This is a genomic window from Brevibacterium sp. (assembly GCF_031179145.1).
GTDB lineage: Bacteria > Actinomycetota > Actinomycetes > Actinomycetales > Brevibacteriaceae > Brevibacterium.
The window spans coordinates 1-56,959 of record NZ_JAPSIB010000001.1; the positions used below are offsets into that span (position 1 = coordinate 1).

Genomic DNA, 56,959 nt, shown 5'->3' on the forward strand with positions numbered 1-56,959 from the left:
CCGAGGAGATGGCCGTGAAGCTGCGCCGGATCCTCGAGGCCAACAAGGGGCACACGGACGTCCACCTCGTCCTCACCCAGCCCGGCCGGAAGACGGTGATGCGTCTCGATCGGTCGATCCGGGTCGATCCCAACCCCAGCCTCTACGGAGACCTCAAGGCGCTGCTCGGCTCCCGCTGCCTCAGCGCCTGAGGTGGAGCGGCGCCTGAGGTGGAGCGCCTGAGGTGCTCGGCTCCCGCGGTAGGCGGTGGCGTATTTGTTCATGATCTCGTTTCGAGTGCTCATGGAAACGTCCTTGTCGACCATGGACTGGTTGCCATCGTCCTCGCGGCCGCGTGGGCGGGGAAGCGTTCGCGAGGAATTTTGTGTGAGGCAAGGTCCTTGCTGATCCGAGGGGTTCAACGAGTCTCGTCGGTCTATTGGTCGTTGAATCCCCATGAACTAAAATTAGTTCATGGCCAGAAAAGCGAAGTCTCGTAAGATTCCGGAGCCGAGAATTGTCAACGGTGAAGCACACAGAGCCGTTGAGGTCACCAGGGCCAAAGATTCGGGAAGATTCACCGTAAAGCGCTTGGCGGCTTCGGGCAGGATACTTCGTCGTGTCAGCGATTCCCGGTCGGACTCGAGTCAGGATGGCATCAAGGTTAGGGCATATGCTGTAAATGACCTTCTGGGGGAGAAGGCGGCAGCAGCCGCAACTCCGGGTATGAAGGTCTCCGATGCTCTCTCCTGGCTTGAATCTGGTGCCGAACCTACATCGGAAGAATCTCGCAAAGTAGTCGATCTAGAGTACGTAATCACGCGGGCCAGGTTGTTGTGGGCTGACGACGAGACTGTCAGTTCGTGGTTATACGGTAATAACTCGTTCCTCGGGGGATCACGCCCGATAGATGTGCTTGAAACGGAAGGCGCCGCCCCAGTGATCGAAGCGTTGGACCAAGAGTCCACAGGCTCCTTTGCCTGATGCTTGTCTACCGAGTCTTCTTTTACGATCGATCGGCAGCTGAGGGGACGAGTGGTCATCCCTATTACTTGCATCGTCCGCAGGCTCATGGCAGGTGGGATAATCCGGATCTCTATGATTCGTGGTATTTCGCCAAGTCCGCCGAAGGTGCTGTCGGTGAGGTGTTTGGTAACTTGGCACGGTGGACCCCAGCAATGTTCGATACACGTACGCCGGGCCTGCGAAGAGCGCTTGCCGTATGTTCAGTTCCGGATGAGCTCTCGACCTTCAACTTCGATGATGCTCGGAATCTCGTGACCATTAATATGCGTCCGAGCGAAGTTGTCATACGCAACAAAGCGTTCACCCAGAAGCGAGCGTCTTCACTGTGGGCAGAAACCGGGAGCGATGGTCTACCTCGGTGGTCAGGACTTGAATGGTGGTCTTTTCACTTTCCTCAGTGGACGAACCTGATGATGTGGGTTGATCCCCTGGAACCATCACCTGCTACTCTCCGAGAAGTGATTCCATTGAATCTGAGCACGCCGGCGGTCATCGAAGCGGCCAGTGTGCTTCGGCGTCCGCTGTAGCCTTCCGGGCCAGATTGAGGAGCCGAGCGACTAGAATGTCTCGGGTGAACATTCTGGACTTCCGCGGTGAGAACCTGAGCAAGAGATTCCTCAAACAGCGCCTGCCTCGGGCCGCTGAGACGCACGCCGACGTCGAGCGCCGGGTCGCCGACCTCCTCGCCGAGATCAGGACCGGCGGCAGCGACGCGGTGAAACGGTTCACCGCGCAGTTCGATCGCGTCGAGCTGGAGACGCTGCGCGTGCCCGCCTCCGCCCTCGACCACGCGGAGTCGGAACTCGACCCCCACGTCAGGTCAGCGCTGCTCGAGTCGATCTCCCGCGCCGAGGCGGTCGCCGCCGACCAGCGCCCCGCCGATGTCACGACCGAACTCTCCACAGGCGCACGGGTCACGACGCGGTACCTGCCGATCGAGCGGGTCGGCCTCTACGTCCCCGGCGGACTGGCCGTGTACCCCTCGACCGTGGTGATGAACGTCGTTCCCGCCCTGGCAGCCGGCGCTCAGTCGCTGGCGATCGCGAGCCCGCCGCAGAGCAGCGGTCTGCCGCACCCCGTGGTGCTGGCGACCGCCCGACTCCTCGGCGTCGACGAGGTATGGGCGATGGGCGGGGCACAGGCGATCGGAGCACTGGCCTACGGCTTCGACGACGCCGAGGAGTGTGAACCCGTCGATCTCATCACCGGCCCGGGCAACGCCTACGTTGCCGCCGCGAAGTCCCTCGTCCGCTCCCACGTCGGCATCGACGCGGTGGCCGGACCCACCGAGATCATCATCCTCGCCGACGCCGGCGCCACCCCCGCCTACGTCGCGGCCGATCTCATCAGCCAGGCCGAGCACGATGAACTCGCCGCCTCGGTGCTCGTCACCGATTCCACCGAACTCGCCGAGGCGGTCGCCGCCGAGCTCGAGCTCCAGGTGCCGGCCGCCGCCCACACCGAGAGGATCACTGCAGCGCTGGGCGGCACGCAGTCGGCCATCGTCCTCGTCGACGATCTCGAGGCCGGCATCCAGGTCGTCAACGCCTATGCCGGCGAACACGTGGAGATCCACACCGCCGACGCGGCAGCCGTCGCGGGCCGCATCACCAACGGGGGAGCGGTCTTCGTCGGCGACCACTCACCCGTGTCCCTGGGTGACTACTGCGCTGGCTCCAACCATGTCCTGCCGACGATGGGCACCGCGGCCCACAGTTCAGGGCTCGGCGTCCACTCGTTCATGAAGGTCAGCCAGGTCATCGACTATGACGAGCGAGCGCTGAAAGAGGTCGCCGACCACATTGCCGTGCTGTCGGCCAGTGAGCAGCTGCCCGCCCACGGCAGCGCCGTGAACATTCGGTTCGAGGAGTAAGATGCGCTGTCCGTTCTGCCGTGAGTCCGATTCGCGGGTCGTCGATTCGAGGACCAGTGAGGATGGCGCGGCCATCCGCCGCAGGCGTCAGTGCCGCCACTGCGGTCGACGCTTCACCACGATGGAGGCGACCAGTCTGTCGGTGATCAAACGCTCCGGGGTGACCGAGGAGTTCTCCCGGCAGAAGATCATGTCAGGCGTGCGCAAGGCCTGCCAGGGCCGGCCGGTCAACGACGACGACCTGGCGAAGCTGGCCCAGAAGGTCGAGGAGGACATCAGGTCCAAGGGCATCGCCGAGATCGACGCCGACGAGGTCGGACTGAGCATCCTCGAGCCCCTCCGCGAGCTCGATCAGGTCGCCTACCTCCGGTTCGCCAGCGTCTATCAGGGCTTCGACTCCCTTGAGGACTTCGAAGCGGCCATCGACTCCCTGCGGGCGGATGCGGCGCTGAAGTCCGGTGAGGCCCGTGAGGTGTCCCCGGAGGATTTCCAATCCTGAGAAATCGTCTCGAACACTGTGATTGAAGTGGTGCTGCGGACCGATTCATGTGTAATATGACTAGTGCGTGCTCAGCACGCGGCCGCTTGCGGTTCGGAGGGGAAGCCGGATCGTCAAGCGGCCTTTAAATTGCCCGAAAATAGGCCTGAGACTGGTTGAAACTGCGCACGACCCCGACTTCTGGTCGAATCTCCCACGGATATCGATCAGAAGTCGGGGTCGTGCGCGTTTTCAATCAGATCCGCGCGGTCAGCCCACGAAGTCCCTCAGTCCATCAGCTCCGTCAGCTCGGTCGGGGTCGAGGCCAGGATCGTCATCCTGCCCGTTGTCCGGGTCAGCGCGACATAGAGGGAACCGATCCCGTCCTCGCTGCCCGTCGGCGCGATCACTCCCGGTTCGACGATGACGACGGAGTCGAACTCGAGACCCTTCGCCTCACTCGGTGTGATCACTGCGATCTGATGGTCGAGGCCGAAGGCGGAACGTCCGATGTCGAAGTCCGCCAGCGCCTCGGCGACGGACGTCACGAGTTCGGACGGTGCGATCACGGCGATCTTCCCACCGTCGACGGCCGCGACCTCGGACTCCACGCTCGAGCGCACAGCACTCACCACCTCCGAGGTCGAGGAGAAGCCCTCCAGGCGCGGGTCCGGGCCGCCCTGCCTCACGGACTCGACGAGCTCGAGGTGCGGGAAGTGACGGTGCAGGTACCGGTTGGCCAGATCCATCACCGATTGCGGGGTGCGATAGGACACGGTGAGCACGAGGAGGGAGTACCGATCGCCGATGAACTCCGAGAGGATCGAATCCCAGGTGCGATCGCCATCGACCTGAGAGGCCTGCGCGAGGTCGCCGACGAGGGTCGCCGACTTCGACGGCACGCGACGGAACAGCACTCGCCACTGCATCGGGCTCAGCTCCTGCGCCTCGTCGACGACGAGGTGGCCGTAGGTCCACTCACGATCCTCGATCGCCCGCTCGGTCAGCGTCATCGCCGGGCCCGCTTCCTCCCACCGCTTCGCCAGGGACTCGGCGTCGATCATGGCGGCGGTGTCCGTCATCTCGACGACCGCCTCGGCGTATTCCCGGGCGGATTCGTCCCGGGCCGCGGTCTGTTGCGGTGAGGTGCCGAGGAGCTCGGCGAGTTCGTCGAGCAGCGGCACGTCCTCGATGGTGAAGGCGGCGTCCGCATCCCGCAGGATCAGCTCCTGCTCCGCCGAGGTGAGCAGCTTCCCCGCCGCCGCCTGCAGCTTGTGCGGCTTGGACAGCAGGGCGCGCAGGGCCCCCGCGGGGCTGATGGGGAACCAGGCGAGGTTGAGCGCGCGACGGACGTCGACGCTCGAGCGCAGCTCCTCCATCAGTTCAGGCAGGCGCTCACCGGCGCCGTCGAGCCCCATCTCCCGGGCCAGATCCTCGGCGAGGACCTTGAGCAGACCGGTGACGAACCCGTTCCGGGCCGCATTGTGGGCGTCCCCGCTGCGGCGTGCCCGTTCCCGGGCGCTGCGCACGTCGCGGCGCCGCAGCCACACCGTGTGCGAGCCGACCCGCAGCGGTTCGTCCTCGGCCGGGACCCTCTCGTAGTTGGCGATGTGGTTGGCGACCACTTTCGCCATGACGGACCGGCCCTTGATCTCCGCGATATCCGGGCGATCGGCCAGGTCCGTGTCGAGGCCCGGGTAGAGCTGACCCGGGGTGAGCAGCAGCGCTCCGGTCTCGCCGAGGCTGGGCAGCACCTTCTCGATGTACTTGAGGAACACCGGTGACGGTCCCACGAGGAGCACACCCGACTTCGCGATGCGCTCCCGGTGCCGGTAGAGGAGGTACGCCGCCCGGTGCAGGGCCACGGCGGTCTTTCCCGTGCCCGGCCCGCCCTGGACCACCAGCACGCCCTGGAGCGGCTGGCGGATGATGGCGTCCTGCTCGGCCTGGATCGTGGCGACGATGTCTCCCATCCGGCCGGTGCGATGGCTGGTCAGGGCGGCAATGAGAGCGCCCTCACCCTGCAGGTTGGACCGCTCACCCTCGTCGAGGGCGTCGATGTCGAGGACGTCGTCCTCGATGTCGGTGACCTTCCGGTTGTTCGTCACCAGATGGCGGCGTCGGGTCACCCCGGCGGGATTCGCGGCAGTCGACTGGTAGAACGGCTCCGAGGCCGGCGCCCGCCAGTCGATGAGGATCTGCTGCCGGTCGGCGTCGGTGAGGCCGATCCGTCCGATGTAGCTCGGTTCGTCCTCGCCCTTGATGTCGAGGCGGCCGAAGCACAGACCGTCCTCGGCGCTGTTGAGGCGGATCAGCTGATCCTCATAGAGAGTCGCGAAGGCATCGCGTTCGCTCCGGTGCTGGTGATTGCCTCCCACTTCGGAGATCCGGACCGTACCCAGTCGGGCCGTCGTCTCCTCCCGCAGTTCGTCGAGCCGTGCATAGAGTTCGTCGAGCTTGTTCTGCTCAACCCGCAGTTCTGAAGTTTCGGTCATCTCACCTTCCCAATCGGCATTCAATTATGCCGAAGATTCGGCACCGGCAGTAGTCGGAGGGAAACATTTCGTCTGTTGTGTTTGGTCACAGTGTGACGATCGAGGTCAGGGCCTCAGAATCAGCTGTTCGCGCGGTGGGTCCACTTGTTCGCGCGGTGGGTGGGTCAGGGGATCGGTCAGATTCCGAGCCGGGACCGCAGGGCGGTCGAATCGAGGAACGACGCCATCGTCGGCGCCGTGCGCAGGACCTGGTCGACGTCGGAGATGGGGGAGTGGGAGGCGATGACGACGACGTTGCCGCGACGGCGTCCCTTGATGATCGCGGGTTCGGAAGCCGCAGCCACATGCCTGAACTCCTCCTGGAGGAGCGTGATCTCGCTTCGCAGCCCACTGTGGTCACCCGAATCGGGGACATTGGCCAGGTAGAGACCTGAGGTCTTCAGCGTTCGCGCGCAGGAAACGAAGAACTGCTGTGTGGTCAGAGATCCCGGCACGGCGTCGTGGTCGAACGCATCGCGGATGAGCAGGTCGAGGCTCCCGTCGCGGAACTTCTCGACCTCGACGGCCCCGTCCCCGGCCCGCAGCGCCAGCGCGGGCGACCGCGGCAGATCGAACCAGGCCCGCGAATAGTCGAGGAGGAGGGCATCGATGTCGATGGCGGTCTGCCGGGAACCCGGTCTGGTCGCGTGGACGAACCGGGCCAATGCGCAACCCGCGGCGCCGATGTGCACGGCCCGCAGTGGACCCGGCTCGAAATGGCCGTCGATGATCCTCGACATCCAGTCGAGGTACTCGAAGTCGAGGCGCTGCGGATCGCTGAGCGTGATCGACGACGACGGCACGCCATTGACGTGGAGGACATAGCTGTCGGCCTCACCGTCGATCTTCTCAAGATGGGCGGTGCCGGTCGAGATGTCGACCACTTGGGAGCTGGGAGCTGTGAATATCCGTCGTTTCGCCACCCCTCACTTGTATGCCAGTTGTGTCCCGGGGGCAATTCGGCCGCGCGTTGGGGGCCATCCGGGCGGTTCGGTCGTCGCCTCGGGGCACGACGGTCGCCGCCCCAGGGCAGGACGGTCGCAGCTCCGGGGCAGGACGGTCGTCGCCTTGGTGCGGACTCGGGGATGTGGACAACGGTGCGCACTCGTGCTCGTACGGACTGTGGATGGTCGATCGGCATCCACAGGCGGAATTCCGCCTCTGGTCAAGCCGGCCCGCTCGGGACTGGACTGACGCCATGCACACAACAGCGAGAACCTCAGAAGACCTCGTCGGCATCGTCCCTCACGCCTTGGGCTACACTCCTGAGCGCAGCCTCGTCGCGATCATCATCGCCACTGACTCAGAAGGAGTGTCGCGGTGCGAGACGACGCTGCGCATCGACTTCGACCTCGAGACCGCCGCTCACATCGTCAGGGAATCAGGACAGCGGATCAGCGGCCTCATCACCGACGCCTGCACGCCCACGGGTGTGTTCCTCGTGCTCTACGACGAGGAGTATCTCGGCGACGACGACCTCGAAATCCACCGGGGGCTGATTCGCGCGGCAATCGACGAGATCGCCCTCGCGCTCGAGGGGCACAGGGTCGACACCCTCGGCGCGTGGTGGGTCAGCGAGAACAGATTCGGGCGGATCGACGATCCCACCGATGCAGGGGCCCCGCTCGAGGCGGCGGCCTCCTCACCCTGTGCGACCGAGCTCATCGCCGGCGGCTCGAATCCGGTATCCGGGCCGACAGACCTCGTGGTCCGGCCCGTGTCACCGGAGGCCTGGACGGAGTTCCGGGGAGCCGACGCCGACGACTGGCTCGACCCGGACGCGAGCTTCGACGTCCTCAGGGAGGCCTATCCCCGGCTGGACGCGCTGCGCCGCTCGGATGACGACATCGACCGTGCGGTCCTCGACGAGATCATGTCCCCGTCGATGGTCCTGGCGATCGACAGCATACTCAGCCGCAAGTGGTCCCGGGACGCACTCGAGATGATCCTCAGCTTCAACCATCCCGACTTCGCTCCTGCCGAAGTCCTCAGGTGCCGGCCCGGCGATCTCGTCGTGCGGGCGCGGAAGCATGGATCCTCGCCGGCGTCGGCCCTGGAGATCGTGGGGCTCTCGGACCGTCGGCCCAGCCCGCGGGACCTGCGGCTGGCCACCGAGTTCCTCGAGCGCTACCTCCCGTGGGGGCATCCGCTGGTGCGGGCCAATGCCTACGCGGTCATCGCCTGGTTCGAGTGGGCGAGTGGGGGATCGACGATGGCAGAGCAGTATGCTCTGGCCGCGCTGACCATCGACGACGACCACGTGATGGCGGGTCTGGTCCTGCGCGCGGTGGAGGCCGGCTACCTCCCGCAATGGCTGCGCGCGGGTCGCCTGGGAGGCGGGCGCATGGATTAGCCTCGCCGGGAATAACGTGCGAAAATTGAGCGTTGACCCTGTCATTGCATCATGGGAGAACTGTGCGTTCTTCCTCGGGCCTGGATCTCAGACCCCTTGACATGGGTCTTAGCAATGTCCTGGCGCCATTGAGAAGTGTCAACGCTCGCGAAAGGTGAACACGTGCCGAGAGTCGATAAGGAATCCACGACGGTGACCGAGAAGTCGGAGGGGACGGCTTCGTCCTCCACCGGTGGATCCAAGACCAAAGCAGCGTCGACCGGAGCCAAGAAGACGACGAAGACGTCGGCTTCAGCCACCGCTGCCGAGGCCGGAACCACGGCTGCCAAGAAGACGACCACCGCTACGAGGAAGACGACCGCCACGAAGACATCTGCTCCAGCCGCCAAGGCCGCTGCCAAGACCACGGGTGCCAAGGCCGCCGCGAAATCCACCGCTGCGAAGCCGGCTGCTGCGAAGCCCGCCGCCAAGACCACCAAAGCGGCCGGGAAGAAGACCGACTCGAAGACCGCCGGTGACGCCGCGGACAAGGACGTGCCGGCGACCGATACGCTCGAGGAGGTCGAGCCCACGCCGGATGCGCTGGCGACCGAACTGGTCCCCGGCGAGGAGACCGAGACCAAGAACTCCGAGGAGCAGCAGAAGAACGCCGCTGTCACCGAGGCGGGTGGCTTCATCGTCTCCGACGCCGATGAGGAGGACGCTCCCGCCCAGCAGGTCGTCTCCGCCGGCGCCACGGCAGACCCGGTCAAGGACTACCTCAAGCAGATCGGCAAGGTCGCACTGCTCAACGCGGCCGAAGAGGTCGATCTGGCGAAGCGGATCGAAGCCGGCATGTACGCCGAGCACCTTCTGGCCGAGGGCGAAGTCACCGACCCACGGCTGAAGATGGACTACAAGTGGATCGTCCACGACGGACGCATCGCCAAGAACCACCTCCTCGAGGCGAATCTCCGCCTCGTGGTGTCCCTGGCGAAGCGCTACACGGGCCGTGGAATGCTCTTTCTCGACCTTATCCAGGAAGGCAACCTCGGCCTCATTCGCGCCGTCGAGAAGTTCGACTACACCAAGGGCTTCAAATTCTCGACCTATGCCACGTGGTGGATCCGTCAGGCCATCACCCGTGCCATGGCCGACCAGGCCCGCACGATCCGCATCCCGGTGCACATGGTCGAGGTCATCAACAAGCTCGCCCGCGTCCAGCGGCAGATGCTGCAGGACCTCGGTCGGGAGCCGAGCCCGGAGGAGCTCGCCAAGGAGCTCGACATGACGCCGGAGCGCGTCGTCGAGGTCCAGAAGTACGGACGTGAGCCGATCTCTCTGCACACACCCCTGGGCGAGGATGGCGACTCGGAGTTCGGCGACCTGATCGAGGACTCCGAAGCGGTCGTGCCCTCGGACTCCGTCAGCTTCACCCTGCTGCAGGAGCAGCTCCACTCGGTGCTCGACACGCTGTCCGAGAGGGAAGCCGGCGTTGTCTCCATGCGCTTCGGACTCAACGATGGACAGCCCAAGACACTGGACGAGATCGGCAAGGTCTACGGCGTGACCCGTGAGCGGATCCGCCAGATCGAGTCGAAGACGATGGCCAAGCTGCGTCATCCCTCGCGCTCACAGGTGCTCCGCGACTACCTCGACTGAGGTCGTTGCCGAAGGTGCTCGCCCGGTCCGCAGTGTGCGGTCGGGCGAGTTCTGCATTCACGACCGTCAGCACCGGCCGGCGGTCCGGTCGATGACGAGCCGTCAGGTCCGGTCGACGATGACCGTCAGGTCCGGTCGCCGAGTCGGTCGCCGACGATCGTGCGCGACGACGATCAGTACCAGTCGACGATCCCGCGCAGCAGCGCCATCGCGTACTCGCGCTGTCCTTCGGGCGATTCCATCGTCTTCGCCTCAGCGGGGTTGCGCATCTCTCCGCACTCGACGATGACGGCAGGCACCGAGGAGTTGTTGAGCCCGGCGAGATCGTCGCGGCGGCTGATGCCCTCGTCTCCGTAGGCGGTGTTGGGCGTGAAAGTTGCGCTCATGGCCTCACTCATCGAGGTGGCGAGGCGGTTCGAGGGCTCTTCCAGCTCCTTGCTCATCGCCGGCTCGGCGACGATGACATGGAAGCCGTTGGTCTTCGTCGACTCGCTTCCATTGGCGTGGATGCTGACCATCACGTCGGCGTCATCGGCGAATGAGCCGCGCTCATCCACACAGGGGCCGACACCGTCGTTGTCCTCTCGGCTCATGATCACCTCGGCACCGGCCGCCCGCAGCTCATCGGCGAGGATCCGACCGACCTCCCAGTTGAACTCGGCCTCGGAGAAGCCGGAGTCGGTTGCCGTGCCCGTTGTGTTGCACGCCTTCTCACCTCCTCGGCCGTCCGGGACCGGGCGAGAGATCTCCTCGGGGTGCGAGGCGTTGCCGCCGTTGTGACCGGGGTCGATGGCGATGGTGCGTCCGGTGAGGTCTGGCACCGTCGACGTCGGGGAGGGAGTGGTCCTCATGCCCTCGGGCAGGACCGGCGTCGGGCCGGGAGGCGTGGGGGCGGGCCTGCCGCAGGCGCCGAGCGCGGCCAGTGCGAGAATGGAGCACAGGATCACCGCGATGGGCCGCTTGAGCACAGACATGGTTCCATTGTCCCATTCGAAGCATGTCCCGACACGGCATGCCAGTGGGCCCGTCGTGTCAGCGCCGAGGATTAGAATTCAATCGAACGAGAGGATTCGCGTGGAAGAGGAAAGCTACGGTGCCAGGCACCTGTCCGTACTGTCAGGACTCGAAGCAGTGCGGAAACGTCCCGGAATGTACATCGGGACCACCGACTCCCGGGGGCTGATGCACTGCCTGTGGGAGATCATCGACAACTCCGTCGACGAAGCAATGGGCGGGCACGGCAGCAGGATCCTCATCGAACTCGAACCCGATGGTTCGGTCGCGGTCACCGACAACGGTCGCGGCATCCCCGTCGACATCGAGCCCAAGACCGGCCTGACCGGAGTCGAGGTCGTGATGACCAAGCTCCATGCCGGCGGCAAGTTCGGCGGCAGCTCCTACGCGGCCTCGGGCGGACTGCACGGAGTCGGCGCGTCCGTCGTCAACGCCCTCTCCGCCCGCCTCGACGTCGAGGTCACCCGCGGATCGAAGATCCACAAGATGTCCTTCCGCCGAGGTGTGCCCGGCCGCTTCGACGATTCGTCGGGACAGCCCGGCCCGGACAATCCGTTCGAGGAGTTCCAGGAGGCGACCGGCCTCGACATCGTCGGGAAGGCGAAGCGCGGGGTCACCGGCACCCGGACCCGGTACTGGGCCGATCCGCAGATCTTCCTCTCCAACGCCCAATTCGACTACCCCCACCTAGTCGAACGGGCCCGGCAGACGGCCTTTCTCGTGCCCGGCCTGGAGATCCGGATCGAGGACCGCCGAGGTGTGGCCAGGGACGAGACCGGGGCGGTCATCGACGAACGTGTCGAGATCTTCCGCTTCGACGGCGGCATCACCGAGTTCGTCGACCATCTCTCGATCGACCCACCCATCACCGACACCTGGCGGCTGCAGAGCACCGGTCATTTCAAGGAGACCGTCCCGGTGCTCGACTCCGCCGGACACCTCGTGTCCAAAGAGGTCGAACGCGAAGTCGGCGTCGACATCGCGCTGCGGTGGGGGACCGGTTACGACACGAAGATCAAGAGCTTCGTCAACGTCATCGCCACCCCTCATGGCGGCACTCATCTGGCGGGATTCGAGCAGGCCACTCTCAAGGCCATGCGCAAGGCCGCCGAAGCCAATGCCCGGAAGCTCAAGCTGGGCAAGGACAAGCTGGAGAAGGACGACGTCCTGGCGGGTCTGACCGCGGTCGTCACCGTTCAGCTGTCGGAACCCCAATTCGAGGGACAGACCAAAGAGGTCCTCGGCACCGCCGCGGTCAGGCAGATTGTCGCGAAGGCCGTCGAGAAGCAGCTCGGCGACATCCTGTCCTCGTCCAAGCGGGCGGAGAAGCAGCAGTCGGCAGTCCTTCTCGAGAAGGTCGTGTCCGAGATGAAGTCGCGGATCTCGGCCCGCACCCACAAGGAGAACCAGCGACGCAAGACGGCGCTGGAGGCCTCCTCGCTGCCGGCGAAGCTCTACGACTGCAGGGACAACGGCGTGGAGAACACCGAACTGTTCATCGTCGAGGGCGACTCCGCGATGGGCACCGCCAAGGCGGCCCGCAATTCGGACCACCAGGCCCTGTTCCCGATCCGCGGCAAGATCCTCAACGTCCAGAAGGCCTCGCTGTCGGACATGCTCGCCAACGCCGAGTGCGCCGCGCTGATCCAGGTCATCGGAGCGGGCTCCGGCCGCAGCTTCGACCTCGATGCCGCCCGCTACGGCCGGGTCATCATCATGACCGACGCCGACGTCGACGGGGCGCACATCCGCACTCTGCTGCTGACGCTGTTCTTCCGCTACATGAAGCCGCTCGTCGAGCAGGGACGCGTCTTCGCCGCGGTTCCGCCCCTGCATCGGGTGGAGGTGGTGACGAAGAGGGGAACTCCCAACGACATCGTCTACACCTACACCGAGGCGGAGCTGCACGCCCTGCTGAAGAAGCTCGAGAAGTCGAAGAAGACCTACAAGGAGCCCATCCAGCGCTACAAGGGGCTGGGGGAGATGGACGCCGATCAGTTGGCGGAGACGACGATGGATCCGACCATGCGCACGCTGCGCCGGGTGACGATGGCTGACGCCGAGGCGGCGGAGAACACCTTCGAACTTCTCATGGGGACATCGGTGGGACCACGCAAGGAATTTATCGTCTCGGGTGCCGCGGTGCTCGACGCCGAGCGCATCGACAGCTGAACCCGAGCAGGGCTGCGCTCTTCGGGGCTGCGCTCAGCCGGGTCAGCTGCCCGGGGTGATGGGCAGGAACACCAGCAGAGTCGGGATGAGCAGCAGGCCCGCGGCGGAGAGGATCGCGGTCACCCGGACGGGGATCCGAGCCGGGTGAAGAGGCTGCGAGAGCCGTTCGATCCGGCGCCGCGAGAGAGAATCGCGATCGTCCGAGCTGATCCTCGCGGCTGCCTCGACCGCGCGGGCCAGGACCCGGGGGTCGACCTTGTCGCGGGCATGGTCGTCGGCCATCAGCTCGACCAGCCGGTTGACGGAGTTGAGACCGATGGCCGTGGCGGAGAAGAACGGCAGGGCACGGTGCCAGGCGGCGAACGGGATGACGAGCAGATCATGCCGGAAATCCAGGTGCGCCCGTTCGTGGGCGATGACGGCCGTGCGCTCCTCTTCTGGCAGCACTTCGAGCAGGCCCGTGGACAGGACTGCCGTTCCCTTCCTCGGCCCCTGCGGAAGGCAGTAGGCCACCGCCTCATCCGTCGTGATGATGCGGGTGTCGGGGTGCGTGGCCGAGGGTTCGCTGAGCAGGTGCAGGATCTCGGCGTGCCGCAGTCGGGTGCGACGGGCGGAGAAGAAGGTCACGGCGAGGCAGCCCAGGAGGCGGCCGATCAGGAGCACGGCGATGACGAGGAAGACCCACGCGACGACGGTCAGCTGAGTATGGGCCTGGCCGCGGATCAGATCCCAGATGCCCTCGGGCAGGTTCCGCGAGGCGGGATCGACCGCGAATGCCAGGGCAGTGCCGATGAGTGAGAGGCCACCGGAGAGTCCCACGGCCTGCCACAGGACCACTTCGGAGATCGGGTCACCGCTGAACCGCGAGAGAGCGGCCGGGATCGGCCAGGCGAGGAGGAATGCGAGGACCGCGAGCAGTGATCCGACGAGGACCATGGGCGGCCCGGGTCAGGAGCTGGTCGAGTGATTGCGCCCCAGCAGATTGCGCAGGGTCTTCGTGTCGGCTTCGGTGACGGTGCCGAGGAACCGGGCCAGGACCGCCTGGCGGTCAGGGGCCTGCGACAGGACTTCGCTCATCAATTCCGCCACATGGTCCTCGCGCGTGGAGACGGCGAGGTAGCGGTGGGGGCGAATGCTCCGGTCGCGAGTGACGAAGCCCTTCTTCTCCAACCGGGTGAGCACCGTGTGCACGGTGGTCAGCGCCAAGTCCCGTTCCGCCAGGACATCGCGCAGTTCTGCTGCGCTCAAGCCTTCGTCATGCACCCAGATGGCGTCCATCACGCTGCGTTCGAGTTCGCCCAGTGTTCCCACGGTGTCCTTGTCCTTCGAGAATGTTTCCCTGCTGCCACCAGTCTAACTCTACGAGTTGTCGAATTCCATGAGAAGCGCAGATGATGACGTCGACGCTCCGCAAATGGGATGATCGATCTTGGATGACGGGACTGTGGCCAAAGAAGTTCTACCGTGCGTAGAATTCTACGTGAAGTAGAAATTGGCGCAGATACCTTCGATCCCCGCGAACGGAGCAGGCATGGATCCGGTCCTCATCGGACGCTGGCAGTTCGGCATCACCACCGTCTACCACTTCTGGATGGTCCCACTCACCCTCGGACTCGGGATGCTGGTCGCGATCCTGCAGACCCTCTACCACCGCACCGGCGACGAGGTCTATCTGCGCAGCACCAAGTTCTTCGGCAAGCTCTTCCTCATCAACTTCATCATGGGCGTGGCCACCGGCCTGGTCCAGGAGTTCCAGTTCGGCATGGCCTGGAGCGAGTACTCCCGGTTCGTGGGCGACGTCTTCGGGGCACCACTGGCGATGGAGGCCCTGCTCGCCTTCTTCCTCGAGTCGACGTTCCTCGGACTGTGGATCTTCGGCTGGGGACGCCTGCCCCGCGGAGTCCACCTGGCCAGTCTCTGGTGCGCGGTCATCGGCTCCTGGATCTCCGCCTACTTCATCATCGTCGCCAACTCCTGGATGCAGCATCCGGTCGGAGTCGAGATGGTCGACGGCAGGCCGGTGATGACCGATGTCTGGGCGGTGCTGTCGAACAACACAGCCATCGCCGCCTACACCCACACCCTGTTCGGCGCCGTGGCCGTCGGTGCGAGCTTCCTCCTCGGCATCTCCTGGTATCACCTCTATCGCCGCCGCAAGGACGGAATCGACACGATCGCTGCCGACGGTGAGCTCGTCGTCGGCTCCGCACCCGATCTCCCCGGGCGTGACAAGCTCGATCACCGTGTCTGGATCCGCAGCCTGCGGATCGGTGCCGTGGTCGGGATCGTCGCCTTCGCCGGAGTCGCCATCACCGGTGACGTCCAGGCCAAGCTGATGTTCGAACAGCAGCCCATGAAAATGGCCTCGGCCGAGGGCGCGTGTCACGATGGCACTGGCTTCTCCGTCCTCACCGTCGGCGACCCCTCGTCGAACGACTGCGACGGCGTGGAGAACGTCTTCGAGATCCCCGGACTGCTGTCGTTCCTCGCCAAGGGAGACTTCTCCACTCCCGTCCACGGTGTGACCACCCTGCTCCCGGAATACCAGGAGCGTTACGGAACTCACCTGCCCGACGATCCCCGCTACGGTGAGCACGCCGGCGAGAAGATCGACTACCAGCCCATCATGATCGTCACCTACTGGGGATTCCGCTTCATGATCGGCTTCGGAATGATCGCGGCCGGGGTCTGCGCAATCGGGCTCTGGCTGACCCGCAGGGGAACGGTCCCGGATTCGAAGTGGCTGATGCGCGGCGCGCTGCTGTCGATCACCACCCCGTTCATCGCGAACTCCGCAGGCTGGGTGTTCACGGAGATGGGGCGGCAGCCGTTCGTCGTCGCCCCCAACCCCGCCCAACTCGACGGAGTGTACATGTTCACCCAAGCGGCGCTGTCGCCTGAGGTGACCCCGGCGATGCTGCTCTTCTCCCTGATCAGCCTCACCGCCGTCTACGGGGCCCTGATGATCGTCGAACTGCGCCTGCTCACGGGCTACGTCAGGGGAGGAGTCGCCTCGGCGATGCCCGAACTGGCACGCGTCAACCACACACCGAAGATCACCGGCGACGACGACGTCCTGTCGTTCGCGTACTGAGGAGAGATGACGATGGAAACTCTGGCCACGATCTGGTTCGTCCTCATCATCGTGCTGTGGATGGGATACCTGTTCCTCGACGGCTTCGACCTCGGCGTCGGCATGCTCATGCCGCTCTTCAGCCGCGATGAGAGGCAGAAGCGGGTCCTGCTCAACTCGATCGGCCCTGTCTGGGATGGCAACGAGGTGTGGCTGGTCACCGCGGCGGGAGCCACCTTCGCCGCCTTCCCGCACTGGTACGCCTCGCTGTTCAGCGCGCTCTACGTGCCGCTGACCCTGTGCCTGCTCGCGCTCATCTTCCGCGCGGTCGCCATCGAGTACCGCGGCAAGGGTCACACCCCTGCCTGGCGGAGCTTCTGGACCTGGGCGATGGCACTGGGCTCGCTCGGCATCGCGTTCTTCGTCGGCGCCCTGCTGGCGATCACCTCGACCGGACTGCCGCTCAACGAGTACGGCGACATGGTCGGGGGAGCGTTCGCCTGGATCGGCTGGCCGGCGCTGCTCGGAGGGCTGGGCGGAGTCGGCTTCGCCCTCGTCCACGGACTCCTCTACCTCGGCCTCAAGACCGAGGGGCCGATGCGGGCCAAGGCGCGCCGCTGGGCCCTGCGGGCGATGCTCCCGGCGTCCGTGCCCTTCCTCATCTGGTTCTGGCTGGCCGGCCTGACCCGGTTCTGGCTGCTCGCCGTCGTCGCCGTGTCGGTGGTCTTCCTCACCGCTTCGGTCCGCGCGGTCCGCGCGGGTGCGGAGAAGAGGGCCTTCACCTTCCACGTGATCTACCTGGTCACTGGGCTGAGCGCGGTCTTCGCCGCCGTCTACCCGGTCATCCTCCCCTCGACCCTGAACCCCGCCCATTCCCTGACGGTCACCTCGGCGTCGTCATCGGAGTACACCTTGGGCGTCATGTTCGTCGTCACGGTCATCTTCCTGCCGATCATCATCGGCTATCAGATCTTCAGCTATCGGATGTTCCTGGGGCGGCTGCGCGAGACCCACATTCCCGAGGCCCACCGCCTGCCCGTCGCGATCCGCTCATGAGCTCGCCGCTGCGCATCCTCTTCGACCTGCCCGCGGGCAGGCGCCGGATGATGGTGCCCGTGGCCAGCGCGCTGTTCCGGGCCGTGGGCATCGTTCTCCTCGCCGAGGCGATCGTGCGCGCCGTCGTCGGCTCCGGTGACCAGTCGCTGTGGTGGACGCTCGCCCTCCTCGGCGGGGGACTGCGCGGGTCGAGCCTGTGGTGCGACCACAGCTGGGGGACCCGGACGGCGGCGATCAGCCACCGCAGGCTGCGCGCGGAGATCCTCACCACCCTGCTCACCGGACGGTCCCGGCCGCGGGCGGGGACGGCCGTGTCGGTGACCCGCGGCATCGAGGACCTCGAGGACTACTTCACCACCGTCGTGCCGGCGCTGTGCGCGGCGGCAGCGGTTCCCGCGACCCTGTTGATCCGCATCGTGTTCGCCGATCTCCTCTCGGCCGTCATCATCGTCGTCTGCCTTCCCCTGGTGCCGATCTTCATGACCCTGATCGGCCGGTACACCGCGGACTCGACCGCAGCGACGAGCACGGCGTTGGCTCGGATGTCCGATCACCTGGCCGAACTCGCAGCAGGCCTGCCCGTCCTCATCGGCGTCGGTCGCTCGCGCGATCACGCCCGGTCCCTGCGCCGGCTCGGCCGGGACTATCACGAGGCGAGTCTGAGGACACTGCGGATCGCCTTCCTGTCGAGCCTCGCCCTCGAACTCATCGCCACGATCTCCGTGGCCCTCGTCGCGGTCGTCATCGGCCTGCGCCTGGTGTCGGGGAGCATGGACCTGACCACTGGCCTCTTCGTGCTCCTGCTGGCCCCGGAGTGCTTCATCCCGCTCCGGCAGCTCGGGGCCGGTTTCCACGCGAGCGAGAACGGTCGCGATGCCTACGATCGTGCCCGGGCGCTGATCGCCGAGGAGCAGGAGAACCGCAGCACCGTGGACTCCCGCGAGGGCACTCACGGGTCCGCAGGCGAGGGCTCTCGCGCGGACTCTCACGGGGCCACCACCGACCATTTGGTCCACGAGGACGGGACGAGGATCTCGTGGACGGGGGAGATCCCCGGTCATCCGGGCATCACGGCTGTCAGCGGACCGACGGGGGCCGGAAAGTCGAGCGTGCTCTCAGCCCTGACCGGAACCCTGCCCGCCGCTGCCGAGTCGACGCTTCCCGCCAGGGCCTGCGCCTATATGCCGCAGTCCCCGCAGATGTTCGCAGAGACCATCGGCGAGGAGCTGCGGGTCTTCGGTCTGCCAGGCTCGCAGCACGAGGCGCTGCGGAAGGCCGGGCTTCCCATGGACCAGTCGACCCCGACCGCCGCACTGAGCCCGGGGCAGCTGCGGCGGCTCGCGCTCGTTCGCATCGCCGGCCGAATCGAATCCGGCGCCGAAGTGCTCGTCCTCGATGAGCCCACCGCGCACCTCGACGAGGACAGCGCCCGGCACATCGTCGAGATGATCACTGCCCTCTCCACCCGCATTCGAGTCGTCCTCGCCAGTCATAATGAGCGGGTGCTTGCTCTGGCCGACCACGAGATCCGTCCGCAGAAGACCGAACGGCACCGACAGGTGGGGCCGGCGAGCGCTGCGGAGGCTCCCGGCGCTGAGCTCGTCGGTGACCGCGGCGCCGAGGTCACCGACCCTGCCGGTGACGCTGTCTCCGCCGGTGACGGTGTGACGAGGCCGAACGCACGGGAGAATGCTGCCGACGCATCGCCACGCATGTCGGCTGCAGTGACAGCGCCCGCCACCCACAGGCCCGGGAGGTGGCGTCAGCGGTGGGGCACACTGCGGGCGACCATGCCGTTGCTCAGCAGAGACATGGTCCTTGCCCTGCTCGCCTCCTGCGCGGCCGGCCTGTCGGCGATCGCGCTGACCGCGGTCTCGGCATGGCTCATCGTCGAAGCCTCCTACGGCCCGCCCATCATGACCCTCATGGTCGCGATCGTCGGGGTGCGGTTCTTCGGACTCACCCGTTCACTCCTCCAGTACCTCAGTCGGCTCAGACTGCATTCGGCGATCTTCGCCTCCCTGACTCGGCTGCGGTCTCGTCTGTGGGCGCACTTCGAAAGAGCGGGGATGAGCGATCGGACGATGCTCACCTCGACGACCGCCCTGCGGACCATGGTCGCCGACGCCGACGATGTCCGCGATCTGGTTCCCCGCACCCTGGTCCCGCCCGTGGTCTCGGGACTGGTGTTCGCCTCGATCGTGGTGGCAGCTGGACTGCTCCACCCCGCAGCCGTGCCGATCCTCCTCGTCCTCGGGCTCCTCGACCTCCTCGTCGTCCCGGTTCTCCTGCTGCGCGCGCAGAGCGCAGCAGCTCCGGCAGCAGCCGACGGGAAGGGACGCATCCTGTCCCTCGTCACCCGGGCGCTCGCGGCGAAGGTCGACCTGACGGCGAACCGTGCCGCGGCAGGGGTTCTCGCGGACCTCGCCGAGGCGGAGGCCGGGCTGGCAGCGGCGGCGCGGAGTTCGGCAACGGCGTTCGGAGCCGCTCAGCTCACGGTCCAGCTGTCGACGGCTGCGGCGGCCGTGGCCATTGCGTCGACGACTGCGGCACCCATGGAGATCATGGCGGTGGCCGTGCTCATGACACTCGGGCTCAGCGATGTCCTCGGGTCCGGACTCTCGGCATGGCGGGAGCTGCCCCGCCTCGGGCTGGTCCTCGACCGGATTCCGGCCCCTGACCCACGTGACTCACTCGCCGCTGACGACCGGCACGAGCCGAACGACGCCCAGGAGCCGAACGACGCCCAGGAGCCGAACGACGCCCAGGAGTCGAACGCCCATGGAATCGGCGGCGGACGCATCCCTCGGCTCGACTCTCTGGAGCTCGAAGGGATCACCGTGGGCTGGGAACGGGTGCCGGTGCTCAGCGACCTCGACCTGCGGGCCGACCGGACCCGCTGGACGGCAGTGGTCGGTGACAGCGGCAGCGGGAAGTCGACGACGCTCAGTGTGCTCTTGCGTTTCCTCGACCCATGGACGGGCAGCTACTCGGCGACCGGCCAAAAGTGCGGCTCCCTCGACATGCTCGGGTTCGAGCCGGCGGACTTGGCCGGGAGAGTGGCCTGGTGCCCGCAGGAGGCGCATGCGTTCCGTTCAACGGTCAGAGGGAATCTGGCGATCGCGCGGGCCGAAGCACCGAACGAGGCGGAGATGTGCCGGGCTCTGCGCCGCGCCGGTCTGGCCGAGTGGGCTCACCCGGCCGGGTTGGACAGATGGGTCGGTGATCGCGGCGGTGACATCTCGGGCGGTCAGCGGCAGCGGCTGGCCGTGGCGAGGACGATCCTCAGCGGCGCGGACATCATCGTCCTCGACGAACCCACCGCCCATCTCGATCGGGACACCGCCGACACCCTGATCAGTCACCTGCGGGGGAGCCTCGACGACCATACGGTCGTGTTGGTCACCCACGATCGCAGTCTCATCGCAGCCGGTGACCGAGTGGTCGACCTCGGGTCTCGGCGGCTCAGTCCCGCTTCGAGCCGAACATGATCTCGTCCCAACTCGGGATCGAGGCGCGGCTGCTCTTCTTCTTCGACTTCGATTCAGCCTCTCGCAGCTGATTCGAATCGTCGGTGACCCCGGGCTCATTGAGCAGGGAGAGCTGGTTGTCGTCGTCGAACACGCCCACCTCCTGAGTGGGCTCCTGCTCTTCATCGCTCGACTCCGGTTCGAACGCGAACACTTCGTCGTCGGTGGCCGTCTCGGGACGTCCCGGTGCGGTGTGCGCTCCCTGCGGGTGGGTCTCCGGGTCCTCGGTCACGGCTCGCAGACGTGCACGCGGCTCGTCCTCCTCCTCGTACCGGCGCCGCTTGCGCAGGTTCTCCAGGATGCGTCCGGTCTCCGCCTGGTGGTCGCGGGCGGAAGGGGTCGACTCGGGGGCAGCAGAGGCCGACGCCGGGGGCTCGATCTCCTCGGTGCGGTGGCGTTCGGCTGCGCTTCCGTAGTGCGGGATCGGACCGGTGTCGGTCGGGCCGGAGTCGGACAGCCATTTCGCCTCGTCGTCCAGCGGAGAGAGCGAATTGCGGTAGAAGTTCCAGCCGGCGGTGCGCGTGCGGTCAGCGGCGGTGAAGCTGAGCTGGATGTACCAATTGCCGTCCTGCTGCTTCCAGGCGTCCCAGTCCATCGTCTCGATGTCGACGTCGCGCATCGCCAGTCGCGTCTGGCACAGTTCGACCAGCGGGGTCGGGTCGCCGTTCGGATCGTGGTCCGAGTAGATGGGGTGGCGGCTGGCCCGGTACGCCATGTGCGAGCGTTCGGCCAGGGCAGGCCGTTCGTAGGTGCGCACCTGCTCGATGTCGGCACCCGTTGCGGCGGTCACCTCTTCCGCGCTCATCCCACCGCGAATCATCGCCTGGATGTCGCGAGGACGGACCGGGGTCTCACCCCTGACTGCGGCGCGATCCTTGCGGACGGCCGCGTAGAGAGCCTCGTCGAAGGGCAGACGGTACTGTTGGCCGTCTTCGTCGTTCAGCAACAGGTGAGTGCCGTCCGCGTCGACTCCATTCAAGCTCAAATCACGCATTGCGTAGGCTCCTTAATCGCAGTCTCGACTTGAATCGTGTCACGTCCACGTCGGAGAGTGGGGCAGATTCGCTCGCGAGTCGTGAAATCGCAAGTGCTGCGGTCACTTCAGAGCACCTGGCGGCTGCCTGGAATGGCCCCTGGCGGCTGCCTGGGGTGACGCCGCTGGCTGACCGGCGTGAATGGTTTCTGCTCACTGTGCGGACAACCGGCATTGATCGACGCCGCGCGGTAACATCGAGGGCGTGAATACGACTGCACCCATCGATACCCTCGTCCTCATGTCATTCGGAGGACCGGAGGCGCCAGAAGAAGTTGTCCCCTTCCTCCGCAATGTCACCGCAGGCCGCGGAATCCCGGAGGAGCGCCTCGAGGAAGTGGGTGAGCACTACTACGGCTTCGGAGGCCGGTCGCCCATCAACGACCAGAACAAGGCTCTCCTCTCGGCACTGCGCGCCGAACTCGACCGGCGCGGGATCGACACCCCACTGGTCTGGGGAAACCGCAACTGGGAGCCCTATCTCACCGATGAGGTCCGTGCCGCGGCCGAGGACGGACGGACCCGTTTCCTGTCGATCGACACCTCTGCCTACTCCTCGTACTCCTCCTGCCGCCAGTACCGCGAGGACTTCGCACAGACCATCGAGGCGTTGCGCGGTGAGGGCCACGACGTCTCCATCGAGAAGATCCGGCAGTTCTACAACCATCCGGGATACGCCGCTGCCTGCTCTGCTCTCCTCAAGGAAGGGCTGGAGGACTTCCGCGGTCAGGTCTCCCGGATCGACGCGCAGAAGCATCGCATCCTGTTCGTCACCCATTCGATCCCCAACGTGATGCAGGATGCTTCCGAAGTCGCCACCAACGGCTATCGGGCCCAGCATGAGGAGCTCATGGACCACCTGCTCCAGGAGCTGCCGGAGGAGATGCGCCTGCCCGCCGAGCTCGTCTACTGCTCACGGTCCGGCTCGCCGGAGGTGCCCTGGCTCGAACCCGACGTCAATGATCGGATGGAAGAGCTCGCGGCCGAGGGGATCACCGGAGTGGTGCTGGTGCCGATCGGTTTCATCTCCGATCACATGGAGGTCGCCTTCGACCTGGACACCGAGGCGAAGGAGACCGCCTCAGAGCTCGGCCTGGCCTTCGCCCGGGTGGCGACCGTCGGAACCCACCCGGTCTTCGTCTCGGGCCTCGTCGACCTCATCGAGGAACGGGTGGCCCAACTGCGCGGCGAGGAGGTCGAGACTCCCGTCATCGCGGGGACGACGCCTCTGACTCCGGGCAGCGGCGCCTGCAGCATCGACTGCTGCCGTGGTCGGATCGACCGACCGACTGTGCCGAACTGGTGACAGTTCGGAACTGATGACCCGGCACGCTTGCTGACCCGGCCCGCCGGCTGGCGCGGCCCGCCGGCTGACCCGCCCGGGCAGCAGATATGAGAATCCCTCCTCCGCTCGATGAGCAGGGGAGGGATTGTGCGCTCAGGCCTGTCCCGGTTCCACAATGATCGGTATCGCGCCGGTTTCGGCCTGGATCACCTCGGCGATGGGTCCGGTGTCGACGTCGTTGCGATCGGCAAGCGCCAGCAGGTTCTCGAGCTCGTCGATGAGGGTCTCGACCAAGAAGTCGTCCCCGGCGGTCCTGGCCTCATTCAGGCGATGACGGACATCTGCGATCCTGGTGTCGAGCTGATCTGCGAATTCACTCATCGTGTATCCGTCCTTCCTTTGGCATCCCCTCACACGCGGGGACAACGCCAGTTTCGTTCACCGGCGAAGTGCAGCCGATGCTTCCAACTCCATGCATTGTTGCAGAGCTTTTCGAGAATCCAATGTGTGCGTCGAAACGAGGAGCCTTGTCGGTGATGAGAATCACTGCGAGCGGGAGAGATCTGATCTTGCCAACGACCCCGGCAGAGTGCACAATGCTGAGGACACGTTTCGGAAAGCGGATCGAATTCCCTTTCAGTACCCCCTCAGAGAGAGCGATGACGCCACATGGCAACCGATTACGACGCACCTCGTAAGCACGACGACGAAATCAAGAGCGACTCCATCGAGCAGCTCAAGGCTCAGCGCTCCCAGGCCCAGGCCAGCAAGATCGACGAAGACGAAACCGCAGTCGCGGAGGGCTTCGAGCTGCCCGGCGCCGACCTGTCGAACGAAGAGCTGTCGGTGCGTGTCCTGCCCAAGCAGAACGACGAGTTCACCTGCATGGAGTGCTTCCTGGTCCGGCACCGGTCGCAGATGGCGAGCGAGGACGGTGGAATGCCGATCTGCACCGACTGCGCGAGCTGAGGCCCCGACCCCATCGCTCTTCCGCTCCGACGAGGACCCACAACGCGAACGCGCCCCGGAAACGGGGCGCGTTCGCGTCTGCTGTGGGAAGTCTCATACGGCCGTGGGAAGACTCATACGGCCCGGGTGGGAAGGACCTATGCGTGGGTGTTGAGGGCCGCGGCGAACTCCTGCGGGCGAGTGCTCGAGACCAGCCAGTACGGAGTCGGGTCGGTCTCATCGGCGATGTCGATCTTCACAGCGGGCTTGATCCAGGGCCGCACCATGAGGAAGGCACGCGCATTGAGCTCGATCCCGCGAGCGACACGAGCCGCCTCGGCGTCATAGGCGTGGGCAGCGGCGACGTACTTGCGGTCGATGTGAGCCTCGCCGACGATCAGCTGCGAACTGGTGACGATGATCTTCACCGTCAGCGACCGCATCCACAGCGCCAGGAGGAGGAAGGTGACCACGGGAAGGACGATCGCGCCGATCTTCCACACCGGGAAGACCATGAGCGCCGTCGCCGCCGCGGCGACTGCACAGAGGGCCCAGATGCCGGGGGAGGGGCGCAGCTTCTCGGTGTAGATCACTTGCGATTCGGGTTGAGTCGGTGCCATGCCCTCATTCTCCCACAGCGGTTTTTTTGGAAGCCCTCAGCCGGGCACGTTAGAGTGCATCTTTGTGGTCGAAACCCTGAAGATTGAACTCAAGCTGCTGGATGCCGGCATGGACGTGCCCGTCTACGCGCATGCGACCGATGCAGGTGCGGACCTGTGCTCGACGATCGACTTCGTCCTCGAGCCCTTCGCCCGGCGCCTCGTGCCCACCGGCATCGCCCTGGCTCTGCCCGCGGGCCACGCCGGTTTCGTCCACCCGCGCTCAGGACTCTCGAGCCGACACGGAGTCACCGTGATCAATGCTCCCGGAACCATCGACGCCGGCTACCGCGGCGAGATCATGGTCCCCCTCATCAACCTGGATCCCACCACCGCGATGACGATCTCCCGTGGAGATCGCATCGCTCAGCTGGTGATCCAGGAGATCAGACAAGCAGACTTCCGTCTCGTCACGTCACTGGACGACAGTGACCGCGGCGCAGGCGGATTCGGTTCCACAGGTGGAGTCGAAGCAGGACTGAGAGCCGGAGGAATGTGAAATGGGACTGTTCTCTCGATTCTCGAAGAAGAAGGCCTCGGACGAGGAACTCGACCGGGCTGCCGCCGCTGAGGAAGCCGACGAGGAGTCATCGATCCGCGGGACCGCCGTGGACGATTCCGTCGCTGAGGAGGACGACGACGCCGAGGTGGACGCCGGGTCCTCCGCAGACGAGGACGACGAGGACGACGACGAGGCGCTGCTGCGCAAGTCGGCGCCGTTCGACCGCGCGGAGAAGGGTCCCTTCGACGCCTCCGAGGACTATCCCGAGCTCAACCGCCTCGACCTCGGCGCTCTCAAGGTTCCCGTGGTCGACGGGATGCAGGTGCGCCTCGACACCGACGATTCTCAGCGCGTGCTCGCCGTGACCCTCATCCATGACGGCGGTGGAGTCCAGCTGCAGGCATTCGCGACGCCGCGCTCCGAGGGGCTGTGGAACACGGTGCGCCGTCAGCTGGCGACCGGAATCGCCGATCAGGGCGGGGAGACCAGCGAGCTCCACACGGCCCTGGGCAAGGAGCTGAGCGCGCTGGTCCCGGCCAAGACCGAGGACGGGCGCCCCACCAAGCGTGCGATGCGGTTCGCCGGCGTCGACGGGCCGCGCTGGTTCGTGCGTGCCGTGTTCTCGGGCAAAGCGGTCACCGAGGACGAGGTGCGGGCCGAGCTGAGCGCCCTGGTCCGCGGTGTCGTCGTCGACCGCGGCAACGAGGCGATGGCCCCGCGTGAGCTCATCGTCCTCACCCCGCCGCAGGTCGACCCCGCCGAGGAATCGGAGGACGACTCGGACGAGGACCTCAACCCGTTCGAGCGCGGACCGGAGATCACGGAGATCCGCTGAGCCCCATGTTGAACCTCATCACCCGCTTCGTGCGGGACTACGGCTCCCGCGACGCCGAGGTGCGGGCGGACCTCCGCCTGGCCTCTCAGATCCCCGGGGTCATCAGCATCGAAGAGCTCAAGCCGAGGCAGATGTCGAGGGTCGCCGGCGTCGTCAGCGCGACGACCCGGTCCTGCGTCGGTGACAATCCCCGACTGACCGTCACCGTCTCCGACGGCACCGGCGAGGTCCAGGCACAGTTCCTGGGACGCCGGGAGATCAGCGGCATCAAGCCCGGGGCCCTCGTGGTCCTGGAAGGCCGATTCTGCGAACACGAAGGGGAGCTGCGGGCCCACAACCCGGTGTACGAACTGATCCAGACCCGGGACGACCATGAGTGAGCAGGAGCCGCCCCGGGAGGACTGCGACCGGGACGGCACCGCACCGAACGCCGACGACCCCGGCCCCACCTCGGCGAACGCAGCCGACGGGCCCACCACCTCGGCGAACGCGGTCGACCGGTCCACCACCTCGGCGAATGAGGACGATTCCGACACGCCCGGCGGGCTGGACCCGCTGGCGAAGGTGGCGACGTCGAGCTCCCTGGCCAAGGCCGAGTCCTCGGTGCTCGCGGCTCTGGGCGGGGTGTGGGGGATCGTCACCTCGATCGTCCCCGTCCTCATCTTCGTCATCGTCTATACGATCACCGAAGACCTGCGCACGACCCTCATCGCCTCGGTGGTCGCCGGCGTCGGCGTCCTCATCGTCTCCCTCGTCGCCGGCCGGCCTGTGTCGCAGTCGATCGGCGGGCTCCTCGGAGTGCTGGTCTGCGCGCTGGTGGCACGGTCGACGGGACGAAGCGAGGACTTCTTCGCCCTCGGACTGCTGGCCAACGTCGGCTACGCGCTGGCCCTGACGGTCTCGATCCTCATCAGGTACCCGGCGATCGGCATCGTCGTGGCCGCCCTCAAGCGCTCGGGCAGCGACACCGGCGGGTTCTTCGAGTGGCGCAGCGACCCGGTCGAACTGCGCCGCTACGCCCTGGTCACCTGGATCTGGGTGGGACTGTTCGTGGTCCGGCTGATCGTGCAGGTGCCCCTCTACTACGCCGGGCTCACGGCCTACCTCGGAACGGCGAAGCTCATCATGGGCCTGCCGCTGACCGCTGTCGTGCTGTGGATGACCTGGCTCATTGTGCGGAGGCCTGCAAGAGCCTGAGCAGCGTGTCCTGCTGATCCGGCGAGGACAGGAAGAAGAGCTCGTCGCCGGCCTCGATGACGTCGTCGGGGCTCGGCGCGAAGGCGCGGGAATTGCGGATGATGGCCACCATCACCGTATCGACGGGAAACGCGATGGCCCCGATCCGCGAGGAGACCAGCTCCGAGGACTCATGGACGGTGAACTCCATCAGCCCCGCCTGCCCGCGCTCGAAGCTCATCAGGTGTACGAGCCCGCCCACCTCCACGGCCTCCTCGACGAGAGCGGTCATCAGGCGCGGAGTCGACACAGCGACGTCGACGCCCCAGTTGTCGTCGAAGAGCCATTCGTTCTTCGGGTTGTTGACCCGGGACACGGTGCGGGGAACCCCGAACTCGGTCTTGGCCAGCAGGGACAGCACGAGGTTGGTCTTGTCGTCACCGGTCGCGGCGACGACGACGTCGGCCTCCTCGAGCTTCGCCTCGCCCAGGCCCGCGAGCTCACAGGCGTCGGAGAGCAGCCATTCGGCCCCCGGGATGCGCTCGTGCCCGAGCGCGTCCTTGTTCTGATCGATGAGCAGGACCTCGTGCTTCTTGTCGAGGAGCTCCCGGGCCACGGACCGACCGACCGACCCGGCCCCGGCGATGACGACTCTCATTCTTCCTCCATGACTTCGGCTGGTGGTTCGTCCAGGATCTTCTCGATCTCGCCGAGGCGACCGACCGGACACATGAGATGCACGAGGTCGCCGTCCTGGATCAGGAGGTCGTCGTGGGCGACGACCCCCGAGGACAGCCGGGTGAGATAGGCGACCCGGGCCTTCGTGGCGTCTTCGATCTGCTTGATCGGCCGGGCCACCCAGCCGGGATCGAGGTGCACCTCGGCGAGCACCAGTTTGCCCGAGGGTTCGCGATACTCCGTGATCGACCCCTGCGGGACGAGCTTGCGCATCACCTGCTCCGCGGTCCAGCGGACGGTGGGCACCGTGGGGATTCCGAGGCGTTCGAAGACCTGTGCCCGATGCGGGTCGTAGATCCGGGCGGCGACGTTGGTGACTCCGAAGGTCTCACGGGCGACACGCGCGGCGAGGATGTTGGAATTGTCCCCGCTGGAGACTGCCGCGAAGGCGTAGGCGTCGGCGGTGCGCGCCTGGGTCAGTGTCTCCCGGTCGAACCCGATGCCGGTGATCGTGGAACCGGAGAAGTCGCGACCGAGCTTGAGGAAGGCATCCGGGTCGCGGTCGACCACGGCGACCGAGTGCCCGGCTCCGTCGAGGGCTTTGGCCAGTGACGCCCCGACTCGGCCGCAGCCCATGATGACGAAGTGCATGGGGTATTCCTCTCCGCAGTGATCTACCATTGGTGCCCGTGGCCAGCAGTTTTTCTGATGCCGTCAAAAGACTACTCGTTGGACGGCCTTTCCGCAGTGAGGACAGGCGAGTCCCTGCGCTGAACAAGCGCGTCGCCATGCCGGTGTTCGCCTCCGACATGCTCTCCTCGGTCACGTATGCCCCCGACGAGATCCTCCTCGCGCTGTCGCTGACGTCCCTGCTGGCCGTGAGCGTCGCCCCCTGGGTCGGCGTCGCCGTCGGCGGCGTGATCCTCGTCATCGTCGCTTGCTACCGCCTCAACGTCCGGGCCTACCCCTCCGGCGGCGGCGACTACGAGGTGGCCTCGAAGAACCTCGGTCCCCGCGCCGGTCTGGTCGTGGCCGCGGCTCTCCTTGTCGACTACGTCCTCACTCTGGCCGTGTCGATGACCGTGTTCGCCGCCTACATCACCACCGCCCTGCCCGTCATGGCCCCGTACCGGGTGCCGGTGGCGATCGCCGGCATCCTGCTCATCACCCTGGCGGGTCTGCGCGGGTCGAAGGCGACCCCCGTGCTGCTGGCCATACCGACGTACCTGTTCCTGGCCGCGGTGTTCCTCACCGCCTGCGTGGGACTGGTCCGAGTCGGGACTGGTGACGTCCCGCAGGCGGAGACCGCGGACTACACCATCGCCCACTCGGCCGCCAATGACGAGCTGACACTCGGTCTGGCCACGGTCCTCATCGTGCTGCGCGCGTTCTCCTCGGGATCGGTGGCCCTCGCGGGAGTGCAGACCGTGGCCACGGCGGTGCCGGCCTTCCGCAAACCGCGCGGCAAGAACGCCGGGAACACCCTGCTGCTGTCCGGTCTGCTCGCGGCCCTCATGCTCACGGGGCTGACCTACCTGGCGTCCGTGACGGGCGTGAAGTACGTCGACGATCCTCACCTCCACCTCATCCGACCCGACGGCGTCGCCGTCAGCGCCGAATACGAACAGGAGCCGGTGCTCGCCCAGCTGGCCCACGCCGTCTTCGACACGGCGCCGGTCATGTTCTACCTCGTCGTCCTGGTCGCCGCTCTCGTCCTCCTCGTGGCCGCGAACACCGCGGTGGAGGGATTCCCGGGACTCGCCTCCCGCCTGGCCCGGGACAAGTTCCTGCCCCGGCAGCTCGCGTCCAAGGGCGACCGGCTGACGTTCTCCAACGGCATCCTGCTCCTGGCCGGGGCGGCGATCGTGCTCGTCATCGTCACCCGCGCCTCGGCGACGCTGCTCATCCAGCTCTACCTCGTCGGGGTCTTCGCGAGCTTCGTCGTCGGCCAGGCCGGCATGGTCCTGCACTGGAACAAGCGCCTGCGCCTGGTCATCGAGCACCGGACGCGGCTGCGGATGCACGTCAACCGGGTCATCAACGCCGTCGGCTGCGTCATCGCCGCCGGGGTTCTCCTCGTGGTCATCGTGTCGAAGTTCCTCGCCGGAGCATGGATCGCGGTGGCCGCGATGGCCGCCCTCTACCTGGTGATGGGCGCCATTCACCGGCACTATGCGCGAGTCGCGCAGGAGCTCGCCTCCGTCGCCGAGGTGGACTCCCGCACGATCCCCTCGAACACCCATGCGATCGTCGTCGTCAACGAGATCAACAAACCGACCCTGCGGGCCCTGTCCTATGCGCGGGTGACCCGGTCGACGCAGCTGGAGGCGGTCACCGTCGCCGTCGACGAGGACGCCGCCGAAGCGCTGCAGAAGCAATGGGACGACATGGAGCTGCCGGTCGCGCTGACGGTGCTCGACTCACCGTACCGGGAGCTCGTTCGCCCGCTGCTGGCCCACGTCCAGGCGATCCGCCGTCGTTCCCCCAGGGACCTCGTCATTGTGTACATCCCGCAGTACATCGTGGGACGGTGGTGGGAGCACATCCTCCACAACCAAGTAGCCTTGAAGCTGCGCAATCGTCTGCTGCTCGTCCCCAACGTCGTCGTGGTGTCCGTGCCCTGGCGCCTGCGCTCCTTCTCCCGACAGTTCGACGGAGACGTTCCCGTCGAACCCTTGTACAGATAGGCCTGAGCACATATGAGCGAATCCGACCGCACTGACAGCCACGTTCTGGAGCTGCTCGTCGAGGGCCCCGCCGCGGGAGGATCCTGCGTCGCCCGACATCAGGGTCAGGTCGTGTTCGTCGCCGGCGCGCTGCCGGGGGAGCGGGTGCGCGCACGCATCGTCGACGGCTCGTCGCGGAAGTTTCTGCGCGCCGAGGTGAGCGAGGTGCTCGAGGCCTCCGCGCACCGGGTCCCCGATCGCCGCCTCGACTACCTGCCGGCCGAGGCGCCGGCGCTCGTCGGGGCATCCACGCCCTCCGGGACATCGGCGTCGGCCTCGCCACCGCTCTTCGGGGGCATGGAGTTCGCCCACTCCGATCTCGACTACAGCCGCGAGCTCAAAGCCCAGGTGCTCACCGATCAGCTCTCCCGCATCGGCCACCTCGACGTCCAGCCGACCGTCGCGGCCGCGCCGGGGGAGACGACGGGCCTCGACTGGCGCACCCGGGTGCAGCTGGCCGTCGACGACGACGGCCGGCCCGGGATGCTGGCTCCGCGCAGCCATGAGGTCGTGCCCGTCACCTCGGCGCCCTTGGCCTGTCCTGAGATCGCCGAGGTCGAGGTCAGCGACCTGCGCGTGCCCGGTGCCACTCGTCTCGAGTTCGCCTGGGCGGGCGAGCAGGGAGCCGTCATCGTGCGCGGCGATTGCGGGGCGGGCCCGCTCAGCGAACTCTCCCTGCGCCTGGGGCCGCAGTGGTCGATCCTGGCCGAGACCGGGACCTCGGGCGGCGCTCGGCGATCCCGACGAGCCGGGCGCCGCCCGACTGCTGCAGACGGCCGCGGACGCCGGACGGTCCTCAGCTCGATCCGCGGCACGGACATTCTGCGGCAGACGGTGTACGGGCGCTCCTTCCGCGTCGCCGCCGACGGCTTCTGGCAGGTGCACCGGCAGGCTCCGAGTCTGCTCAGTTCGGTGGTGACCTCTGCCGTTCCGACGGACGCCCGGTCGATCACCGACCTCTACTGCGGAGTCGGCCTGCTGGGGATCGGAGCCGCGGCGACGACCGGCGCCCGCCTCCACGGTGTCGAGAGCGCGAAGACGGCGATCACAGCGGCGAAGGAGAACGCACAGGACCTCGACGCACGTTTCACCGCAGCCCGGGTGGACGAGGTGGAACTGCCTGACTCCGAGGTCATCATCCTCGACCCGCCGAGAGCCGGTGCGGGCAGGGACGTCACAGGCAAGTTGGTCGGCTCGAATGCGACGACGATCATCTACGTCTCCTGTGACTCAGCGACTTTGGCTCGCGACCTGCAGGCCCTGACTGCCGGAGGATTCGCGATCGGGAGTCTGCGCGGCTTCGATCTCTTCCCGCTGACCGCGCACCTCGAGACGGTCACCGTTCTGCATCGCTGAGTGCTGCATCGCTGAGCCGAGCCTGCGGGAGCAGGACGAGGACGATCAGCGCGATGAGGGTCGTGAGGAATCCCCAGAGCGCCCACCAGCCGGGCGACCGACCCTTGCCCTGGGCGACGGACTGACAGAGGACGGCGAAGATAACGCCGACGATCAGGGCGCCGAAGCCGAATCCGGCGCCGAAGGTGAACGGGTCCATGAGGGGCTCCTGAATCAGAAGTGCGGGCGGGGCTCTCGGGAGTGCGGGGCTCTCGGGAGCGCGGGGGAAAGCGTGAGACTGCAGTCAGGGGACGGCTGCGATATTCACCCTAGACATCGCAGGTCGTCTCGACGCTGGGGCTGACCGGAGACCGACCTCGGGAAAACCCGGTACTCCGCCGCCACGCCCGGCCCGTCATGGCAGAACTCAGCCGATCCGCGAACGGATCGGGGGCGCGTTCGCAATGACCCCGTGACGGTGGTCAAGGCCGTCCGAATGCGCTAGAATTTATCTTGATGTCAAGATACTTTTGGAAACAATTGTGTCGCGTAAATCGGAGCGCGGCGCATCGGCCTGCCCGGTTCCAGGTATCGGATGAAACAGGAGAATCACGATGAGCAACGTCGATACGTTCAAGTCGAAGAGCACTCTGACCGTGGGCGATCAGGATTATGAGATCTATCGTCTGGATGCGGTCGCGGGCTCCGAGAAGCTTCCATTCAGCCTCAAGGTGCTGCTCGAGAACCTGCTGCGCACCGAGGACGGCGCCAATATCACCTCGGCGCACATCGAAGCTCTCGGCAGCTGGGATCCCACGGCGGAGCCGAACACGGAGATCCAGTTCACCCCGGCCCGCGTGGTCATGCAGGACTTCACCGGCGTGCCCTGCATCGTCGACCTCGCCACAATGCGTGAGAAGGTCGCCGAACTCGGCGGCGATCCCAACAAGGTCAACCCGCTCGCTCCGGCTGAACTCGTCATCGACCACTCGGTGCAGATCGACTCCTTCGGCAGCGCCGATTCGATCGAGCGCAACATGGACATCGAGTATCAGCGCAACTTCGAGCGCTACCAGTTCCTCCGCTGGGGCCAGACCGCGTTCGACGACTTCAAGGTCGTGCCTCCGGGCATGGGCATCGTCCACCAGGTCAACATCGAGTACCTGGCCCGTGTGGTCATGCAGCGTGAGGTCGACGGCGTGCTCCGCGCCTACCCCGACACCCTGGTCGGAACCGACTCCCACACCACGATGGTCAACGGCCTCGGTGTTCTCGGCTGGGGCGTCGGCGGGATCGAGGCGGAAGCAGCGATGCTCGGCCAGCCTGTTTCGATGCTCATTCCTCGAGTGGTCGGGTTCAAGCTCACCGGGGACATTCCCGCCGGTGTGACCGCGACCGACGTCGTGCTCACCATCACCGACATGCTCCGCCAGCACGGCGTGGTCGGCAAGTTCGTCGAGTTCTACGGTGAGGGCGTGGCCTCGGTGCCGCTGGCCAACCGTGCGACCATCGGCAACATGAGCCCCGAGTTCGGTTCGACCGCCGCGATCTTCCCGATCGACGATGTCACCATCGACTACCTCAAGCTCACCGGACGTTCGCCCGAGCAGATCCAGCTGGTCGAGGACTACGCCAAGACCCAGGGCCTGTGGCACGATCCGAGCAAGGAAGTCGTGTACTCCGAGTACATCGAACTCGACCTGTCCACCGTGGTGCCGTCGATCTCCGGTCCGAAGCGCCCCCAGGACCGCATCTCGCTCACCGATGCCAAGAGCCAGTTCGCCAAGGACATCCACAACTACGCCGCTCCCGGCCAGGAGTCCAAGTCCGCGGCCGTGGCCGCCAGCGACGGACGGAACTTCGAACTGACCAACGGTGCCGTGGCGATCGCTTCGATCACCTCCTGCACCAACACCTCGAACCCCTCGGTGATGATGGCCGCCGGACTCCTGGCACGCAAGGCCCGTGAGCGCGGACTCAACTCCAAGCCCTGGGTCAAGACCTCGATCGCTCCCGGTTCCAAGGTCGTCACCGACTACTACAAGAAGGCCGGCCTCATCGAGGACCTCGAGGCGCTGAACTTCTACGTCGTCGGCTACGGCTGCACCACCTGCATCGGAAACTCCGGCCCGCTCGACCCCGAGATCTCCGAGGCCATTCAGGAGAACGACCTCTCGGTCACCGCAGTCCTGTCCGGCAACCGCAACTTCGAGGGCCGGATCAGCCCCGACGTGAAGATGAACTACCTCGCCTCGCCTCCGCTGGTCATCGCCTACGCCCTGGCCGGGACCATGGACTTCGACTTCGAGAACCAGCCCCTGGGCAAGGACAAGGACGGCGTCGACGTCTACCTCGCCGACCTGTGGCCCTCGGCCGAGGAAGTCCAGTCGATCATCGACTCCTCGATCTCGACGGACATGTTCGACACCGAATACGGCCGGATCTTCGACGGCGACGAGCGCTGGCGGGCGCTGCAGACGCCGGAAGGCTCGATCTTCGAGTGGGACGAGAAGTCGACCTACGTGCGCAAACCGACGTTCTTCGACGGCATGGGCCTCGAGAAGGAGCCGGTCAAGGACATCGAGGGCGCCCGTGTGCTCGCCAAGCTCGGCGATTCGGTGACGACCGACCACATCTCCCCGGCAGGCTCCTTCAAGGCCGACACCCCGGCCGGCAGGTACCTGATCGAGCACGGCGTCGAGCGCAAGGACTTCAACTCCTACGGCTCGCGGCGCGGAAACCACGAAGTGATGATCCGTGGAACCTTCGCCAACATCCGTCTGCAGAACCAGCTGCTCGACGGAGTCCAGGGCGGCTTCACCCGCGACTTCACCCAGCCCGGCGGACCACAGACGACGATCTACGACGCCTCGGTCAACTACCAGCAGGCAGGCACCCCGCTGGTCGTCCTCGGCGGCAAGGAGTACGGCTCGGGCTCGTCGCGTGACTGGGCGGCGAAGGGCACGAAGCTCCTCGGCGTCGGAGCCGTCATCACCGAGAGCTTCGAGCGCATCCACCGCTCGAACCTCATCGGCATGGGCGTTCTGCCCCTGCAGTTCCCCGTCGGCGAGTCCGCGGATTCGCTCGGACTCGACGGCACCGAGACCTTCTCGATCACCGGTGTCACCGAGCTCAACGAGGGCACCGTGCCGGACACCGTCAAGGTCCAGGCGAAGAAGGACGACGGCACGAGCATCGACTTCGACGCCGTGGTGCGCATCGACACCCCGGGCGAGGCCGACTACTACCGCAACGGCGGCATCCTGCAGTACGTGCTGCGTCAGCTGGCCACTGCCTGATCCGACTGACCGCATGATCGGCCGCAGCCTCTGAATCCGCGGCTGTTGCGAAGGCCGGTGGGACCCGCTTCGGTGGGCCCGCCGGCCTTCGCCGTCCCACTCGCTCCGACGCCGCCGGCCGAGCTGCCTGCAATGCGCTGCGAACCGGCCGAGTTGTGTGCAGTTCGCTGCGATCGAAGCAAGCTGTGTGGAGTTTGGTGCGATTTCCGACGTGAGATCGCACCTAAGCGCATACAACTCGCTTCAGATAGGCGGCGTCCTGCGCGATATGACCGGTTGTGGGTCATGACGGCTGTCTGCACTTTGCGTCCGCTGGCTGTCTGGAGTCGAGGTGTGATGCCTCACTCCGGACCCGCGCGGAGAGGGGAGCTGGGAGGACTAAGCGTTAAGATGGGCCGAGTGGAAAATTCAGCACCAATTGTTCATCGCGTGTTCAGGAGCGAGGCCGAATGACATTTCTCGAGTCGATCAACTCGCCGTCCGACCTGCGCGCACTCGATGCGGCCGAATGTGAGGTCCTCGCCAAGGAAATCCGCGACTACCTGGTCACCACGGTCGCGGGCACCGGTGGTCACCTGGGCCCCAACCTCGGCGTCGTCGAACTGACGATGGGACTGCACCGCGTCTTCGAATCTCCGCACGACACCCTCCTCTTCGACGTCGGGCATCAGACCTACGTCCACAAGCTCCTCACCGGTCGCATCGACGACTTCGGCTCCCTGCGCCAGCGGGACGGCCTCTCCGGTTACCCCAGCCGAGAGGAGAGCGAGCACGATGTGATCGAGAACTCCCACGCCTCGGCGTCGCTGTCGTGGGCCGATGGAATCGCCAAGGCTCACCAGCTCAAGGGTGAAACCGACCGCCATGTCGTCGCCGTCATCGGCGACGGAGCCCTGACCGGAGGAATGGCCTGGGAGGCGCTCAACACCATCGCCGCGGACAAGTCGACTCCGCCGCGCAAACTCGTCATCATCGTCAATGACAACGGACGCTCCTACGCGCCCACCGTCGGCGGATTCGCCGACCACCTCGACGAACTGCGGACGACGTCCGGCTACGAGAAGCTCCTGTCCTGGGGCAAGTCGACGCTGCAGCAGTCCGGGGCACCCGGCCGGGCCGCCTACAGCGCGATCCACGGCGTCAAACGCGGTCTCAAGGACATGGTCAGCGCCGAGCAGACAGGAATGTTCGACGAACTCGGCATCAAGTACCTGGGTCCCGTCGACGGCCATGACCTGCCTGCCGTCGAGAAGGCCCTGCAGCGGGCCAAGCACTACGACGGGGGACCTGTCATCGTCCACATGATCACGCAGAAGGGGCAGGGCTACGACCCGGCCGTCAACGACGACGCCGACCAGTTCCACTCGGTCGGAGTCATCGACCCGGTGACGGGGAAGTCGACGCCGTCGAAGCAGGCCTCGTGGACCTCGGTGTTCGGTGACGAGATCCTCGACATCGCGACCGATCGCGAGGACGTCGTCGCCGTCACCGCCGCGATGCTCATGCCGGTGGGGCTCGCGAAATTCGCCGAGGCGTACCCGGAGCGGGTCTTCGACGTCGGCATTGCCGAACAGCACGCCGTCGCCTCGGCGGCAGGACTGTCCTTCGGTGGACTGCATCCCGTCGTCTGCATCTATGCGACGTTCCTCAACCGGGCCTTCGACCAGATCCTGATGGACGTCGCCCTGCACGGGCAGGGCGTGACCTTCGTGCTCGACCGGGCGGGGATCACCGGCCCCGACGGAGCCAGCCACCACGGCATCTGGGACATCGCGATGCTGCGGATCGTCCCAGGGCTCAGGCTCGCAGCCCCTCGTGATGGAGCACGGCTGACCGAGGAGCTGCGCGAAGCGGTCGACGTCTCCGACGCTCCCACCGTCATCCGGTTCCCGAGGGGCAGCGTCGGCACCGATATTCCCGCGCTCCGCCGCCTCTCCGACGGCGTCGACGTCCTGCGGGAGGTGCCTGCCGGCGCCTCCAAGGATGTTCTCATCGTCTCCGTCGGTCCGCTGGCCGCGCGCGCCCATGAGGTTGCAGACCGTTTGGCCCAGCGGGGGATCGCCTCGACGATCGTCGACCCGCGGTGGGTGCTTCCGGTGCCGGGCAGCGTCATCGACTTGGCCAGTGAGCACAGCCTCGTCGCGGTGATCGAGGACGGAGTGAAGATCGGAGGGATCGGCTCCCAGATCCGTCGTGACCTGCGGGCCGCCGATTCCCGCATCGGCGTCGTCGAGCTCGGCGCTCCGGACGAGTTCCTGCCGCAGGGCACGCGCGACGAGATCCTCGAATACGCAGGCCTGGACGTGACGACGATGGTCGAGGAGATCGTGCACATCCTGCCCGCCGACCTCAAGGCTCGCGCTCAGACCCGTACCGCCGTCTGAAGGCCAAGGACCGTCCAAGCGACGGTGTGCACGGCCGCACTGCCGCCTGAGGCTGCGGTCGTTCGAACGTTCACGGCCGACCGGAGCCGGATCGGTCAGCGCAGAACCTGATACCGCAGATGAAGCACTCTGTTGCCCTGGACCACGGCCTCGGGACCAACCAACAGGTGCTGCGCGTCGACCGACCCGAAGTAGCGCCTGCCAGAACCGAAGACTATGGGCACCACGTCCATGCGCACCTCGTCGACCAGGCCCGCAGCCAGCGCCTGACCACCGACGTCGCCGGCGGCGACCTCAACGATGCGGTCGCCGGCCAACTGCTGTGCCTTGACCACGGCTGCCTCGATGCCCTCGACGAAGTGAAACGGCGCTTCCGGATTCCAGCCGCCGGGAGCCGGCCGATGCGTCACGACGACTACGTGGTCGATTCCGCTCGGGGGCTTCCCGTCCCAGCCGTCCGTCAAGTCGAAGACTCGGCGACCCGCTACTGTCGTTCCGATCTGGTCCCAATATGGTCGGGTGCAGTCGTAGGATTCCTGCGACACCTTCAAGAAGCCGCTCGCGTCCAATGGGACGTCCCCGTTGGACAACCAGTCGAACAGCGGTCCAGGCTGGTCGTTCTCGTCCGCAATGAAACCGTCGACCGATACCGACGCGTACATCACCACTTTGCCCATGGGGAGCTCCTCTGTCTGGGATACCCCACTTTAACCATCCGCTAGCGGTCGGTCTTGTAGGAAATCAATCGGCGGGCAGCGGCCAGCCGTCGAGCACGTGACCGGGGTGTTCGCGCAGGAACCGGCGCCTGACTTCGAGGTATCGGCTCGGTGTGAGACCGGTGAAAGCCCGGAGCTCGTGGCTGAAGTGGGACTGGTCGAAGTAGCCCGCGCTGGTGGCGAGGCCACCCCAGTCGATCGGATCGGCAGGGTCGATCGCGAGCATGGAGGCGACGAAGCGGTGGGTGCGGGCCAACCGCTTCGGCGTGACGCCAATGAATTCTTTGAACCTAAGCGCCAGGTGAGTGCTGCTGACACCGGCTGCCTCTCTCAGGTCGCCGACCGGCACCGACCCTCTTGTCACCGCGATGACTTTGCTCGCTTGGCGGACCAGCTCCAGGCCGGGGGCCTCATGCAGCCGCCGTATCAACTCCTCCTCGAGCAGCGTCAGCATCTCGGGCGGGTGCTCTGCCATGACCAGTCGGTCCTGCAGCTCGGCAACTGCGGGACGGCCCCACACCTGTTCCACTGACATCGGACGATCACACAGCTCAGCCGCAGACATCGGTAGGAACGGAGCCAAGCCCCACGGCTTGAAGTGCACACCGATGGAGCGGGACCGCAGTGGGTAGCCGAAGTCCCACGCGTGGGTGGGCATGGTGACGACGCAGCCGTCGGCGTACTCGGTTGTCTCGACGTCAAGGCCGCCGCGGATGCGCAACGGCGGCCCGAGGTTGATGATGAGCAGCGCCGAGGGAGCCGGCGGCAGCGTCAGCATCGGGTACGGCGGCGAACCGTGAAGAAAGTAGAGGTCGTCGATCAGCCCGTCCAACGGTGGTCGCGGCACTCTGGAGACGTACTCCATGCCCATAGCGTAGTCGAGGTCTCGTCGTCGACGAGTGCCGGAAATTCCAGCCGCCGAAAAAGTGCCGGCTGAAGTCGCGGTGGTCACAGTCCATCTCACCGCACTCGGTCGTGGGGCCGGCACCGCCGTCTGAACCGCCTCACTCCTCGGGCAGGGACTCCAGGGCGCGTTCGAGGACCGGGGCGCACAGTTCGATCTGCCACGGCCGCGCACAATGCTCGATGAGGAACTCGACGACGTCGTCGACCGGACGTGAGCCCAGTGCCTTGACCACGGCGGGCTGCAGCAGCACATCGTGGGGGATCTCCATGTCCTCGGCGCGGACGGCGATCGCCGCCTTGAGGGCCGCCATCCGTTCCTTGATCTCCGTGTGGCTGAGCGGGGACCTCAGCCCCGTCGCAGCCTCGTGGCGCCGAGGCAGCTCGTCGTCGGGGAGGCGGGTCGCCTTGCGGAAGGCACGGAAGAGCCGGGCGGACTCGGCCCGGGACAGCTTCGGCCAGATCGCCATGATGTCATCGCTCGAGCGAACCCGGGACACGGACAGCGCGATGAGCTCGCGATCACGCAGGACGCGTGACGGAGCGATGTCGGCTTCTGAAGCCATGGAGTCGCGGACCTGCCAGAGTTCGCGCACCTTGGCGATGTCCTTGCGGGACTTCAGCTTCGACAGCCCCTGCGTCCGCCGCCAGGGTTCGGCATAGTGCTTGGGCGTGAACGTGCGCAGATGGGCGAACTCCTGCCGGGCATACTCCCACTTGCCCGAGTCGATGAGCTCCTGCTCGAGGATGTCGCGCATGGGCAGCAGCACTTCGACGTCGAGAGCGGCATAGTCCAGCCATTCCGCAGGCAGCGGCCGCACCGACCAGTCGGCGGCCGAATGCTCCTTCGCCAACCGCACCCCCAGCGTCCGCTCCGCCACTGCGGCCAAACCGAATTTCTCCCAGCCGAGCAGCCGGGCCGCGAGTTCGGTGTCGAAGATTCCCGCCGGGCGCATTCCGCGCTCCTGCAGGCACGGCAGATCCTGGGTGGCGGAATGGAGGACCCACTCATCGTCGCCGAGTGCCGCATTGAGCGCGGTGAGATCACCGAGCGCCTCGGAATCGAGGAGGAAGGTGCCCGATCCGGTGCGGCGCAGCTGCACGAGGAACGCGCGCTGACCGTATCTGATTCCGGACGCGCGTTCGGCGTCGACGGCGATTGGTCCCGTCCCGGCCGCCAGGCGCTCACAGGCCTGGGCGAAGTCCTCGGGGGTGTCGACGACCGGCGGCGTGCCTTCGGCCGGTGCGGTCAAGAGCGGTGGTTCTTCTATCATCGACGACGCCCGGGCAGGGCTGAAACTCCTTCAGGCAGTGGTGGCAGTCCGGCGACTGTGCACAGCAGATCGATCCACGCCTCGAAGTGATCCCCGATCATCTCGGGCTCCGCGATCACGGGTGTCCAGGAAGCGCGCAGCTCCAAGTCTATCGTGGCCGGGCGGGTGGCCAGGGTGCCGAAGCTCTCCGACAGCACCCGGGTGGTCGTCCCTCCCGCGGCGACGACTTCGCAGTCGTTGGACTCGAGAGCGTCCTCCAGCCAGGTCCAGGCGACGTGGCCGAGCATCGCCTCGTTGCCCAGTTCGTGCTCGAGCTCGGCGCGGATGTAGGAGACCACACGGAACGGACCCTCCCATTCCGCTGGGGAGTCGGGGTCGTAGAGGACGACGATACGACCGGTGGCGAGCTCCTCGATGGCCTCGCCGCTGGCTCGCAGGAACGTCTCGTCCGCGCGCACCTCTGCGCCGAGGGCATAGGAATAGGGGGCCAGTCGCGCCGGTGCCGGGATCTCGGAGATCGACACGTTGGTCGTGTTCCGAGCTTCGCGCAGGACCGAAGTGACGGCGGAGAACTCCGCCGGAATGCGGTTGAGAGGTGAGGTGTTGACCACACTCGCCACGATAGATGACGTGACCCGGCAGAGGAATCATCCACGCCGAGGCGGGAGCGGAGATTTGTCGCGAACGCGGCGATCCAAGACGGAGAATCTTGAAATCGTGACCCGCTGGGCGTCGGTCGCACAGGGATGGAAAGATGGGGGACATGACTTCCACCTTGTTGCCTGCCCTGCGCGGCGAACAGATCGAGCACACGCCGGTCTGGTTCATGCGTCAGGCCGGACGCTCCCTTCCCGAATACCGCGCGCTGCGATCGGGCACCTCGATGCTCGCCGCCTGCCGCGATCCCGAACTCGTCACGGAGATCACGTGTCAGCCCGTGCGCCGGCACGGCGTCGATGCGGCGATCTTCTTCTCCGACATCGTCGTCCCCCTGCAGGCGGCCGGCGTCGACGTGGAGATCGTGGCCGGCAAGGGTCCGGTCATCGCCGAGCCGATCCGCAGCCGCGTCGATGTCGATGCGCTGCCCGAACTCGACCCGGAGCAGATCCCCGACATCGCCGAATCGATCGGGCGCATCACGGCCGAACTCGGCGCCGAGACCCCGCTGATCGGCTTCGCCGGCGCCCCCTTCACCCTGGCCAGCTACCTCATCGAAGGCGGGCCGAGTAAGAACCACGAGAAGACGAAGTCACTGATGATCGCCGAGCCCGAGACCTTCTCGGCGCTGCTTGCCAAGCTCGCGCGGATCTCCACCACCTTCATCGACGTGCAGCTGAGCGCAGGCGCCCGGGCCTTCCAGCTCTTCGACTCCTGGGCCGGCTACCTGTCCCGGCGCGACTACGAGGACCACGTGCTCGAGCACTCGAGCGCCGTCTTCGCCGCACTCGCCGGCCACGACGTGCCGAGCATTCACTTCGGAGTCCAGACCGGTGAGCTCCTGAGCTCGATGTCGCGTGCCGGATCGAGTGCCATGGGCGTCGACTTCCGTGTCGGCCTCGACGATGCGTCCACCCGCGTGCAGCCGCACCAGGCGCTGCAGGGCAACCTCGACCCGGCTCTGCTGTTCGCACCCTGGGAGGCCCTGGCGCCGCGGATCGAGACGATCGTGCGGCAGGGTCTCGACCACGAAGCCGGATTCGTCTTCAACCTCGGCCACGGGGTCCTGCCCGACACCGACCCCGAGGTGCCCGGCCGGATCGTCGCCGAGGTGCACCGGGTGTCCGCCGAGATCCTCGCCGCCCGAGGCTGAGCATGCGCGTCACCGTCATCGGCGGAGGCATCTCCGGGCTCGTGACCGCTCATCGCTTGGCCCCGTACCACGAGGTGACGGTGCTCGAAGCGGCCGACCGCCTCGGCGGCTGCCTGCGTGCGACGACGGTCGACGGCGCCTTCCCCGAGGGACTCGACATCGGCGCCGAGGCGAGCCTCCACCGCCGCAGCGAGACCAGGGAACTGGCCGCCGAGCTGGGTCTCGACGCAGTCTTCCCGTCCCCGGCCCATTCCTCCCAGGTCTTCGCCCGCGGGCGCCTCCACCCGATTCCGAAGCGCACCGTGATGGGCGTGCCCGCCGATCCCGCCGATGTAGCGGAACTGCTCGGTGCGGAGGCGGCCGAACGGGTCGCCGCGGAGGTCCTCAGTCCGCCGGTCACCGGCGACGTTTCACTCGGCGACTTCCTGTCCGAGCGCCTCGGCGCCGAACTCGTCGACACCCTCGTCGACCCACTGCTCGGCGGAGTCTACGCGGGACGGTGCCGGAACCTGTCCCTGGCCGCGACCGTGCCCGCGCTGCTGCCCGCCGCCAGGAGCGGCACCTCGGTGCTCGAGCTCGTCAGGGAGCTCATCGCCGCACGAGAGTCCGCTGCCGCGACACCCGCCCCAGTGTTCATGAGCCTGGTCGGCGGGATCAACCGCCTCGTCCCGGCGCTGGCGGAGCGGATCCGGGCCCGGGGGGCGACACTCCGGCTCGGTACCGCAGTCGATGCTCTGGCCGCCTCCGCCGACGGGTGGACGGTGAGCGCAGCGGGAGCCGAGATCGCCACGGACGCCGTCGTCGTCGCCACGCCTGCGGACGTGGCCCGGCAGCTCCTCGCCGAGGCGGCCCCGGCCGCAGCGTCGCTCCTCAGCGGGATTCCCTATGCGTCGACCGCCCTGGTGCTGGCGCTGGTCGAGGTGGGCGAGAGTCCGCTCGCGGGATCGGGCTTCCTCGTCCCGCCGACGGAGGACACGTTCATCAAGGCCGCGACCCACGTGTCGAACAAGTGGCCCTGGGTGCGCGAGCGCCTGCCCGCGGGCACGGCGGTCGTCAGGATGAGCATCGGCCGATTCGGCGATGAACCTCGGACCTGGCAGGACCTGCCCGAGACCGAGCTCGCCCGGCGGGCGTTCGCCGACTGGCAGCGGATCACGGGCCGCAGTGACCGCCTCGTCGCTGCCGAGGTCAGGCACTGGGACGAGGCTCTGCCGCAGTATCTGCCCGGACACGCCAAGACGGTCACCGCCATCGACGCCGCACTCGCGCGCGTGCCCGGACTCGAGCTGGCGGGGTCCGCCTATCACGGGGTCGGAATCCCTGCGTGCATCGAACGGGCCGACGTCGTCGCCACGCGGCTGCTCACCGAGAACGGGCAGAACCATGTCTCCGTCGACACCGATGGGACACCCCTCAGGACAGACACAGACGAGAACACGAAGAAGGAGCACGAATGAGCGACTACTCACACCCCACCGACGAGCAGATCGAACAGGCGAACGCCGAGACCCGGTACATCGCCTACTCGGTGTTCGCCTCGGCCGGAGAGCTCGGCGACGCCGATCGGGCCGAACTGGCCTCCGAGGTCGACGCCGCCCTGGCGCCGTTGCGCGAGCAGGGGCTCGTCGTCCGCGGGATCTACGATGTGTCCGCGCTGCGCGCCGACGCCGACGTCATGTTCTGGTGGCATGCGCCTACGATCGAACTCGTCCAGGCCGCGTACTCGGCAGTGCGCCGCAGTCTGCTCGGCGGGATCCTCGAACCTGTCTGGTCGGTCGTCGGACTGCACCGGCCGGCGGAGTTCAACAAAGCCCACCTGCCGGCGCTGCTCACCGACGACGAGCCCGGCGACTACGTGTGCGTCTACCCGTTCGTGCGGTCCTACGACTGGTATCTCCTCGACCCGAAGGAGCGGTCGACAATGCTGCGCGACCACGGCATGGCGGCTGCGGGCTACAAGGACGTCAAGGCGAACACGATCGCCTCGTTCGCCCTCGGCGACTACGAATGGCTGCTGGCCTTCGAAGCGGCGGAGCTGCATCGAATCGTCGACCTCATGCGCGATCTGCGCAACACCGAGGCGCGTCTGCACGTGCGGGAAGAGGTTCCCTTCTACACGGGACCGCGCAGGGAGCTCGTCGACATCATCTCCGGCTGGCGCTGAGGCGATCGACGCTGAGGTGACCGGCGCTGAGGTGACCGGCGCTGAGGTGACCCGCGCTGAGGTGACCAACGGACAACGGCTCCGAGGTGGTTCCCGCCTCGCGCTGACGGCCCCCGAGGCGATTGCGGCCCCCGGGGGCCGTTCCATCCGGGGCGCTTTCAGTCCGGAGCGTCAGACCATGACTGTCTGGCCAGGTTGAGATCGACGCGTCCGCTGCTCATCGGCACTCCCTCGGCCTCCAGCAACTCCGGCGCATGACCACCGCGGCAGGCTCCCGGGATGCCGTCTGCGCGCACGACGCGCCACCAGGGCACCTCGTCGGGAGCCCTGCTCACTTCGCGGCCGGCCTGACGGGGTGAGATTCCGAGCTGCGCGGCGACATCGCCATAGGTGGCGACGGACCCGGGTGCGATGTCGTCGAGCACGTCGGCCACGGCAGCGACGAGATCGCGGGGGCTGCTCAGCCGCGGGGCATCGTGATCCTGTCGTGGGGCGCCGCGATCCTGCCGCTGGACGCCGAGATCCTGGACGCCGTGATCACTGCTCATCGGAAGGCTCTTTCGGGGGAGCCGACTTCTTCACCACGTAGGAATGACCGTTCGCATCGGTGCGCATCTCGAGGCCCATCTCGGCGAGGCGCTCGTGGCGCAGATGCTCGTTCTCGAAGTACCCGCCGGGGCGGTTGCCGTCGACCTGTGCGGGCCCGACGATCTTGACGAAGAAGCGATTGAGCCAGGCGACGCGACGCTGAGGGTCGGAGGAGTCTGTCATGGTGAGTCCGTTCGTCAAGGTCCGCTTCGGCCCTCCGCAGGACGAACCGCCGGACCGGGGTTCCACAATCATAGTAGTCTAATTATTAGTGTACTTATCAATTGGGAGAGGGCGGTCAGCGATGTCGAGCACCAATGACCCATTGGCTCTGGAGAGTCAGATCTGCTTTGCATTGGCGGTGGCATCGCGCAGTGTCATCGCGGCGTATCGATCGGTTCTCGAACCGATTCACCTCACCCACCCGCAGTATCTGGTGATGCTGGCATTGTGGCAGCACGAGACACTGACGGTGAAGAGGATCGCCGAAATGCTCCGACTCGAACCCGCCACGGTCTCACCGCTGATCAAGCGACTCGAGGTTCTTGAATACGTGCGCCGGGATCGCAGCAGCAGGGACGAGAGGGTCGTCGAGGTGTCGCTGACGGAGACGGGGAAGGAGCTGCGCTCGAAGGCGGAGAAGATCCCAGGCACGATGATGGCCAAGCTCGGAATGGACGAGGCGGCACTGCGCCGGCTGCACGCCACGATGACCGAGCTCATCGCCTCTGTCGACGCCTCTGCCGACGCCTCTGTCGACTCCTCGGATTCGCGGGAATTGCGGGAGTTGCGGGAATTGCAGCGTGAAGCCTGAGTCCCTCACCCACCTGCGGGGCGGGCCATCGGCGTGTGTTCGATCCCGTCCTCGAAGAACCCCGGTCCGTTCGGGGTGAAGCCGAACGACCGGTAGAAACCCTCGAGGTGGGCCTGGGCGTTGAGCGTGAGCAGCCCGTCCCCATGGGCGGCCACGAGTTCGGCGATGAGTCGTCGACCCCACCCTTCGCCGCGGAACTCGGGGTTCGTCGCCACCCGGGAGATGCTGCGGGCTCCCGGCTCGAACGCCGGGCCGTCGGGGAAGTCGCGCGGCAGCAGGCGGGCGTAGACGATCGGCTCGACGCTCACCCCCACCTCGGCGCCGTGGGTGTCGGTCATCGTCCGGGCGGGGGACGGGAAGAAGGCGTGGAGCGTCTCGGGCAGGGTGTCGACGCCGTCCTGGTCGAGGAACAGGCAGTTCTGCTCGACGACGAAGACGCGCGAACGCAGCTGCATGACCCCGTAGAGCTCGACGCCGGTGAGTTCGTCGAAGGTCTTGAGCACAGGGGCCGGTGCGCTCACTCCTGCCCTTCCGCCAGTTTCAGCGAGATCGAGTTGATGCAGTAGCGCTGGTCGGTCGGTGTGTCATACCCCTCGCCCTCGAACACGTGGCCCATGTGGGAATCGCAGTTCGCGCACCGGACTTCGATGCGCTCCATCCCCATCGACGAGTCGCGGATGTAGCGGACCCGATCCTCGGCCAGAGGGGCGTAGAAGGAGGGCCAGCCGCAGTGGGAGGAGAACTTCGTGTCGGACGGGAACAGGTCGGCCCCGCAGGCCCGGCACTGGTACATGCCCGTCGTGGTGGTGTCGACGTACTCGCCGGTGAATGGCCGTTCCGTGCCGCCCTGACGCAGCACTGCGTACTCCTCGGGGCTGAGCACCTCCTGCCAGTGCAGTTCCTCGTGGTTCGCGGTGTTCGTCATCATGGCCTCCGATCGGTGGGTGCGTTTCCTGGGGGTTCATTATCCCACCTGCATCAGGTCAACAGCGATTGGCGAGTTCTCATTCCGTGGGCGACAATGAGGCCAGGAGGTTTTCATGGTTCGCGACTCTAAATTCCCGACTCGCCTGCTTCTGGCTTCGGTGGGTGTTGGTGCTGGGATCGGCGCTGTGATCTCGGTGGCGTCCTCCGGACTCGCCGCCTACTTCGCCCGGAAGATCGTCGTCCCGGAGAATTCCCCCGACATTCTCGACATCCTCCACATCGACGGTTTTCCGCCGAACATGCACATCCATCTGCCGGCGGACGAGGAGACCACCGTTCCTGGCACCTACGGCCTCTACTTCAACCAGGGGACCGGCCACGCGGTGATCGGCGACATCGTCGAATACGACCCGAAATCCCGCACCGTCTCGCGTGAGATCCTCTCCGTCACCCGCGGCGACATCCGCCGGGCGACGAAGGGGCGGTGGACGGGTGTCGTCTACCCCGAGCCGGTGGCCGCCGACGTCCCGTTCGAGGACATCGAGCTCGTCTCCGACGCCGGTCGGCTGCCGGCCTGGTTCCTGCCGACTGACCACCCCGAACCCAAGGACACCTGGGCGATCCTCGTCCACGGCCGCGCCAGCACTCGCGCGGAGGGGCTGCGAGCCGCCCCGATACTGAACACCCTGGGCATTCCGGCGATCGCGATGTCCTATCGCAACGACGCCGAGGTGCGGGTCGAGCAGACCTCCCGCTACGGACTCGGCGACACCGAATGGATAGACGTCGACGTCGCCATTGACCACGCGCTGCGGCACGGGGCGAGGAACGTCGTCCTGTTCGGCTGGTCGATGGGCGGGGCCATCGCCCTGCAGACGGCTTCGCGCGGACGGAACAAGGCCCATGTCGTGGCCCTCGTCCTCGATGCGCCTGTCGTCGATTGGTTCGACGTGCTCGACAACCAGGCGAAGAAGAACATGCTTCCCACGCCCATCGCGCGCCTGACCCTGGAGATGATCACCCGGCCCTGGGCCCGGCCGATCACGGGGCTGCAGACACCGGTGGATCTGGAGCGGATGGATTGGGTCACCCGGGCAGCCGAACTCGATCTGCCGGTGCTGCTCATCCACTCCGACGACGACGAATTCGTCCCGTCCGGACCCTCGCACGCGCTGGCCTCGGTGCGCCGCGACCTCGTCATCATGCCCGAATACGACAAGGCCCATCATACGAAGGAATGGAACGTCGACCCCGTGCAGTGGGAAGACGACGTCGCGAACTTCCTCGAAGCGAAGATCCTCCCGCAGCGCTGACCCTCAGGGCATCAGCGTCAGAGTGTCGACCGCGGTGCGGCTCACGGCCTGAGGCGAATACGCCCAGGGCCGCGTCCTGCCCTGCGACCAATCCTCGACCTGATCCGCATAGTGCTCATGGAACGCATGCCCGGACGCGCCGGTGAGGTTGATCCACCGGGATGAGTCGAAGTCGCCGAGGTCGATGATCTGACGCATCGACGGCACCCAGTTCGTCTCGTACCCGGTCGCAGCGTCCCACCCGGCGGCATTGACGACTCCGGAACCGCCGGACACCTCGTAGGGCCCGCGGTTGAACAGCTTCTCGACCGCCGCGATGCCCGATTCGCCGAGGCTGGAGTTGCGGATCGTCAGCGCGTGCAGAGTGCCCCATCGCCAGGTCACCGGTTCGGCCCCGAGCAGCTCCTCGGTCTCGGTCCAGGCCGAATCGAGGGCGCGGACGAGTGCCTCGTCCCTGGTCCGGACCTGCCCGTCCTTCCCGGTCTGCCACCACTGTGACTCGGGCTCGTCGAGCAGATCGCCGATCACGCGGTACCACCGGGACCCGCCCGCCGGTGGGGCGCCCTCGGGCAGCTTGCCTGCGAACACCTCGTGCAGGAGTGTCGCGGCGAAGACGTTGAAGTACGCGGCGGCGGCGCTGTCGGCGTCATCGCGGCCGTCCCAGGAGCGCAGCAGCTCCTGTGCGGCGACGACGTCAGGATCGTCCGACTCGAGCTGGGACAGCAGCGGGAGGAGCTCGGCGGCGAGCGGATTGGCGGTGTCCGCCTGAATCCGCGAGAAGTCGTCCGCGGTGATGGAACCGCCGGCGACGAGCGGCGCCAGCAGACCTGTGATCCTCGCTGCCCGGTCCCCGTAGTCGAAGTCGCGGCTGAGGTCGACCGCGGTTCCGGGCGCGGCGACGGGATTGTTGGCCGTGACGATCCACCCCCGCTCGGGGTTGTATTCGCTGGGCAGCTCCGCGAAGTCGTAGAAGCCCTGCCAGTCCTGCGCAGGTTTCCACCCGGAACGGGGCAGCAGACCGTCACCCTCGCCTCGACGGGGGATCTTTCCGGGGGCCTGGTAGCCGATGTTGCCCCTCCGGTCGGCATAGATGAGGTTCTGCGCGGGAACGTCGAACAGCGCCGCCGCGTCACGGAACTCATCCCAATCGGTGGCCGAGTTGATCGCGAACACCGCCCTCGCAGTGTTCCCCGGCTCCAACGCCGTCCACTCGAGGGCGAGGACCTGGCGCTCCTCGGCGGCGGGCGGTTCCGATGAGCCCGTCCCGGCGGTGGCGTCGAGCACGGTGCGGTAAGCGCCATCGAGGTCGGAGACGATGGGGCCATGCCCCGTCGAGCGGATGGTGATCGTGCGCGGGGCCTCGTTCGCGATCACGATCGTCTCCCGGCGTTCGGCCACCGGTGACGTGCCGGAGCCGCGGACCACCTCGGCGCCCCGGATCCTTTCGACGACGAGGTCGGAGACATCGGGGCCGAGATTTGTCAGGCCCCAGGCGATGTCCCGATTGTGGCCGACGACGACGCCGGGCAGCCCCGAGAACGAGAAGCCGCTGACGTCGAAGGGGCAGTCGGCGGTGACCTCACGGCACCGCAGCCCGACCTGATGCCACACCGAGGGCATGGAGGGGGAGAGGTGCGGATCGTTGGCGAGCAGAGGGGCGCCGGTGGCGGTGTGATCGCCCGCGACCACCCAGGAGTTCGAGCCGATCTCCCGGCTGCTGCGCCCGAGCAGGGCCGGCAGGGACCGCAGAGTCGACTTGAGCTCGAGGAGATCGGAGATGCCGGATTCGCCCGCGGATGCCGCGTTCGCCGAGGTGGCAGCCGGGCCCGCACTGACCGTGCCGGTGGTGCCGCCGGCGGTCGGGTCGGGCGTGCCGGTGGTTCCCTCGACTCGGGCCTGCTCCCGGTGCGGTTCGGCGGTCGTGGACGCCGTGTCGCCGATGATGGTGGGACGCTCGTCATACGGGTATTCGGGGTAGAGGTCGGCGATCTGGCCCTCGTCGAGCGCCGTCGACAGGATCGCACGATCGATCTCGTCCTCGAGGTTCGACCGCAGATCCCACGCCATCGCCTTGAGCCAGGAGACGCTGTCCGCGGGAGTCCACGGTTCGATCGTGAGCTCGCCGCTCTGGAGTCCGACGATCCCGTACTCCAGGGACACCTCGGTGGGTGACCTGCCCGCCAGGTACCCATTCACCCCGGCGGCGTAGGACTCGTAATAGCCGGCGGTGGTGTCGTCGAGTGCCGCGACCTCCGCCTCGGCGACCTGCCTCCACCCGAGCGTGCGGATGAAGGCGTCCGTCGAGAACTGGGCCGGACCGAAGAGCTCGGACAATCGGCCTGCCGTCACATGACGGCGGAAGTCCATCTCCCAGAACCGGTCCTGGGCATGGACGAAGCCCTGAGCGAGGAACAGGTCGTGGGCCGTGCTCGCCTCGATCATCGGGATGCCGGACGCGTCGCGCACGACGGTGACCGGGGCGTCGAGTCCCGGCAGGGACAGTTCTCCGCTGGTCGTCGGAAAGGACCGGCGGACAATGAGCACTCCGAGGAGAGCGAGGACGGTGAGCAGGACCAGGACGATGGCGAGGATGCGCAGCAGGATCGCGCTGCTCGCTGCCCTGGGGGTCGGATCGGCGGGCCGGACGGCGGTGAGAAGCCGGCTGGTCGAGTTGGCAGCCACCATGAGTCCCCTTCGACTGGTTGGTAACTTGCGTCCAGACTAACAGTCGTGTCGCCGCAGTCAGAGGGACGAACACCGCTATGCTGGCGACTGAGCGACTCACCCGTCGCACAGTCGCGATCCCCGCCCCTCGGTCCCGAGCAGTGCCGCTTCGGCCATCCCCGCGAGGGCATGACCCGGTCGGGGACCGAACCCGAGAGGAACTCGAACCGATGACGGTATCCGAGAAGACAGCCAGGACATTCGACAGGACAGCCGCCCGATTGACATCATCCGTGCTGGCAGGGGCGCTGCTCGCGGCGTCACTGTCGGCAGTGCCGGTCGCAGCCGCCTCCGCAGGCTCCCAGGTCACGGCGGACAACATCGAGCAGACCGATGTGCCGACCGCCGTCAAGGAGTACTCGGCGCAGTCATCCGACGTCACGAGCCTCGACCTCGACGAGTCCGAGGTGACCATCATCGGGGCGAGCTGGGACGGGGCTGACCCTCACCTGGAGATGCGGATCCGCGACGACGACGGCTGGTCGTCCTGGCAGCCGCTGCCCGCCGAGGACGAGGGTGGTCCGGACGAGCAATCGGCGGAGGGGAAGCAGGCGCGGTCCTTCGCTCAGGGCATCGACGGTGAGACCCAGGGAGTGCCCGTCGTCGACGCCGCGGAGGTCGAGGTGAGGTCGTCGACGACGCACCTCGGCGCCACCGACATCACGATCCGGACAGTCACGACCGAGGTCACCGACGAGGATGCGGACGTGGCCGCCGAGGCGGAGCCATCGCCGTCACCCACGGTTGCGCCCGGTGAGGGAGTGGATGCTCAGGTCTATCACAATGGACTCAAGGCGGACATCGTCACCCGCAGGGAATGGGGTGCGGATGAGTCGCTCGTGCGCTGCGAGCCGGATTCGACTGCCGGTGCCAAGGGCGTGTTCCTCCACCACACCGCCGGGTCGAACTCCTACACGAGGTCCCAGGCGCCCGCGATCATCCGGGGATATCTCAGCTATCACACCCAGTCACGCGGGTGGTGCGATCTCGGCTACAACTTCCTCGTGGACAAGTACGGGGTGATCTACGAGGGCCGGGCCGGCAGCATCGACAGAGCGATCACCGGCGCACACGCCGCAGGGTTCAACTCCTCGACGATCGGCGTCAGCGTTCTGGGCACGTACGGCACGGCTGCGCCGAGCACGGCTGCTCAGAATTCGGTGAAGCGAGTGATCGCGTGGAAGGCCAATCAGTACGGCTTCGCCCCGACGGGGAAGATGACGCTGACTTCCGGCGGCGGGTCGACGAGCCGGTACCCGGCCGGGCGGTCCGTGAGCCTCAACGTCGTCTCGGGCCACCGCGACACCAGTTACACCGAATGCCCCGGGAACTCCTTCTACTCCCAGCTGGGGAGCATCAGGTCCGGCGCCAAGGCCCTCCAGTCCTCTGTCGGAGGAGGAATCGCGACCGGCGGTGCGATCGGGGCCTACTACCGGGAACACATGGATCTGACCGGTGCTCCCGTCGCGACGATGAAGGCGCTGTCGAATCCGGACGGCTGGTACCAGCACTTCGCGAACGGCACCGTCTACTGGTCGTCGGCCACCGGGGCGCACTTCAACACCGGCGGGATCAGAACTGCGTATGCCGCTCTCGGCTACGAGAAGGGCATCCTGGGTTTTCCGTCCAGCGATGAGATCCGATTCAAGTATCGGTCGAATGCCGTGTATCAGACCTTCCGGAACGGCATGATCACCTATTCGAGCACGACCAAGGGGCAGCCGCTGAGCCACGGCATGCTCGGTCGGTGGAAGGCGCTCGGATGGGAGCGCAGCCGGTTGGGCCTGCCCACCAGCGGCGAATTCGCCTCGGCGGGCAAGACGCGCCAGAACTTCGAAGGTGGGTACATGACCTACAAGACCGGTGAAGGCGTGAAGGTCTACTACCGCTAGACCCGGGTCTCACTAGAATGGGCGGCATGCACATTCTCATCGTCGGAGCCTCCGGGCACGTCGGCACTCTGCTGGCCGAGACTCTCAGCGCCTCCCACCACGTCTCCGGTCTGCTGCGCAGGGAACCGGAGGAGACTGTGGCCCACGCGCCGATCGTCGTTCCCGATTGGGTCGATCACCCGGAGAAGGTCGCCGAGGCGCTGCGCGGGCAGAACTCCGGACACGGGCCCGTCGACGCCGTCATTGCGGCTCTCGGTGGCTGGTACGTCGACGGGCCGATGCTCGAGCGCGGGCTGCAGTCGTTCGACTCCGACTGGGAATCACATCTGCGCGCGCACTTCGCCGCCTGCCAGGTCTCGACAGCGCTGGCCGGTGCACGGGGGCAGGACAGCACAGGCTCGCCGGCCGGTGGAGGATCGCCGGGGAGAGGGCCGGCAGCGGGCCGCCTCACTCATCTGGCTCTCAACGGAGTGGCGAGCATCGAGGCCTGCGTGGGCTCCGGGGCGATCAGCGTCTTCGGTGCGGCGCAGGAGATGCTCATCCGGGTTGCCGCCGCAGAGTCCGAGGCGGTGAACTTCCGGGAGCTGAAGATCCTCGCTCCGGTCGCCGGTGACGATCGCAACGACCTGACCGGGGGCGTCGAGACCGTGAGCATCTGCGCCGTCGCCGCGGCAGTGGTCCGTATCCTCGCCCATCCCACTGCGGAGCAGACAGTGACGTCGATCCACGCGTTCTGACGCGGCGGAGGCTCCGGGTCTCCAGCTCGGCTTCGGAGACGCCCGGGTCTCCAGCTCAGCTTCGGAGACGCCCGGGTCTCCAACTAGCCACGGAGATGCGCAGCGAGAGCTCAGGCCTTGCTGTAGCGGATGAACACCTGGCCGTCGCGGCTCTCGACCCCGTCGAGCCGGAGGTCGATGTCGGCGTCGAGGCGGCAGAAATGGCTTCCCGGGTTCCGACTGTAGAGGGGACTCATGCTCAGGTGCAGCTGGGCGTTCGGGTAGGAGTCGAGGAGCCGGTAGGCGAGATGGGGACCCGACTCACACAGGATCGTGTCGCTGCGGCACTCGATCCCCTCGAGCACCTCGGCGATGGTGTCCGGGGTGAAGTGGTGAGCCTGGTAGTTCAGTCCTCGCGCCTCGAGCTCCGCGGCCAGAACGGTGGAGTCGGAGCCGGTCAGGACATGGACCGGAGTGTCCGCCATCGCCTTGCCCGGTGCATTGATGACCGGAAGCTGGGGGTTGAGCGCGGTCCGGCGGTCGATGACGATCGCCCCCGCTTGCCGGCGCAGGCCCTTGAAATAGGCGAAGTCGGCGTCGGTGGAGACGCCGGTCGACCAGTCGTCCTGGGCGTAGGAGCCGTTGATCGACTGGACGAGGGAGATGAGGAGTGTCCGCATCGATCTACTTCCTCAGTTCGGCGTCCGGACCCATCGCGATGCGCGGATGGGCGTCGGGGTCGAGGTTGCGAAGGAGCCATCTGAGGTCCTTCTCCTTGAGTGTCACACAGCCGTGGGTCGCCGAACCGTGGTCGAGGTGCAGCCAGATTCCGCCGCCTTTGTCCCACCCCATTGGCCGGGTCCTGTCCGTTGGCGGCTTCCCCGGCACGCGGTTGTAGTCGATGGCGACGACGTAGTCGAAGACGCGGTCGTAGCGCTCCCCGTAGGCGACCGATGCCGAAGCGGAGAGCCCGGGGTCGTGGCTGTAGGGCAGCTTCGCACCGGGATCAGGGAGGTCTCCGCCGGCGTCGCTGAGGGTGAAGACTCCGATCGGGGTGGTCTCGTCACCTTCCCTGCGATCCTTGAGCCACCCGTTGCTGCCGTTGTGGAAGTCGAAGGTCTTCAGCTTCTTCCATTGCTTGTCCTCGAACCGGTAGACGCTGAGCTCACCGGTCACCGAGTTCTCATTCGCTGCGCTCGCCACCAGAACCTGAGAGGTCTCTTCGGGAATCAGAGCAGCCGTCTGTGGCCCCAGCCCGGGAACCGGAACCGCATGCGGTTGGGCCGAACCATTCGAATCCGCCGGGCTGGTGTTCGGCGCAGGCGACTGTGGCGCGCCGGAGGGATCGTTCTGCGCGGGGGCGGCGATGTCCCCGATTCCCGCCTGTTGCGCGGGTGCGGCGATGCTCATGGCAAGGTTCCCACCTTCATCGGGATCGACGGGCTCGCTTCTGGTCGGAGCACCGCAGGCGCTCGACGACAGAATCACCAGGACGGCAACCAGGCCGACTCCGGACCAGGTTCCACGACTGAACATGAGGTCATCTTCTCATGAACCTTGAGAAGACCGTGGCAGCGACTGTGAGAAAATGGAGTACATGAGCATTCCACCCGTGCCCAACCATCCTCCGCGCCCAGGGCGTCGGAAACCGGCTGAGGAGTCTCCGGATTCGATCACGACCCAGCTGTTCATCGGCCAGGACGGATCGGCCGCCGCGGATGGTTCCACACAGGCACTGACCCCCGAGGAGCTGGAGCGCCTGCGGTCCATGGTCTCCTCCGATGGTGCAGAGGCCACCGAGGTGCTCAGCCTCGACGAACTCAGAGAGCTCGCTCGCGCCGAAGGCCCGGACCCAGCCGATCCGACCTCGGAAGGCCCGAAGGTGAGTTCCGACGACATCGCCGCCGCGGTCGCCGCCTCGGCGCCCAAGCAGTGGAACCCGCAGAGCCCCGCCCAATCGAACAGTCACGGAGCATCTTTGCCGTACGGAGCGGACGCGGGGAATCGGCCACAGCCGACTCCGCAGCACCCGAACCCCCAGCACTCACCGGTCGGGGCCTACCCGCTGCCCGCGCACGGCTACTCCAACGGGTATGCGGCAGCAGCACCAGGGGGACCGGGCGGACCCGGCGGATCGACAGGACCCGGGGGACCGGCAGGACCCGGGGGACCGGGCGGCTACCCGCCCGCCGGCGGGTCGGGAGGACCTCACCGCCGCGAGCCCGAGACGAAGAAGGTTCCCGCGTGGCTGTGGGTTCTCGCCACGATCGCACTGGTGGCGGCCCTCGGCATCGTCGGATACATCGCGTGGGACTCGATGCAGGGACGAGAGACCGTCGCCGGCCCGACCACAGGCGCCGCACCCTCGAACCCTGCACCGGACACACAGGATCCGAAGACCTCGAAGCCTCCGCAGGCCAGCCAGTCCTTCTCCTCGCCATCGGGCAACATCTCCTGCACGATCGATCCCGAGCGAGTGCGCTGCGTCATCAACTCGTACGAATATCAGCCGCCGGAGAAGCCTGCCGACTGCAAGCTCGACAACTGGGGTTCCGTCGTCGTGGCCAACAGCGACAGCGCAGGGTTCTCCTGCCGTGAGGCGCCGACTCCGAACGGTCCGACCCGGGTGCTCGGCTACGGGGAGAAGATCTCGGCCGAGGGCATGACCTGCACCTCGACTCGAGAAGGCATGGTCTGCGAATCCGATTCCACCGGCGTCGGATTCACGATGCGCCGCGCCGGCGTCGACTTCATGAACAAGTGAGCGACCGGGCGGAAAGCGGGGAGCCACCTCGGCGGCTCTGTCACTGAACCGGGAGCCACCTCGGCGGCTCTGTCACTGAACCGGGAGCCACCTCGGCGTCTTAGGATTTGGACAGATTCTGGGGTCGGGTCGGGGTGGAGCTAAGTTCGTTCCGTGGCTCACACTCTGCTCCTCCTTCCTTGCCGCGACGGGTTCTGAACTCACAGCACACCCGCCGCGGAGTTTCTTATGCTGGTGAAAGCACAAGACCCATGATTGAGGAACAATGAATCTGCAGCAGCCCACTCCCATGCCTTTCGCCAAGTACAAGTCCTTCCAGGACCGGATCTCGCTCGATATGCGCGACCGCACGTGGCCCGACCAGGTCATCCGCAAGGCCCCGCGCTGGCTGAGCACGGATCTGCGCGACGGCAACCAGGCGCTCATCGATCCGATGACCCCCGACCGCAAGCGCAGGATGTTCGACCTGCTCATCAAGCTCGGCTTCAAGGAGATTGAAGTCGGGTTCCCCGCCGCCAGCCAGGTGGACTTCGACTTCGTCCGCGAGATCATCGAACAGGACGCGATCCCCGACGACGTGCGGATCTCCGTCCTCACCCAGGCCCGCGAGGACCTCATCGAACGCACCGTCGAATCGCTCGTCGGCGCCAAGATGCCCACAGTCCACCTCTACAACGCCACCGCGCCGGTCTTCCGCAAGGTCGTGTTCGGATTCGACGGCGACGGCTACGACCAGACCCGCGACATCGCTCTGCGCGGAACCCA

Annotated in this window: 52 protein-coding genes (1 of these 52 cut by a window edge); 30 read left to right on the plus strand and 22 right to left on the minus strand. The window is 66.6% G+C overall.

All coding sequences use genetic code 11. From position 1 onward, the window contains the following. The 5 genes from RIT73_RS00005 to nrdR all read left to right on the plus strand — a co-directional run. Positions 1–191, plus strand: a 191-nt coding sequence (locus RIT73_RS00005) for a hypothetical protein (RefSeq protein ID WP_309129996.1), incomplete at its 5' end; no start/stop codon positions are given. Positions 192–453: 262 nt separating this feature from the next. Next, positions 454–963, plus strand: coding sequence for an antitoxin Xre/MbcA/ParS toxin-binding domain-containing protein (locus tag RIT73_RS00010; RefSeq protein WP_309129997.1), 510 nt, complete (start codon positions 454–456; stop codon positions 961–963). Then, positions 963–1,532, plus strand: coding sequence for an RES domain-containing protein (locus RIT73_RS17185; protein ID WP_375294952.1), 570 nt, complete (start codon positions 963–965; stop codon positions 1,530–1,532). The genes RIT73_RS00010 and RIT73_RS17185 overlap by 1 nt, the downstream gene beginning before the upstream one ends. 35 nt (positions 1,533–1,567) lie before the next feature. Then, positions 1,568–2,878, plus strand: a complete 1,311-nt coding sequence (hisD, locus tag RIT73_RS00015; protein ID WP_309129998.1) for a histidinol dehydrogenase — start codon at positions 1,568–1,570, stop codon at positions 2,876–2,878. Position 2,879: 1 nt separating this feature from the next. Next, complete coding sequence (gene nrdR, locus RIT73_RS00020) at positions 2,880–3,377, plus strand: transcriptional regulator NrdR (RefSeq protein ID WP_309129999.1); 498 nt, start codon at positions 2,880–2,882, stop codon at positions 3,375–3,377. 266 nt (positions 3,378–3,643) lie between these two features. On the opposite strand, the gene RIT73_RS00025 is transcribed toward nrdR, so the two are convergent. Together RIT73_RS00025 and RIT73_RS00030 are read right to left on the minus strand one after the other, a co-directional pair. Then, the gene (locus RIT73_RS00025; RefSeq protein WP_309130000.1) at positions 3,644–5,851 is read right to left on the minus strand and encodes a UvrD-helicase domain-containing protein; all 2,208 of its coding nucleotides are present in this window, start codon (positions 5,849–5,851) and stop codon (positions 3,644–3,646) included. Positions 5,852–6,027: 176 nt separating this feature from the next. Continuing rightward, positions 6,028–6,813, minus strand: coding sequence for a fused MFS/spermidine synthase (locus RIT73_RS00030; protein ID WP_309130001.1), 786 nt, complete (start codon positions 6,811–6,813; stop codon positions 6,028–6,030). A gap of 275 nt (positions 6,814–7,088) precedes the next feature. On the opposite strand from RIT73_RS00030, the gene RIT73_RS00035 reads away from it, so the two are divergent. After that, positions 7,089–8,243, plus strand: a complete 1,155-nt coding sequence (locus tag RIT73_RS00035; protein WP_309130002.1) for a DUF4192 family protein — start codon at positions 7,089–7,091, stop codon at positions 8,241–8,243. A gap of 162 nt (positions 8,244–8,405) precedes the next feature. Next, positions 8,406–9,884 carry an RNA polymerase sigma factor gene (locus tag RIT73_RS00040; RefSeq protein WP_309130003.1) on the plus strand — a complete coding sequence of 493 codons (1,479 nt, stop codon included), beginning with the start codon at positions 8,406–8,408 and terminating at the stop codon, positions 9,882–9,884. Between the two features lie 173 nt (positions 9,885–10,057). Here the strand turns inward: RIT73_RS00040 and RIT73_RS00045 are convergent, their stop codons facing one another. Beyond that, positions 10,058–10,858: an N-acetylmuramoyl-L-alanine amidase gene (locus RIT73_RS00045; RefSeq protein WP_309130004.1), complete on the minus strand. Its 801-nt coding sequence runs from the start codon at positions 10,856–10,858 to the stop codon at positions 10,058–10,060. Between the two features lie 100 nt (positions 10,859–10,958). On the opposite strand from RIT73_RS00045, the gene RIT73_RS00050 reads away from it, so the two are divergent. Continuing rightward, entirely contained in the window at positions 10,959–13,070 is a 2,112-nt protein-coding gene (locus RIT73_RS00050; RefSeq protein ID WP_309130005.1) for a DNA topoisomerase IV subunit B, read from the plus strand. A 42-nt stretch (positions 13,071–13,112) separates the two neighbouring features. Here RIT73_RS00050 and RIT73_RS00055 read toward each other — a convergent pair whose 3' ends face one another. Continuing rightward, the gene (locus RIT73_RS00055) at positions 13,113–14,006 is read right to left on the minus strand and encodes a M48 family metalloprotease (RefSeq protein ID WP_309130006.1); all 894 of its coding nucleotides are present in this window, start codon (positions 14,004–14,006) and stop codon (positions 13,113–13,115) included. A 12-nt stretch (positions 14,007–14,018) separates the two neighbouring features. Next, positions 14,019–14,381, minus strand: coding sequence for a BlaI/MecI/CopY family transcriptional regulator (locus RIT73_RS00060; RefSeq protein ID WP_309130007.1), 363 nt, complete (start codon positions 14,379–14,381; stop codon positions 14,019–14,021). Between the two features lie 220 nt (positions 14,382–14,601). Here RIT73_RS00060 and RIT73_RS00065 point away from each other — a divergent pair, with 220 nt between their 5' ends. The 3 genes from RIT73_RS00065 to cydC are packed head-to-tail and all read left to right on the plus strand — an operon-like array spanning position 14,602 to position 20,690. Then, positions 14,602–16,164 (plus strand): cytochrome ubiquinol oxidase subunit I, encoded by a 1,563-nt coding sequence (locus RIT73_RS00065; protein WP_309130008.1) that lies wholly within the window; start codon positions 14,602–14,604, stop codon positions 16,162–16,164. A 6-nt stretch (positions 16,165–16,170) separates the two neighbouring features. Continuing rightward, entirely contained in the window at positions 16,171–17,199 is a 1,029-nt protein-coding gene (gene cydB, locus RIT73_RS00070) for a cytochrome d ubiquinol oxidase subunit II (RefSeq protein ID WP_375294953.1), read from the plus strand. After that, entirely contained in the window at positions 17,196–20,690 is a 3,495-nt protein-coding gene (cydC, locus tag RIT73_RS00075) for a thiol reductant ABC exporter subunit CydC (protein WP_309130009.1), read from the plus strand. Before cydB ends, cydC begins: the two co-directional genes overlap by 4 nt. Here cydC and sepH read toward each other — a convergent pair. Beyond that, positions 20,665–21,723 (minus strand): septation protein SepH, encoded by a 1,059-nt coding sequence (sepH, locus tag RIT73_RS00080; protein WP_309130010.1) that lies wholly within the window; start codon positions 21,721–21,723, stop codon positions 20,665–20,667. The genes cydC and sepH overlap by 26 nt on opposite strands. A 244-nt stretch (positions 21,724–21,967) precedes the next feature. On the opposite strand from sepH, the gene RIT73_RS00085 reads away from it, so the two are divergent. Beyond that, positions 21,968–23,068 (plus strand): ferrochelatase, encoded by a 1,101-nt coding sequence (locus RIT73_RS00085; RefSeq protein WP_309130011.1) that lies wholly within the window; start codon positions 21,968–21,970, stop codon positions 23,066–23,068. A 132-nt stretch (positions 23,069–23,200) separates the two neighbouring features. Here the strand turns inward: RIT73_RS00085 and RIT73_RS00090 are convergent, their stop codons facing one another. Next, the gene (locus RIT73_RS00090; RefSeq protein ID WP_309130012.1) at positions 23,201–23,428 is read right to left on the minus strand and encodes a hypothetical protein; all 228 of its coding nucleotides are present in this window, start codon (positions 23,426–23,428) and stop codon (positions 23,201–23,203) included. Between the two features lie 288 nt (positions 23,429–23,716). Between RIT73_RS00090 and RIT73_RS00095 the strand changes: the two genes are divergently transcribed. Next, complete coding sequence (locus RIT73_RS00095; RefSeq protein WP_309130013.1) at positions 23,717–24,016, plus strand: DUF4193 domain-containing protein; 300 nt, start codon at positions 23,717–23,719, stop codon at positions 24,014–24,016. 137 nt (positions 24,017–24,153) lie between these two features. On the opposite strand, the gene RIT73_RS00100 is transcribed toward RIT73_RS00095, so the two are convergent. Continuing rightward, positions 24,154–24,615, minus strand: a complete 462-nt coding sequence (locus RIT73_RS00100; RefSeq protein ID WP_309130014.1) for a DUF3093 domain-containing protein — start codon at positions 24,613–24,615, stop codon at positions 24,154–24,156. Between the two features lie 64 nt (positions 24,616–24,679). On the opposite strand from RIT73_RS00100, the gene dut reads away from it, so the two are divergent. The 4 genes from dut to RIT73_RS00120 are packed head-to-tail and all read left to right on the plus strand — an operon-like array spanning position 24,680 to position 27,188. Beyond that, complete coding sequence (dut, locus tag RIT73_RS00105; RefSeq protein ID WP_309130015.1) at positions 24,680–25,153, plus strand: dUTP diphosphatase; 474 nt, start codon at positions 24,680–24,682, stop codon at positions 25,151–25,153. A 1-nt stretch (position 25,154) separates the two neighbouring features. Next, the gene (locus RIT73_RS00110) at positions 25,155–25,991 is read left to right on the plus strand and encodes a DUF3710 domain-containing protein (RefSeq protein ID WP_309130016.1); all 837 of its coding nucleotides are present in this window, start codon (positions 25,155–25,157) and stop codon (positions 25,989–25,991) included. A gap of 5 nt (positions 25,992–25,996) precedes the next feature. Continuing rightward, positions 25,997–26,371: an OB-fold nucleic acid binding domain-containing protein gene (locus RIT73_RS00115; RefSeq protein WP_309130017.1), complete on the plus strand. Its 375-nt coding sequence runs from the start codon at positions 25,997–25,999 to the stop codon at positions 26,369–26,371. After that, entirely contained in the window at positions 26,364–27,188 is an 825-nt protein-coding gene (locus tag RIT73_RS00120) for a DUF3159 domain-containing protein (protein WP_309130018.1), read from the plus strand. Before RIT73_RS00115 ends, RIT73_RS00120 begins: the two co-directional genes overlap by 8 nt. On the opposite strand, the gene RIT73_RS00125 is transcribed toward RIT73_RS00120, so the two are convergent. Together RIT73_RS00125 and RIT73_RS00130 are read right to left on the minus strand one after the other, a co-directional pair. Continuing rightward, on the minus strand, positions 27,160–27,825 hold the full coding sequence (locus tag RIT73_RS00125) for a TrkA family potassium uptake protein (protein WP_309130019.1): 666 nt from the start codon (positions 27,823–27,825) through the stop codon (positions 27,160–27,162). The genes RIT73_RS00120 and RIT73_RS00125 overlap by 29 nt on opposite strands. Next, entirely contained in the window at positions 27,822–28,496 is a 675-nt protein-coding gene (locus RIT73_RS00130) for a TrkA family potassium uptake protein (protein ID WP_309130020.1), read from the minus strand. Before RIT73_RS00130 ends, RIT73_RS00125 begins: the two co-directional genes overlap by 4 nt. A gap of 137 nt (positions 28,497–28,633) precedes the next feature. Between RIT73_RS00130 and RIT73_RS00135 the strand changes: the two genes are divergently transcribed. Both RIT73_RS00135 and RIT73_RS00140 read left to right on the plus strand, forming a co-directional pair. Beyond that, a complete protein-coding gene (locus RIT73_RS00135; protein ID WP_309130021.1) occupies positions 28,634–30,532 on the plus strand; it encodes an APC family permease in 1,899 nt (632 codons plus the stop codon). A gap of 12 nt (positions 30,533–30,544) precedes the next feature. Next, positions 30,545–31,927, plus strand: a complete 1,383-nt coding sequence (locus RIT73_RS00140) for a TRAM domain-containing protein (RefSeq protein WP_309130022.1) — start codon at positions 30,545–30,547, stop codon at positions 31,925–31,927. Here the strand turns inward: RIT73_RS00140 and RIT73_RS00145 are convergent. Further along, the gene (locus RIT73_RS00145) at positions 31,908–32,126 is read right to left on the minus strand and encodes a hypothetical protein (RefSeq protein WP_309130023.1); all 219 of its coding nucleotides are present in this window, start codon (positions 32,124–32,126) and stop codon (positions 31,908–31,910) included. The genes RIT73_RS00140 and RIT73_RS00145 overlap by 20 nt on opposite strands. Before the next feature lie 394 nt (positions 32,127–32,520). Here RIT73_RS00145 and acnA point away from each other — a divergent pair, with 394 nt between their 5' ends. Then, a complete protein-coding gene (gene acnA / locus RIT73_RS00150; RefSeq protein ID WP_309130024.1) occupies positions 32,521–35,205 on the plus strand; it encodes an aconitate hydratase AcnA in 2,685 nt (894 codons plus the stop codon). Between the two features lie 449 nt (positions 35,206–35,654). Further along, positions 35,655–37,589 (plus strand): 1-deoxy-D-xylulose-5-phosphate synthase, encoded by a 1,935-nt coding sequence (gene dxs / locus RIT73_RS00155; protein ID WP_309130025.1) that lies wholly within the window; start codon positions 35,655–35,657, stop codon positions 37,587–37,589. A gap of 95 nt (positions 37,590–37,684) precedes the next feature. Here the strand turns inward: dxs and RIT73_RS00160 are convergent, their stop codons facing one another. From RIT73_RS00160 to RIT73_RS00175, 4 genes are all read right to left on the minus strand, one after another. Beyond that, positions 37,685–38,266 (minus strand): dihydrofolate reductase family protein, encoded by a 582-nt coding sequence (locus RIT73_RS00160; protein WP_309130026.1) that lies wholly within the window; start codon positions 38,264–38,266, stop codon positions 37,685–37,687. A gap of 64 nt (positions 38,267–38,330) precedes the next feature. Then, positions 38,331–39,170 carry a helix-turn-helix domain-containing protein gene (locus RIT73_RS00165; protein ID WP_309130027.1) on the minus strand — a complete coding sequence of 280 codons (840 nt, stop codon included), beginning with the start codon at positions 39,168–39,170 and terminating at the stop codon, positions 38,331–38,333. Positions 39,171–39,309: 139 nt separating this feature from the next. Beyond that, positions 39,310–40,461 (minus strand): HRDC domain-containing protein, encoded by a 1,152-nt coding sequence (locus tag RIT73_RS00170; protein WP_309130028.1) that lies wholly within the window; start codon positions 40,459–40,461, stop codon positions 39,310–39,312. A 17-nt stretch (positions 40,462–40,478) separates the two neighbouring features. Next, complete coding sequence (locus tag RIT73_RS00175) at positions 40,479–41,093, minus strand: DUF3000 domain-containing protein (protein ID WP_309130029.1); 615 nt, start codon at positions 41,091–41,093, stop codon at positions 40,479–40,481. Between the two features lie 152 nt (positions 41,094–41,245). On the opposite strand from RIT73_RS00175, the gene hemE reads away from it, so the two are divergent. The 3 genes from hemE to hemQ are packed head-to-tail and all read left to right on the plus strand — an operon-like array spanning position 41,246 to position 44,456. Next, entirely contained in the window at positions 41,246–42,292 is a 1,047-nt protein-coding gene (gene hemE, locus RIT73_RS00180; RefSeq protein WP_309130030.1) for a uroporphyrinogen decarboxylase, read from the plus strand. 2 nt (positions 42,293–42,294) lie between these two features. Beyond that, positions 42,295–43,749 carry a protoporphyrinogen oxidase gene (gene hemG, locus RIT73_RS00185; RefSeq protein ID WP_309130031.1) on the plus strand — a complete coding sequence of 485 codons (1,455 nt, stop codon included), beginning with the start codon at positions 42,295–42,297 and terminating at the stop codon, positions 43,747–43,749. Next, positions 43,746–44,456, plus strand: a complete 711-nt coding sequence (gene hemQ, locus RIT73_RS00190) for a hydrogen peroxide-dependent heme synthase (protein WP_309130032.1) — start codon at positions 43,746–43,748, stop codon at positions 44,454–44,456. Before hemG ends, hemQ begins: the two co-directional genes overlap by 4 nt. 158 nt (positions 44,457–44,614) lie before the next feature. Here the strand turns inward: hemQ and RIT73_RS00195 are convergent, their stop codons facing one another. Continuing rightward, a complete protein-coding gene (locus tag RIT73_RS00195; RefSeq protein ID WP_309130033.1) occupies positions 44,615–45,004 on the minus strand; it encodes an MGMT family protein in 390 nt (129 codons plus the stop codon). Next, on the minus strand, positions 44,994–45,227 hold the full coding sequence (locus RIT73_RS00200) for a hypothetical protein (RefSeq protein ID WP_309130034.1): 234 nt from the start codon (positions 45,225–45,227) through the stop codon (positions 44,994–44,996). Before RIT73_RS00200 ends, RIT73_RS00195 begins: the two co-directional genes overlap by 11 nt. A 121-nt stretch (positions 45,228–45,348) precedes the next feature. On the opposite strand from RIT73_RS00200, the gene RIT73_RS00205 reads away from it, so the two are divergent. Next, entirely contained in the window at positions 45,349–45,858 is a 510-nt protein-coding gene (locus RIT73_RS00205; protein ID WP_309130035.1) for a MarR family transcriptional regulator, read from the plus strand. A 5-nt stretch (positions 45,859–45,863) separates the two neighbouring features. On the opposite strand, the gene RIT73_RS00210 is transcribed toward RIT73_RS00205, so the two are convergent. Together RIT73_RS00210 and msrB are read right to left on the minus strand one after the other, a co-directional pair. Beyond that, positions 45,864–46,379 carry a GNAT family N-acetyltransferase gene (locus RIT73_RS00210; protein WP_309130036.1) on the minus strand — a complete coding sequence of 172 codons (516 nt, stop codon included), beginning with the start codon at positions 46,377–46,379 and terminating at the stop codon, positions 45,864–45,866. After that, the gene (msrB, locus tag RIT73_RS00215) at positions 46,376–46,783 is read right to left on the minus strand and encodes a peptide-methionine (R)-S-oxide reductase MsrB (RefSeq protein WP_309130037.1); all 408 of its coding nucleotides are present in this window, start codon (positions 46,781–46,783) and stop codon (positions 46,376–46,378) included. The genes RIT73_RS00210 and msrB overlap by 4 nt, the downstream gene beginning before the upstream one ends. A gap of 115 nt (positions 46,784–46,898) precedes the next feature. On the opposite strand from msrB, the gene RIT73_RS00220 reads away from it, so the two are divergent. Beyond that, on the plus strand, positions 46,899–48,098 hold the full coding sequence (locus RIT73_RS00220; protein ID WP_309130038.1) for an alpha/beta fold hydrolase: 1,200 nt from the start codon (positions 46,899–46,901) through the stop codon (positions 48,096–48,098). A 3-nt stretch (positions 48,099–48,101) separates the two neighbouring features. Here the strand turns inward: RIT73_RS00220 and RIT73_RS00225 are convergent, their stop codons facing one another. Next, a complete protein-coding gene (locus RIT73_RS00225) occupies positions 48,102–50,783 on the minus strand; it encodes a penicillin acylase family protein (RefSeq protein ID WP_309130039.1) in 2,682 nt (893 codons plus the stop codon). A gap of 209 nt (positions 50,784–50,992) precedes the next feature. On the opposite strand from RIT73_RS00225, the gene RIT73_RS00230 reads away from it, so the two are divergent. Both RIT73_RS00230 and RIT73_RS00235 read left to right on the plus strand, forming a co-directional pair. After that, positions 50,993–52,714 (plus strand): N-acetylmuramoyl-L-alanine amidase, encoded by a 1,722-nt coding sequence (locus tag RIT73_RS00230; RefSeq protein ID WP_309130040.1) that lies wholly within the window; start codon positions 50,993–50,995, stop codon positions 52,712–52,714. A 26-nt stretch (positions 52,715–52,740) separates the two neighbouring features. Next, a complete protein-coding gene (locus RIT73_RS00235) occupies positions 52,741–53,451 on the plus strand; it encodes an NAD(P)-dependent oxidoreductase (protein ID WP_309130041.1) in 711 nt (236 codons plus the stop codon). A 110-nt stretch (positions 53,452–53,561) separates the two neighbouring features. Here the strand turns inward: RIT73_RS00235 and RIT73_RS00240 are convergent, their stop codons facing one another. Next, entirely contained in the window at positions 53,562–54,110 is a 549-nt protein-coding gene (locus RIT73_RS00240) for a hypothetical protein (RefSeq protein ID WP_309130042.1), read from the minus strand. A gap of 4 nt (positions 54,111–54,114) precedes the next feature. Further along, entirely contained in the window at positions 54,115–54,840 is a 726-nt protein-coding gene (locus RIT73_RS00245; protein ID WP_309130043.1) for a L,D-transpeptidase family protein, read from the minus strand. Between the two features lie 187 nt (positions 54,841–55,027). Here RIT73_RS00245 and RIT73_RS00250 point away from each other — a divergent pair, with 187 nt between their 5' ends. After that, on the plus strand, positions 55,028–56,194 hold the full coding sequence (locus RIT73_RS00250) for a DUF6636 domain-containing protein (RefSeq protein WP_309130044.1): 1,167 nt from the start codon (positions 55,028–55,030) through the stop codon (positions 56,192–56,194). A gap of 265 nt (positions 56,195–56,459) precedes the next feature. Next, a protein-coding gene (gene leuA, locus RIT73_RS00255) for a 2-isopropylmalate synthase (RefSeq protein ID WP_309130045.1) crosses the window boundary here: on the plus strand, positions 56,460–56,959 show its start. It continues 1,255 nt past the right edge of the window; the window shows 500 of its 1,755 coding nt (coding positions 1–500); it begins with the start codon at positions 56,460–56,462; its stop codon lies off the right edge, out of view.

Bases quoted from the DNA above. Each gene is read 5' to 3' on its own strand.
- RIT73_RS00010 (WP_309129997.1), top strand. From the start codon at position 454: ATGGCCAGAAAAGCGAAGTCTCGTAAGATTCCGGAGCCGAGAATTGTC.
- RIT73_RS17185 (WP_375294952.1), top strand. From the start codon at position 963: ATGCTTGTCTACCGAGTCTTCTTTTACGATCGATCGGCAGCTGAGGGG.
- hisD (WP_309129998.1), top strand. From the start codon at position 1,568: ATGTCTCGGGTGAACATTCTGGACTTCCGCGGTGAGAACCTGAGCAAG.
- nrdR (WP_309129999.1), top strand. From the start codon at position 2,880: ATGCGCTGTCCGTTCTGCCGTGAGTCCGATTCGCGGGTCGTCGATTCG.
- RIT73_RS00025 (WP_309130000.1), bottom strand. From the start codon at position 5,851: ATGACCGAAACTTCAGAACTGCGGGTTGAGCAGAACAAGCTCGACGAA.
- RIT73_RS00035 (WP_309130002.1), top strand. From the start codon at position 7,089: ATGCACACAACAGCGAGAACCTCAGAAGACCTCGTCGGCATCGTCCCT.
- RIT73_RS00045 (WP_309130004.1), bottom strand. From the start codon at position 10,858: ATGTCTGTGCTCAAGCGGCCCATCGCGGTGATCCTGTGCTCCATTCTC.
- RIT73_RS00055 (WP_309130006.1), bottom strand. From the start codon at position 14,006: ATGGTCCTCGTCGGATCACTGCTCGCGGTCCTCGCATTCCTCCTCGCC.
- RIT73_RS00065 (WP_309130008.1), top strand. From the start codon at position 14,602: ATGGATCCGGTCCTCATCGGACGCTGGCAGTTCGGCATCACCACCGTC.
- cydB (WP_375294953.1), top strand. From the start codon at position 16,171: ATGACGATGGAAACTCTGGCCACGATCTGGTTCGTCCTCATCATCGTG.
- cydC (WP_309130009.1), top strand. From the start codon at position 17,196: ATGAGCTCGCCGCTGCGCATCCTCTTCGACCTGCCCGCGGGCAGGCGC.
- sepH (WP_309130010.1), bottom strand. From the start codon at position 21,723: ATGCGTGATTTGAGCTTGAATGGAGTCGACGCGGACGGCACTCACCTG.
- RIT73_RS00090 (WP_309130012.1), bottom strand. From the start codon at position 23,428: ATGAGTGAATTCGCAGATCAGCTCGACACCAGGATCGCAGATGTCCGT.
- RIT73_RS00095 (WP_309130013.1), top strand. From the start codon at position 23,717: ATGGCAACCGATTACGACGCACCTCGTAAGCACGACGACGAAATCAAG.
- RIT73_RS00100 (WP_309130014.1), bottom strand. From the start codon at position 24,615: ATGGCACCGACTCAACCCGAATCGCAAGTGATCTACACCGAGAAGCTG.
- RIT73_RS00110 (WP_309130016.1), top strand. From the start codon at position 25,155: ATGGGACTGTTCTCTCGATTCTCGAAGAAGAAGGCCTCGGACGAGGAA.
- RIT73_RS00115 (WP_309130017.1), top strand. From the start codon at position 25,997: ATGTTGAACCTCATCACCCGCTTCGTGCGGGACTACGGCTCCCGCGAC.
- RIT73_RS00120 (WP_309130018.1), top strand. From the start codon at position 26,364: ATGAGTGAGCAGGAGCCGCCCCGGGAGGACTGCGACCGGGACGGCACC.
- RIT73_RS00125 (WP_309130019.1), bottom strand. From the start codon at position 27,825: ATGAGAGTCGTCATCGCCGGGGCCGGGTCGGTCGGTCGGTCCGTGGCC.
- RIT73_RS00130 (WP_309130020.1), bottom strand. From the start codon at position 28,496: ATGCACTTCGTCATCATGGGCTGCGGCCGAGTCGGGGCGTCACTGGCC.
- RIT73_RS00135 (WP_309130021.1), top strand. From the start codon at position 28,634: ATGCCGGTGTTCGCCTCCGACATGCTCTCCTCGGTCACGTATGCCCCC.
- RIT73_RS00140 (WP_309130022.1), top strand. From the start codon at position 30,545: ATGAGCGAATCCGACCGCACTGACAGCCACGTTCTGGAGCTGCTCGTC.
- RIT73_RS00145 (WP_309130023.1), bottom strand. From the start codon at position 32,126: ATGGACCCGTTCACCTTCGGCGCCGGATTCGGCTTCGGCGCCCTGATC.
- acnA (WP_309130024.1), top strand. From the start codon at position 32,521: ATGAGCAACGTCGATACGTTCAAGTCGAAGAGCACTCTGACCGTGGGC.
- dxs (WP_309130025.1), top strand. From the start codon at position 35,655: ATGACATTTCTCGAGTCGATCAACTCGCCGTCCGACCTGCGCGCACTC.
- RIT73_RS00160 (WP_309130026.1), bottom strand. From the start codon at position 38,266: ATGGGCAAAGTGGTGATGTACGCGTCGGTATCGGTCGACGGTTTCATT.
- RIT73_RS00165 (WP_309130027.1), bottom strand. From the start codon at position 39,170: ATGGAGTACGTCTCCAGAGTGCCGCGACCACCGTTGGACGGGCTGATC.
- hemE (WP_309130030.1), top strand. From the start codon at position 41,246: ATGACTTCCACCTTGTTGCCTGCCCTGCGCGGCGAACAGATCGAGCAC.
- hemG (WP_309130031.1), top strand. From the start codon at position 42,295: ATGCGCGTCACCGTCATCGGCGGAGGCATCTCCGGGCTCGTGACCGCT.
- hemQ (WP_309130032.1), top strand. From the start codon at position 43,746: ATGAGCGACTACTCACACCCCACCGACGAGCAGATCGAACAGGCGAAC.
- RIT73_RS00195 (WP_309130033.1), bottom strand. From the start codon at position 45,004: ATGAGCAGTGATCACGGCGTCCAGGATCTCGGCGTCCAGCGGCAGGAT.
- RIT73_RS00200 (WP_309130034.1), bottom strand. From the start codon at position 45,227: ATGACAGACTCCTCCGACCCTCAGCGTCGCGTCGCCTGGCTCAATCGC.
- RIT73_RS00205 (WP_309130035.1), top strand. From the start codon at position 45,349: ATGTCGAGCACCAATGACCCATTGGCTCTGGAGAGTCAGATCTGCTTT.
- msrB (WP_309130037.1), bottom strand. From the start codon at position 46,783: ATGACGAACACCGCGAACCACGAGGAACTGCACTGGCAGGAGGTGCTC.
- RIT73_RS00220 (WP_309130038.1), top strand. From the start codon at position 46,899: ATGGTTCGCGACTCTAAATTCCCGACTCGCCTGCTTCTGGCTTCGGTG.
- RIT73_RS00225 (WP_309130039.1), bottom strand. From the start codon at position 50,783: ATGGTGGCTGCCAACTCGACCAGCCGGCTTCTCACCGCCGTCCGGCCC.
- RIT73_RS00230 (WP_309130040.1), top strand. From the start codon at position 50,993: ATGACGGTATCCGAGAAGACAGCCAGGACATTCGACAGGACAGCCGCC.
- RIT73_RS00235 (WP_309130041.1), top strand. From the start codon at position 52,741: ATGCACATTCTCATCGTCGGAGCCTCCGGGCACGTCGGCACTCTGCTG.
- RIT73_RS00240 (WP_309130042.1), bottom strand. From the start codon at position 54,110: ATGCGGACACTCCTCATCTCCCTCGTCCAGTCGATCAACGGCTCCTAC.
- RIT73_RS00245 (WP_309130043.1), bottom strand. From the start codon at position 54,840: ATGAGCATCGCCGCACCCGCGCAACAGGCGGGAATCGGGGACATCGCC.
- RIT73_RS00250 (WP_309130044.1), top strand. From the start codon at position 55,028: ATGAGCATTCCACCCGTGCCCAACCATCCTCCGCGCCCAGGGCGTCGG.